This is a genomic window from Enterococcus sp. ZQ21 (genome assembly GCF_030053755.1).
GTDB lineage: Bacteria > Bacillota > Bacilli > Lactobacillales > Enterococcaceae > Enterococcus_B > Enterococcus_B lactis.
In genome coordinates, this window is record NZ_CP125658.1 from 472501 (window position 1) to 530171 (window position 57671).

A 57671-nucleotide genomic window follows, 5' to 3' on the forward strand; every position below is an offset into this window, starting at 1 on the left:
AGTTCATGATCGGGTAATCCTGGATAGTAGACCTTTTCTACTGCTGGATGAGAGAAAAGAAAATCAGCTACTGCAAAAGCATTTTTTTGATGTTCCTCCATACGAACACTTAGAGTCTTGATTCCACGCTGAAGTAACCAGCTATCTTGAGGACCAAGAACGGCACCGATAGCATTTTGATAAAATCCGATCTGCTCAGCCAGCTCTTTATGTCTAGTAGTCACTAGACCAGCTACTACATCGCTGTGTCCGCCTAGATATTTGGTGCCGCTGTGGACAACGATATCAGAACCAAGATCTAATGGTCTTTGAAAATAAGGAGTAGCAAATGTGTTGTCAGCAATAACTATCAATCCATGTCGATGAGCCAGAGTGGCACTTTTTTCTAAATCAGTAATCTTTAGAAGCGGATTGCTAGGTGTTTCAAGATAAAGTGCTTTTGTATTGGGTTGGATGGATTGTTCTATTTTATCAAGATTGCTCGTATCTATGATCGTGTACTCGAGACCATTTTTAGTAAGAACCTTGTCAAATAGACGGAATGTTCCTCCATAGACATCATCTCCTAATAAGATATGATCGCCAGCTTCAAAAAGAGAAAAAACGGCATGAATCCCAGAAAGACCAGAAGAAAAAGCGAATCCTCGAACACCCCCTTCCAAATCAGCAATCAGTTCTTCCAATGCAAAACGAGTAGGATTACCAGATCTTGAATATTCATATTGTTTAGGATGACCGACTCCATCTTGCCGATAAGTGGATGTTTGATAAATAGGTACACTGACAGCTCCTGTTGTGGAATCTTCACTGATGCCTCCGTGGATCAATTTTGTTTGAATGTGCATGTTTCTTTCCTCCTATAAGTAAATGTTTTTTGATAAATAGCGGTCTGCTGCGTCTGGAAAAATCGTAACGACACGATGACCAGGTGGTAAACGACGAATTTCTCTTAATGCTGCTGCAAAAGCCGCACCACTCGAACTTCCAACTAATAGTCCTTGTTCTCGTGCTAATTGCCTAGTATAGTTAAACCCTTCTATATCAGAGATTGTCTCGATCTGATCGATTGAAAGGGGAGAAAGAAACGGCGGAATGAATTCTACACCGATACCCTCAATTTCATGAGGGGCTGGATCTCCGCCATTTAACACAGAGCCCTCTGGTTCTACACCGATTATTCGAATGTCGGGATATTTTTCTTTCAAAAAGGTAGAAGTTCCAGCAAAGGTTCCACCGCTACCGATCCCCGCCACAAAACTATGGATATCTTCTTTGATTTCATGAAAGATTTCCGGTCCTAACGTATGATAGTAAGCAGCGGGGTTATCTTTATTTTCAAATTGAAGAGGCAGATAGCTGTTCGATATCTCTTCTGCAAGTTTTTTACTTTTGCTGATGGCACCGACGATTCCTTTCTCACTAGGAGAATGGATGATCTTTGCTCCCAATGCTTTCATCAATTGTTGTTTTTCTAAGCTGAACTTCTCTGGAACAACAAAAATCGTTCTTAACCGATGTGTGAGTGCGGCCAGAGCAATCCCAATCCCTGTGTTTCCGGCAGTCGGTTCGATGATCGTCGTTTTTTCATTGATTTTTCCTTGGGCAAGTCCTTCTTTGATCAAATAACTGCCCAATCGATCTTTGATACTTCCTCCTGGATTTAAATATTCCAGTTTTGCATAAATAGCAGAACCTTTAGGCATAGAATAGTGCTGATTGTCAAAGCGATAAAGCGGTGTAGAACCAATAGCTTCTGTAATTGTCGAGATAATCATATGGACCTCCTAAAAAAGATAATAAAAAAAGGAGCTGACTATTAAATCAGCTCCTTGAAAGACATAGAGAAAAATTGAGTAGACAAAAAGGTAAGTTACCTGGTACTCATTCTATGAAGGGCAATTAATAGACATGACAAATAGTATGCTGCTTTTACGCACCATACAACAGCAACGATTCCATTGTTTTTGGTTGCTGACTGTCATGTGTATCCCTCCAAGTAAAATTTTTATTAACGATAGCATGAAAAAAAATAAAAGTCAAATGCTTGAAAGGAAAAATTTTTTGATAGTATCGTTTACCCGTATTTACTTTTTTTGTCAAATAGTCATGAAACCTTAAAAGATAGAGAATACTCTAGTTTTCTGACCGGTTGTCTGATACAATAAAGTTGATTATGATAAAGAAAAGAAGGAGCAAAAATAATGATCTCAGCAAGTGATTTAAGAGCCGGTATGACATTCGTTCAAGACGGTAAATTGATTAAAGTTCTGGATGCAAGCCACCATAAACCTGGTAAAGGAAATACAGTTATGCGTATGAAACTGAAAGATGTCCGTTCAGGCGCAACATACGATACAACGTTCAGACCAGAAGAAAAATTTGAAAAAGCACATATCGACACAAAACCTGTGCAATATTTGTACACGATGGACGATACAGCTTTCTTCATGGATTTGGAAACATATGAACAATATGAAATTCCTGTAGAAACAGTAGAAGAAGAAATGAAATATATCCTAGAAAACATGGAAGTAAAAATCCAATTCTTCGGTAGCGAAGTTATCGGTGTTCAATTACCAACAACTGTCGTGTTGCGTGTCGTGGAAACACAACCTTCAATCAAAGGTGCAACAGTTACTGGTTCAGGTAAACCAGCGACAATGGAAACTGGCTTAGTGGTCAATGTTCCTGACTTCATCGAAACAGATGAATTATTGGAAATCAATACAGCAGAAGGTTCTTATGTAAAACGTGCGTCAAAATAATGAGCTGACGAATTGATAAGAAGTTGAAAAACATAGCTTGGCCTCTTGAAAAGTGGATCATCCGATCTGCCTTTCAAGAGGTTTTTTGTAGAATCAGCCGATTGAAAAATAAAAAAGTATTTGTTTTATTTACACTTTGAAATACAATTTAATTGAAAGATGTGATCTGTCGAATATTTTGAAAGAGAGGAATCTTTATGGGATTCATCCTATTACTGTTTTTTTATCTTTTGATTTTTTTGTTGTGGGCAATAATTGTAACGCTTGCATTTCCAGAAGTGGCTTTGTACATAATTGTTGTTTTGTTTTCGATGTTCCTTCCGAATGAAATAGGTGGGCGATATATTGAATTATTGGAATTTTTTCAGCCTATCATCCATTATTTTCAACGATTTACAGAAGCGCATCTATCTGTAAAATTATTTATTCTTTTAAGCATTCCACTGAGTTACCTGCTGTTGTCTAGTCTATTACAATTTTATGGTATTTATCCATTGCAGATCATAGGATCATGTATGACGATCATTACTGTTTTTTATTTATTAAATGTTATTTTTCAATTAGCTTTGATTTGGAATATTTTGTTGACAGTTCCGATCTCTCTCGTAGCAATTGGTATCCGTTTAGTTGTTTATCATTCTTTGAATAAGTATTTTCGTAAGTGTACGTATTTATTCACTTTTTTACTCAAAGAAAAAAATGAAAAGAAAGATACTTCTGATCATACGCAACAATCATCTGATCAAAATAGGAACAACGAAAAAACTTCTTTAGTAATCAACGAGCCTTTTGAACTGGAAGCTTATTTTAGGCTGATCTTAGGTGTAGATGAACAGGCAACAAAAGAAGAGATCAAACATGCCTATCGACAAAAAGTCATGAAGTATCATCCAGATAAATCCGTAGAAGAAAATGCGAAAGAAAAGTACGAAGAGATTATCGAAGCCTATAAATATTTGAAATAGTTTCAAATTGCCATGTTTCCTTTTATTTTCCTACTGCTTGTATAACCAAGACAGCGTTTTCTTTCTCTTTATATTAAAATAATATTATAATTAAATTAGTTTAAAAAGAGAAAACGGAGGCTGAATAATGGAGAAGCATACGACGAAAGAGACACAGAAAGAAAATAGCAACGTAAAAAAACAATTGAACTTTGCGGATAATCATGAATTTATGTTAGCTAGCCAGAATTGTGTCGCTCCCTTTAACCATTTAGAGATTATTCAAGACGGAAAAGTTATATGGAGCCAGAAAGCTTATGCATTTTTAGAAGAGGAATGTCCAAACTGTGCGAATCCAAGTCTTTGGGAAAATGCGCGATGTAACCATCAAACGGGTCTCTTTCGTGTCACTGAGCAAATCTTTCAGTTACGGGGATTTGATATGGCCAACCTCACACTGGTTCTTACTCCAAACAATAAATGGATTGTCTTTGATACATTGATGAGTATCGAATGTTCAAGAGCAGCGATTGAGTTTGCGGATCGCTGGTTTAATGAAAACGGGTATCCAGAAGTGGAGGGGAATCTTGCAGGAATCATTATCAGTCATTCCCATGTCGATCATTTTGGTGGCATACGCGGTTTGTTTAAAGACTTCAAAGTAGATCCTTCTGTTCCGATTTATGTACCTGAAGGATTTACGGAAGCTGCTATTTCTGAGAACCTTATGGTAGGGAAGGCCATGGGAAGAAGAGCAGTCTTTCAATATGGCTCTTCCTTAGAAAAAAGTCCATTTGGTTCCTTATCTGTTGGGATTGGACAAGGACAATCTACAGGCACGATCAGTTTTGAGCTTCCTACTTGTGAGATCACTGAAAATAAAATAATCGCTATCGATGGATTAGATCTGGATTTCCAATTGACCCCTGGCACAGAAGCCCCTGCCGAAATGAATACGTATATTCCAGCATATCAAGCGCTTTGGATGGCAGAAAACTGCACTTGTACGATGCATAATCTTTATACTCTGCGAGGGGCACAGATACGAGATGGAAAAAGCTGGTCGAGATACCTTATCGAGGCACAACGGCGCTATGGACCAAAAGCAAAAGTATTGTTCCATGCGCATACTTGGCCGCGGTACGCCACTGAGGAGGAACCAGATGCTATTAACAGGTATTTACTAGACCAAGCACGGTTATATAAAGGAATTCATGATGAATCACTTAAAGCTGTCAATGCCGGGTATACCATAAACGAATTAGCAGAACAAGTCGCTTTGCCAGAAGAGCTGACAAACCAGTGGTATCTAAGACCATATTACGGAACGATTGCTCATAATAGCAAGGCGGTTTATCAAAAGTATATCGGTTGGTATGATTCAAATCCGGTGAATTTAAATCCGCTTCCTCCTGAACGGGAAGCGAAACAAATGGTAAAGTACATGGGTGGAGCAGAGGCCATCTTAGAAAAAGCACATGAAGATTATGAAAAAGGAAATTATCAATGGGCGGCAAAAGTTACGAATTTGGTCATTTACGCAGATCCTGAAAATAAAGAGGCAAGAGCGCTTTGCCGACGATCGTTGACACAATTGGGGTATCAATCGGAATCTGGGGCTTGGCGAAATGAGTACTTGACTGGAGCACTGGAATTAAAGGAAGATGTGGACTTGTTTTCAATTGAATCGGCTGATTCGTCAGAGTTATCGGCACAGATGAATGGAGAAATGTTGCTGGATTATTTAAGCATCCATACTATCTCGACCAAAAAACAACAGACGGGCATGGTAAAGTTCACAGATGATTGGCAACTTTCAAATGGTCAAATCCATTCATTGACAACGACTTATTTCATCGATTACTGGCAAGGAATTTTGACTTATTATCCTATTTCTTCAGACAAAGAGGAGGTCACGCTCATTTATGAAGGAAAAAGATTAGCATTCCTCCAGCAAATGCTTGATTCCTCGGGTGAACCACGAAACTGGTCCATGCTTTTTAAAGCAGATACAAACAACTATTTCAATATCATGGAACCGTGAAAATAGTTGAAATAACTCATAAATTTAAGATATCCGAACGATATGGAAGTAAAAAGGGTTTATCATCGCTAAACAGCGATAAACCTCTGCTGGTATGCAGGAATATTCTTCTGATAGTTCGGATATTTTATTTTTTGTACCCATTTTTATTTTTGTTTTAAAAAAATGTTTCGAAATATACTAGACAATTCAGAAAATTTTGTATAATATTATTCCAATAAAATTCAAATCTTTATCAAATGAAATTCCAATAAAAACGGAAAAAATGTGAAAAGAGGAATGAAAAAATGACAGAATTGATAATTGGCGGAGTCACAGCAAGCACATTAGCAGAAAAGTATCAGACACCTCTGTATGTGTATGACGAAGAAAAGATGAGACAAACGATGCTGTCATTCAAGCGAGGCTTTGTATCGAAGCATTTTGATACAAAAGTGCTTTACGCCTCTAAAGCATTCCAAACGATTGAGATGCTACGTTTAGTCCATGAATATGGATTTGGGCTGGATGTTGTCAGCGGTGGGGAAATCTATACCGCTTTGCAAGCTGATTTTCCTAGAGATGCTATTTATTTCCATGGTAATAACAAGACCCCAGAAGAACTGATCTATGCACTTGAAAATGAGTTGTTGCATGTTGTTGCCGATAATTTGATGGAAGTCGAGTTATTAGAAGAATTAAGCCAACGCTATTCTAAAAAAGTCGATGTCATGCTTCGGTTGAATGTCGGTGTAGAAGCCCATACTCATGAATATATCGTCACTGCACATATTGATTCAAAATTCGGCATGAGCTATGAAAGTAAAGAGTGTCAGCAAGCTCTCCAATTGATAAAAGAAAGCAGCTATCTAGAGTTAGAAGGTTTTCATGCCCATATTGGGTCACAAATTTTTGATGTTACTGCTTGGCTAGCTGAAATCGACAAATTGACGAGTTACTTAACCGATTTTGAGCAACCACTTTCCTTGAATCTCGGGGGAGGATTCGGGATTCGTTATACACAAAATGATCAGCCAATCCCAATCGAAGAGGCACTAAAAAAGCTGATTGAATATACGGAAGAAGCTTTGGACAAACGAAAACTGACGATTCGTCAACTACTGATCGAACCAGGAAGAAGTATTGTTGGGGAAGCTGGTACAACACTATACACGATTGGCTTCATCAAAAAGACACCACATAAAAAATATTACTTTGTAGATGGCGGGATGACAGATAATATCCGCCCAGCTCTGTATCAGGCAGCATACGATTGTGATTTAGCAGAAAAATTGTCGGAAGAAAAAACAGAAAAAGTGACGATTGCAGGAAAAATGTGTGAATCAGGAGATGTGGTAATCAAAGAAACTTATTTGCCGAAAGCAAAATCAGGTGATCTTTTAGCTGTTTATTCCACGGGGGCTTACGGATACTCAATGAGCAGCAACTACAATCGAGCGACACGACCAGCAGTTGTTTTTGTCAATAATGGTCAATCAAGACTGGTTGTTCGCAGACAAGCATTTTCTGATCTACTAAGGGGGGAAGTTTCTTATGATCCTTCATAAATATAATGGCTGTGGAAATGATTTTATCTTATTAGATTACACAGAGGATACGAATTATAGTCAATTAGCCGCTTCTTTATGCGCAAAAGAAAAATATGACACAGACGGATTGATCGCCGTAAAAACCGATCCGTTGGAAATGATCTATTACAACAAAGATGGTAGCCGTGCCCCTATGTGCGGAAATGGTATTCGCTGTTTTGCTCGATATGTGAATGATCAAAATAGGATGGATGAACAGGAATTCAACGTAGAGACGTTAGCAGGCACAAGAAAAATTACGGTGTTGGATCCCTCACCTTTTTATTGCAGCGTAGATATGGGAGTGCCAGATGATTCTCCAGAAAAAATCAAAGCTGCACAATCTTATCCAATAAAAAACCAGGAAATAGAAATTGGTGGCGAAAAAGTAACGATCACTAGTTTATTTTTAGGGACGATCCATACCGTTGTTTTTGTTGAAAATGCGCGTGAGGAAGTTTGGAAAAAAAGAGGCGAACTGATCTGTCATCATCCTTTATTCAAAGAAAAAACCAATGTCAACTTTGTAGAAGTAGTCAATGAACAAGAATTGACCGTCCGTACCTATGAAAGAGGAGTAGGTTGGACACTTGCTTGCGGTACAGGTTGCTGTGCCTCTTATGCGGTTGCGAAGGAAACTGGGAAGATTTCAGCAGATCAGGTAGTCGTTCACTTGGAACAAGGAGACTTGATGATCTCTGGTGAGGATACGATACAAATGGCTGGTCCAGCAGTTCATGAATGGACAAGAATATTGGAGGAATGAAGATGATAAAAGGTTCGATCGTGGCGCTGATCACGCCGATGAATGAAGAGGGATCAGTAGATTATGCTGGTTTGGAAAAATTGATCCAATTCCATTTAGATGAACAAACAGACGGATTATTAGTTTTGGGTACAACAGGAGAATCTTCTACACTCACACAATCTGAGGAGGAGAAGATCCTTCAACTGACAGTAAAGAAAGTGGCTGGCCGTGTGCCGGTGATTGCAGGAGCTGGAACGAATAATACGAAAGAAACGATTGAAAAAGCGAAGCATTTTGCTTCTTTGGGCGCAGATGCACTTTTGGTCATCACTCCTTACTACAACAAAACAAGTGATGCAGGATTAGCTGCTCATTTCACAGCAATTGCAGAAGCTTCACCAATTCCGCTTATTTTATATAATGTCCCTTCTAGAACAGGCATGTCGATTCCAATCCATGTACTAGTAGATTTAGCAGAACATCCTAATATCATTGGTTTGAAAGAAGCCTCAGGAGATATGGCTTATGTGATGGATGCCGCTCGATTGATTAGCGAAAAATTCAGCCTTTACAGCGGAAATGATGATTTGATCCTGCCAGTAATGAGTGTAGGAGGGAGCGGTGTAATCAGTGTATGGGCAAATATCCAGCCTAAAATAGTCCATGAGTTAGTAAAAGATATGATGGACGGAAGATGGCAGCAAGCAAAAGAAAAACAATTAAATGCACTTGAGCTGATCCATGCCTTGTTCAGTGAGACCAATCCTATTCCTGTCAAAGCAGCTATGTCATTATTAAATTTACCTTCAGGACCTCTACGCCTGCCTTTAGTGTCCCTTTCGGAAGAGAAAAAGAAACAATTAGCTCAGCTTTTGCTAAGGGAAAGGACGGTTGAAAAATGAAAATCGGACTGATTGGCAGTGGACAGATGGGGAATAGAGTCGAAGAAGTTGCACAAGAAAGAGAAGACACGGTCCTTCTTTTACGGACGGCACCTAAAGAAGCAACTACACTTGCTTTTACGGAACTGCCAGAACTGCTTATTGATTTTTCTCATCCAGATAATTTAGAGATGATCCTTTCGTATAGCTTGTCTTATCAACTTCCGTTAGTCATTGGCACGACAGGTTATACACAATCACAGTTCCAAGAAATGGAAGAACATGCCAAGCAGGTACCTGTGATGTATAGTGCTAATTTTTCGTTAGGCATCATGGTGATGAACCAACTGATCAAGCAAGCAGCTGCAATGTTGCAAGGCTGGCAGATCGAACTGATTGAAAAACATCATAGTCGTAAAAAAGATGCACCATCTGGTACCGCGAATATGCTTCTTCAAACAATCCAAGAAGTACAAAAGCTTCAGCCTGTATACAACTGGCAAGGACAAAAAAGAGAAGAAAATCAAATTGGTGTACACAGTATTCGTGCAGGTTCTTTACCTGGTGAACATGAGGTAATGTTTGCAGCTCCCGATGAAGTATTTACGGTCAAACATGAATCTTTTTCTAATCGAATCTTTGCTGCAGGTGCAGTAGAAGCAGCGGACTGGTTGAAAAATCAGCCACCAGGTTATTACAAATTAGAAGATTTATTAATGGATAAAGGGGTGTAAGAAACGTGGAAGCTCAAGAAATCATCCGCTACGTTCAAACGGCATCTAAAAAGACGCCTGTGAAAGTCTATCTGAATGTAACCGAGCCAATCAAATTTAAAGACAGCAAAGTTTTTGGTGAAGGAAACAGCTTCGTTGTTTTTGGTGACTACGAGTCGATTGCTCCGGTTTTAGAAGCTGAAGCGGAAAAAATCATTGAAATCGAAATCGAAACTGCTGCAAGATACAGTGCAGTTCCTTTGCTGGATATCAAAAAAATTAATGCCCGTATCGAACCAGGTGCTATTATCAGAGATCAAGTGTCCATCGGCAACAATGCCGTGATCATGATGGGAGCGATTATCAATATCGGTGCAGTAATCGGTGAAAACACGATGATTGATATGGGTGCTGTCTTAGGTGGACGAGCGACAGTGGGCAAAAACTGCCATATTGGTGCAGGAGCTGTCTTAGCGGGTGTAATCGAACCCGCATCGGCTAAACCGGTTATCGTAGAAGATGGCGTGCTGGTAGGTGCGAATGCAGTGATTGTTGAAGGTGTCCATATCGGAAAAGATGCAGTCGTGGCAGCAGGAGCAGTGGTTTTAGAAGATGTGGCAGCAGGCACTGTTGTCGGTGGAATACCTGCACGTGTCTTGAAAATAAGTGATGATCAGACAAAAGAAAATACAGCATTGATTGCTGCGTTACGCGAATTATAGAGGAGATGGAGAAAAATGCGCGAAATAGATACCTGTATTGTGGGGGCAACCGGATTAGTCGGACAAACGATGCTCAAAGTGTTAGAAGAATATGATTTTCCAGTAGGACAATTGAAATTATTAGCGTCAAAACGTTCAGCTGGCAAAGTTTGTGTATTCAAGGGGAAGAAACACACTGTACAGGAATTGACAGAAACTTCATTTGAAGGATATGATTTAGCGCTATTTTCTGCAGGTGCTTCTGTATCCAAAGAGTTTGCGCCAATCGCAAGAAGTCAAGGATTATTTGTTATAGATAATTCCTCGGCATGGCGAGAAGATTCGGATATTCCATTGATCGTTCCAGAGGTCAATCTTGAAGACTATACATTGAATCGGCTGATTGCGAATCCAAATTGTTCAACCATTCAAGCGGTACTACCGCTTAAAGCTTTACAAGAAGCCTTTGGAATCCAACGAGTCAATTATTCGACCTATCAAGCAGTTTCTGGTTCTGGACAGAAAGGTATCCAAGATCTTTACCGCACGCAAAATGACGAGGAACCAGCTTTGTATCCTTATAATATTAGTCAAACGGTGATTCCAGAAATCGATCAGCCTTTGGAAAACGGCTATACCAAAGAAGAACAGAAAATGATAAATGAGACCCGTAAGATTCTGCATCAGCCTGATTTGCCAGTATCAGCAACCTGTGTACGTGTGCCAATCGAGAATGGACACGGAGTCTCGGTGGCCGTTCAGTTGCAAAAAGAGTTTACGATTGAAGAAGTTAAAGAGTGTCTCAGTCAGTTTCCAGGAATCCAATTAGAAGATGATCTAGCAGCACATAAATATCCAACGAGCATTCTTGCTAGAGGAACAGATACGGTTTATGCTGGGAGGATCAGAAAAGACACCTCTTTAGAGAACGGACTGTTGTTCTATACAACTGCCGATAACATACGCAAAGGAGCCGCTGCGAATGCCGTACAGATTGCTGCAGCTTTAATGCAGAAAATAGCGGAGGTGGCAAGATGAGTAATACGCTGAAAATAGCAAAATTCGGCGGAACATCGATGTCTCATGAAGAACAATTCAAAAAAGTCCGTACAATTGTTCTTTCAGATCCCAATCGTCAAGTGATCGTTGTTTCTGCTTTAGGCAAACGTACATCAGATGATGACAAAGTAACAGACTTACTTTATTTGATTTATGCCTACCTTCAGCATCATGTTGATTGGACACCCCTTTGGGAAAGGATCTGTGAACGTTTCATTCAAGTAAGAGACCTTCTTGACCTGCAGTTACCTATGGAAGAGGAACTGGCACGCATACAAAAACAACTGGAAGATGAAAAGATAACTGAAGATTATTTAGTAAGCAGAGGTGAATATCTGACTGCTCGACTGATGGCTGAGTATCTTGGTTACCAGTTCATTGATGCAAAGGACCTGCTGTTCTTTGACTATGATGGAAAAATCGATGAGGAAAAAACAGCACAGGAAATCACAAAAGCATTTAAAAGATATCCGAAAATGGTTGTTCCAGGATTTTACGGGGCAAACCCTGCAGGCAAAGAAAAATTATTGGGACGTGGGGGAAGCGACATTACTGGCGCGTTACTGGCGAAAATGCTACAAGCGGCGAGTTATGAGAATTGGACAGATGTTTCAGGAATCATGATGGCTGATCCGAGAATCATCGATCATCCTAAAATCATCGAGGAAATCTCTTTTAGAGAACTGAGAGAGATGGCTTATATGGGGGCTAATGTTCTTCATGAAGCAGCTGTTTTCCCAGTTCAAGAGGCGGATATCCCCATCCAAATAAAAAATACCAATGATCCTTTCGCTCAAGGAACAAAAATATCGAATCACGAAGTGGAAAAGGAAAATGGACTGACAGGAATAGCTGGACGCAAGGATTTTCTTTCGATCACTTTATTCAAACGTCATATGTCCGATGAAATCGGGTTTATCTGGAAAGCAATGAGCATTTTTGCTAAACATGAGATATCAATCGAACATATTCCTTCAGGGATCGACAATATCGGAGTGATCGTCTCAGCAGAAGCGATTGCCGATAAATTATTTCTCATCACGAAAGAATTAAAAGAAACACTTGGCGTGGAAGAAATCGTCGTGATCGAAGACTTAGCTTTGATCTCTGTCGTTGGCGGACCGCATAAAGAATTGATCGGTTTATCTGGAAAAGTGTTATCGATATTGAATAAATTAGAAATTCGCACATCGATCTTATCACAAGGAGCACAGGAGTTGAATCTAATCATCGGTGTACCGAATGATCAGTATGAAACCGTAGTGAAGGGTATCTATGAAGGGATGGTGAATACGGATGCTGAAAGAATATCGAATGGCACTCCATCAAATTCCTGAAATCGGATTTCATGAATTCAAAACAAAAAAATATTTATATGAACAAGTAAAAAATAGTGGAGCCGTTATCCATGAAATCGGCGAAACAGGACTGCTTCTTTATTTTGATAATCAACAAGAAGAAACGATTGCTTTTCGAACAGATATCGATGCACTGCCAGTCAAAGAAGAAACAAATCTCTCTTTTGCTTCTAAGCATGAAGGGTATATGCATGCATGTGGTCATGACGGACATATGGCGATGCTTTTAGGGTTGACCGACTTTATAACTGAACACATCGAGGAGCTTATTTATAATGTAGTACTGATCTATCAGCCATCAGAAGAAATTTCCGGCGGCGCACAAAGTGTTATTCAGTCAGGATTGTTAGATAAATATGAAGTACAAGCAATATTTGGCTTTCATCTATGGCCTGGACTAGCGAAAGGAGAAGTTTTTTCTCGACCAGGACCTTTGATGGCACAAAGCAGTGAAACAGACATTATCATCAAGGGCCAGTCCGCGCATATTGCTTCTAGTGAAAAAGGAATCGATAGTCTGGAGGCAGCTGTACGATTTTTGAAAAATGTTTATGATTTTGATCGGCAATTACCGGCAGAGTGGAATCATCTAATGAAATTTGGTCAAATCCAAGGTGGAACGATCCGAAATGTTTTAGCTGGAGAAGTTATTGTATCCGGAAGTATCCGTTCTTACAGTTCAGATATGCAAAATTATTTGAAGAGGGGATTAGCCCATTTAGCAGAACAGTTTCACTCTGCAGCTACTATTTCTTTCCGCTATAATGACGGCTATCCAGCTGTAATCAATCATAGAGGCTTATACGCAGCATTGTCGGATTCAAACAAACTACATGAATTAGAGGATCCAGTTCTTCAAGCCGAAGATTTTGGCATATATACGCAACAATATCCATGTGTATTTTTCTTTTTAGGTGTCGGTGATACCCCTGCTTTACATGATCCGACGTTCGATTTTGATATGGATGTTTTAGAAAATGGTGTAGAATGGTACAAAACGATTCTTTTTACAGAAAATCTTCTTGAAGAAATCGATAGCAGTTCAAAAGAGGAGCGAGTAAATAATGATGAATTTATCCAATCGATTTAATCCTAGGCTTTCTAGAATAGAAGTATCTAAAATACGGCAATTCGATCAGCAAATATCGTCGATACCAGATGTGATCAAGCTCACCTTGGGAGAACCGGATTTTCCGACTCCCGAACATGTCAAACAAGCCGGAATAACAGCGATTGAAGAAGACTTTTCTCACTATACCGGAATGAGAGGACTGGAGGAACTGCGGGAAGCTGCTTGTATGTTTCAGCAGCAGCGTTATGGATTAACTTATGATCCGCAAACGGAAGTTTTGACGACGGTTGGTGCAACGGAAGCGATTGCTTCTGCATTGTTATCTGTTTTAGAAGAAGGAGACAAGGTTCTTATTCCAGCGCCTGCTTATTCAGGATATCAGCCATTAGTGGAACTAGCTGGTGCTGAATTGATCCCGATAGATACTTCTGACACAGGGTTTGTCTGTCAGCCGGAACAATTTGAACGAGCATTTGAACAATATGGATCAGCTATCAAAGCAGTCATTTTAAATTATCCTAACAATCCCACTGGGACGACATTGTCTGCAAGCCAGTTGGAAGCAATCGCTGAAGTTTTAAAAAAATATCCGGTATTTGTTATAAGTGATGAAGTATATGCTGAATTGACTTACAGTGGAACGCATATGTCCATAGCTGCTTATCTTCCGGAACAAACAATCGTGATAAGCGGGCTATCCAAGTCACATGCGATGACTGGTTGGCGAGTGGGGTTTATTTTTGCTCAAAAAGCCCTTATTGACGAACTAATTAAAGTCCATCAATATCTGGTGACTGCGGCTACAACGATGTCGCAAAAAGCTGCGGCTGAAGCGCTAATAAATGGAGTAAAAGATAGCGAGAACATGAAAGAGCAATATCAAACACGAAGAGACTATCTGGTCCAGCAATTGGCGCCTTTAGGATTTGAAGTGACTCAGCCAAACGGTGCATTTTATTTATTTTGCAAACTCCCAGTTGTCATTCAAACCGACTCTTGGCAGTTTTGTGTAGACTTAGCGGAACAGGCAAAAGTTGCGTGTATCCCTGGCATTGCATTTGGCCCAGAAGGAGAAGGCTATATACGAATTTCTTATGCTAGCAGTATGGAAAACTTACATGAAGCGTGCAAACGGATCAAAGACTTTTTAACAGAACGGTGATTCATGAATTTTCTCAAAAAACAATCGGCATCTTCGCGGTATATTCTGCAAGCTGCCGATTGTTTTTTAAATTTGGTTCAAATGAACGCGTTTCTTTTGATTCATAACTGATGTAATGTTAAGTTTAAATTGTTTAGAATGATTTTAAAAGAATATTCAAGGAGGTTTCATCAATGGAAAAAATCAAAGTTGTCATTGTAGGTGCATCTCATGGAGGGCATCAATCGATCTTGGAACTATTGACACGATACGGTGAAAATGTAGATATCACGCTATTTGAAGCAGGAGACTATGTTTCCTTCATGTCATGCGGTATGGAGCTGTATCTAGAAGACAAGGTAACAGATGTAAATGATGTACGTAATTTCAGACCAGAAAACTTTCCGCAATCCAATGTTCATATTTTAAATAATCACGAAGTAAAAACGATCGATGCAGATAAAAAAACAGTAACGGTTACTAGCGCATCAGATAACGAAACAAAAGAATATCCTTATGATAAATTGATCTTGAGTTCTGGTGTCAAACCAAACAATTTGCCAGTACCAGGGGCAGATTTAGAAAATGTCTACTTGATGCGTGGATACAATTGGGCAACCAAAATCAAAGAAAAATTAAATGATCCGGCTATTAAAAAAATCGCTGTCGTAGGTGCTGGTTACATTGGGATCGAAGCAGCAGAAGCAAGCCGAAAAGCTGGGAAAGAAGTCGTCTTGCTTGATGTGATCGACAGACCCTTAGGCACTTATTTAGATGCTGAGATGACAGACATTTTAGAACAACACCTAAATGAAAACGGTATTGAAGTTTTGACAAACGCCAAAATCGAAGCCTTTACCGGAAACGGAAAAGTGGAAGCAATCAAAACAAGTGAAAAAGAAATCCCAGCAGATTTAGTCATCCAAGCTGCTGGTGTGAAGGCAAATACTGAATGGTTAAAAGGGATCGTCGACTTAGATGAACGTGGCTGGATCCAAACGAATGAATACTTGCAAACAAATCTTCCAGATGTGTATGCAGTAGGAGATGCTACACTTGCTTATTCTATCCCAGCACGCAAAAAAATGCCGATCGCTTTAGCGACTGTTGCACGTAGAGAAGCACGTTATGTAGTAAAACATCTTTTTGAAGAAGTACCAAACAAACCGTTCGGCGGAGTCGTAGGTTCCTCCGCATTAAGTGTCTTCGACTACCATTTTGCAGCAAGCGGATTGAATAGCTTCACTGCAGCAAAAGCAGGAGTAGATGTACGAGTGTCTTATTATGAAGATACGTTACGACCAAAATATGTACCAGAAGAACAAGGAAATCCAAAAGTGTCCATCCAATTATTCTCAGATCCAATGACCCATCAATTGCTAGGAGGAGCAGTATTATCTACCTATGATGTTACAGGTCAAGGAAATGTGTTGGCACTAGCGATACAAAATAAACTGACTTTAGAAGAACTGGCAGAAGCCGACTTCTTCTTCCAACCAGGTTTTGACCGACAATGGAGCATGTTGAATCTAGCCGCTCAACAAGCACTAGGAGAAGAACCATTTGTAGAATAAGGAAACGAAATATTTGAAAAGAGGTTGTGACAGAAGTGGTCAGCTTCAAGAAATAAGAAGGAATTGACGGAAATTGCTTCTCAAATTTTTGTGAAATTTCGGCTTATTTCCGTAGAAGCTACTTCTGGAACACCGTGTATCAGAGGTTGTGAAAAAGCTGCCCTGCATCAAGTAATAAGAACAGTCAAGTAAAAACAGCTTCTTATGTTTTTAACTTGGTTGGACTTATTACCGCAGATGCAAGCTTTTGAACACCGTTTACCAAGAGGTTGTAAAATCAGTGTTTTGAACTGAGTATTAGAGAAACAAACGGCAAAATAGTTCCTCATATTTTGCCGTTTTTTGAGCGAATATCGAGGGGCAGTTGATTGAACACCCTTTGTTCGGAATAAGGAACTGTGACACGACTCGTGTCACAGTCCTTTTTTTAGTGAAAGGATACATTTCTTCCTTGTATATTCCATGCGTGTTTGAGAGAAAGCATATATAATTTAATTAACAGATAGTTAGGGGGAGAAAGAATGGTTTTTTCAATCACAATGAAACTGGTATTCGGATTGATCGGCTTGTTATTAGTGGTGCGTTTGCTTGGGAAGAAATCCATGTCGGAAGTCACACCATTTGATTTAGTCTATACGCTTGTTTTAGGGGGGATCTTAGAAGAATCAACCTATGATGACAATGTCCATGTAGGTCATGTCCTATTTGCCATTGCGCTTTGGGCAGTAATGATTTATGGCATCGAACGTATCGTCCAAAAAAATGAAAAAGTCAATCGCTGGGTTAAAGGCGAGCCCTCTGTTTTAATCAAAGACGGCGTCATCAACATGACAGAGTTGGCAAATAACCATATCGAGATGGAGCAGTTGCGAGCAATCTTAAGACAGCAGGAATGCTTTTCTCTTGAAAATGCCAAACATGTTATCCTAGAGAATGCCGGTCAAATGAGTGTATTGAAAAAATCAGATGATGACAAAGCTTTGTCGATCTTGCTAGTGGATGAAGGACAAATCCAGCATAAAGTACTTCAATCCAATCAACTAGATGAATCGTGGCTTCTGGAGAATTTGAAGAAAGAAGGCTATGCAGACGTAAAACAGCTGATTTATGTCGAATGGTCAGAAGAAAAAGGGTTCTACGTACTAAACAAAGAAGATGTGATGCATGAGTCTTACCGGATAGATGGATAGACAGAGGTTGTGAAATCAGCGCTTTGACTTGATACTCAAAACTAAGCGACTTTTTCGCAACCTCCACTAAACGGTGTTCAATCAGCTAATAATAAGATCAAAACGCTGATTGAACAGCCTCTCATGTCACAAACCATTTTTTTGTTTCTTTTAACTCAATATGCCGTACATCTTCCCAAACTATCGGCTGATGGTCGATCATAAAATAATCTTCATAGGCTTCACCAATGAAATGACCTTCAACCTCATCTAAGAGTCTTCCAAATTCATCTGTTAAATTGAGCTGGATGATTACTGCTTTACGAGATAAAAAAGCTTCTGTCAGTATACTATCGATTTCTTGTAATGTCATTTGTTGTTTAGGGAGAGGTTGTTTGCGTGCTTCTTCTTCATTTTTTTTGATACCGTTGACTAGTTCTTCCATCGCAAAAGCGGTCCCCCATTTTAATCCAAATGGACGATCTCGATACTCGTTATAGTCAATGAATTTTTTTGCTGTCCGTCTCATCTTTTCCACCTTCTAATCCACTCATACCACCTGCATGCCCACCAACGAGAGAGCTACGTGCGATGGCGCGTCCTCCTTGCAAGAGACTATGCGCATGGATGATTGATTTAAAGCCGTATTTTTTTCTGATCGTATCGACTACAAAATCAACTTTCGCTTCATTTATCTGCTTCTCAGGATCTTCAAAAAGGTTAAGCTGTAAACCTGTCGCGTATACGAGGTTGGAACAGTTCACACCTATACGCCGAATATCCTGACAGCGGTAATGCTGGTGGAAAATGGTCAATAAAGCCTCTGCTAGATCTCTGCTAGCATTTGTCGCTTCGATTTTTATTTGCTGGTGAAAACCGGTCTTACCATTTGGATCAAGATAACCTAAGGAGTATCCTACCCATAAGCTGACTACTTGTGCTTTTGCTGCAGATCGTCTCAAGCGGGTGCCGACTTGATCGGCCATTTCTTTGATAACAATCTCGATTTCTTCTTGCCTCGTATAATCTCTATCTAGAATTTGACTATTTCCGATACTTTTTGATTTCGGTATATATTCTTGCCCTAAAAAACTTCGATCGATTCCCCAAGCATGGGCATAAAGCTGAGTACCGATGATCCCTAACGTGCTTTTCAAGTGATAATAATCCGCGTGAGCTAAATCATAAACCGAATGTATACCCATTTGTTTCAGTCGTTTTGCTGTTCGTTTGCCGATTCCCCAAAAGTCAGTGATATCTGAGATTGTCCATAACTTTTCTGGGACATCTTCATAACGCCATTCAGCAATCATTTGTTTTCCGTCTTTTGAGCCATTATCTAAGGCTAGTTTAGCAAGTAGTGGGTTATCGCCTATTCCTATAGTCGTGTAGATTCCGGTCTGTTCAAATACATCTTTATGGATCAGTTTAGCCATGTCGTACGCATTCGTTTTACCAAAGAGTGCCATGCTATTTGTTACATCAAGGAAGCTTTCATCAACGGAATAGACATGATGGTTCGCTTCATCTGCATATTTTTTATAGATAGTATTGATTTCTCTGTTTTTTTCCATATAATAGGCCATCCTTGGAGCAACAATATATAAATCACTTGGATAGGGGAAGGGTAAATCTCTGGCACGACTGATATTGGTGATGCCGTACGCTTTTTTTGCTGCAGGACTGGAAGCCAAGATTAATCCGCTACCCCGTGTTTCTGTCGAATCAGACGGATAGGACATTACTACTAATTTAGTTGTAAGGGGATCAAGATCCTTTTCCACGCACTCTACGGAGGCGTAAAAAGATTTGCAGTCAATACATAAAATATCTCGTGAAGGTTCTTTTTCATAAACAAATACTGGATTTTGATTCGCCCACATAACAATCACCTCTTCTACATAATTAGAACATATGTTCCCTTTTTGTGTCAATAAAAAACAGCAATTTTCAAATGTGAGCCTTTTGCTCATGTTTGAAAATTGCTGAGAGGTTTTTTGTATCTGTTTATTTAGCTGTGTTCATTGATTTTTCTATCAAACATGAACGGCTTCTGGATCAATCTTTGTTGTCCCATTTCCAATGTGTGCAACATAAAATTCTGGAGCATAGCCGACAACTTTCATATATTCATCATAGACATTGTTTTTGAAGGCAGGTATATTTTCTTCTTTGACAAGAGCAATCGCACAGCCACCAAATCCAGCTCCTGTCATTCGTGCACCTAAGACACCTGCTTGTTTTTGAGCAGCGTCCACTAGTGTATCTAACTCGATCCCAGTCACTTCATAATCATAGCGAAGAGAGTGGTGAGAATCATTTAGCAGTTGTCCAAATGCTTCCAAGTTTCCAGCTTCTAATTCAGCTTTTGCTTTCAAAGTACGTTGATTTTCATAAACAGCATGACGAGCTCTGCGTATCAATGTATCATCACCGATTTGGTCAATAGTTGATTCAAATTCTTCTTCATCTAAGTCTCCTAAAGAAGAGATAGGTAAAGTTTTTTGCAAACGTGCCAAGGCTTCTTCGCATTCGCTGCGACGTTCATTGTATTTTGAATCTGCCAATTCCCGACGTTTATTCGTATTCATGATGACGATTGCATAACCATCTAGTTTCACTGGGACCATTTCATATTTCAGCGTATTTGTATCTAACAAAATCGCATGATCTAGCTCACCGAAGCCGATGGCAAACTGATCCATGATACCTGAATTGACACCGATGAATTCATTTTCTACTTTTTTACCCGTTTGGACTAGTTCCAAACGATCCGTTTTTAAATCAAACAGATCTTCTAATACAACACCTACCAATAATTCTAATGAAGCACTACTGGAAAGTCCTGCACCGTTAGGAATTGTTCCTTCCACCAACAACTCAAATCCATGATCAATTGGGTGTCCAGCTTCTTTTAATTTAAGGACCATTCCTTTTACGTAGTTTGCCCAATTTGCTTTTTTATCATATTCTAGCTCATCTAAAGTAAAACTGATGACGCCGATATCATCAAAGTTTGTGGAATAAACTAATATTTTATTATCGTCTCTAGGTGCGGCGACACCTTGCGTTCCATAAGTGATGGAAGCAGGGAAGACATGACCGCCATTGTAATCAGTGTGCTCACCAATCAAATTGATGCGACCTGGCGAGAAGTATTGTGTCGTTTTTTTAGGGCCGAATGTTTCGGCAAATTTTGTGTTTAAGCTTCTTTTGATTTCCATGATGAGTTATTCCTCTCTTGTTTTGATTTTGAATTCTGTCACTGTTTCAAATGTTGTTCCGGCTTTTAAATGAATCGAACCAAATGCTGAGAAGCGCTCTGCCCCTGGAGCTGTTTGAGTCTCAAATGTGATGCCGCCGTGATGTGCCAGTTTTCGACCACGCATTTCTGGTGTTTCTGGACCGAAATTTGCAGTGAAAATAACCATACTAGAAGCATCTGTAGCGATATCTACTTGGATTTTTTTATCCGGACTAGTCAAGCGAGCAGCTTCTTTATCCAAGCCAGATTCTTTTAAGAAAAATGGATGATCGATTCCGTCAACGAGTTCTTTTTGATCCAAATCACTAGCAAAAACGGACGCTAGTTTTTTAGGCGTTTGAAAATCGAAAGCATTTCCTGCAGTATTTTCTTTTACTCCTATAGGAATACTGTCTGCTCGTAAAGGAGCGTAAGCTTCACTATTGAGCCAAAGCTCATGTTGATCGATCGTTTGAGAAGCATCTCCCGTCAAGTTGAAGTAGACATGATTTGTCGGATTGAATAAAGTATCTTGATCACTGATGCCGCGAGTGGTCACCCGCCAGATATTATCTTGTGTCAAAGTATAACGGACTTCCACATCCAATGTACCTGGAAAACCATGTTCTCCGTCGGGACTTGTAGTAGTAAAAATGACAGAAGCTTCATTTTCGCCATTCAAAATGACATAAGACCATTTTTTTAATTCAAATCCAGGAGAACCACCATGCAGATTATGCCCAGTTTTTGGATCTATAGCTAATTGGTAAGTTTTTTCATTGAGAGAAAAGCGGCCATTTTCGATCCTCCCTGCGGTGCGACCGATAGATGCGCCGATATACGGGTCTTTTTCGATATATTCTTCAGCGGTGTCAAATCCCAAAACTAATTCTTGATCATTTGTTTTTAAACGAACGATCCTAGCACCTAAATCAGAGACAGAAAGTACTAGCTTGTTTTTATTCTCAAAGGTTATCAAATGATAACCTTGGCCGAAATCTTTTTCTGTAATCTTCATTTTCAAGATCCTTTCTTAATGTGAAGGAACTACTGCATCGTGAAGTTCATCTTCCATTGTATCAGCTGGAGCCAATTTGTTTTCTAATTCCTCAACGATTTGTGCATGTTTTTTCTCTGTCAATGTAATCTTCCAAGCAAAAATAATAGCGGAGAAAATCATCAAAGCAGCAGGAGCATAGAATGCATAAGCTTTGAAAGTCGTTACGCCATGAGCAGTGATATCAGCAGCAGTAGCATTACCAGTCATCCCAGAAGCGATAGCGACAAACCCTACGATCCCGTTAGACAAAGCACCAGCAATTTTATCTAGTAAAGGACGAATAGAGAGAGTAACAGCTTCATTACGGATACCATTTTTCCATTGACCATATTCAACAGAGTCTGTGATTGTCATCAAAGCGGATAAGAAAATCAATTGTTGAGGGAAGTAGAACAATACTAACCCGATGATAACGATTGGCAAACTTGAACCTGCGATCGTAAAGAAAAAGTAGGAAGAAATCATCATTGCAATCCCGCCAAGGTAAACATAGCGACGAGAGATGACGCGTGTAAGCATTGGGAATAATGGGACAGCTATTAAACCAAGTAAGGCAGCAACTAGACCAACGATCCAAAATTCAGTTGGTTGGCCAAGTACATATTTGAAGAAGTAGAACAATACGGCAGTCGTTGTTACATTAGCAATCGCATAAGCGATATAAGCAAGGGCAAGCCACATCAATTGATCGTTTTGAGCAACTGCTTTGAACACATCTTTGATTCCGGCTTTTTCATTTTGTTGACGGATCGCAGTATCGACTTCTTTTGTTCCCAAGGCAGTGATAATCGCAGTGCCGCCTGAAATAACAGCGGCAATCACACCGAACCAGAACCAACCTGAAGCGCCTTCAATATGTTTATGAGTAACAAGATAGGTAAAGAAAGTAACGATAGGGACAACGACTAGTGTAGTACCATTTGCACCTAGAGAAGAGCCGAAACGAGCAAACGTAGCAAATTTTTCACGTTCCTTTGTTTCCGTGCTCAAAGCAGGAATCATTGACCAAAAAGCGATATCCTTGAATGAATAAAAACTATCCAACAAGATGAAAACGATTGCAAATAATATGATAAATAAAGTCGTATTATGAGTAGCTAAGCCAAAGAAATTGGTAAAGATTGCTACCAAGAGTACAGAACTAACAATACCACCGATAACTAACCATGGTTTGAATTTGCCATATTTTGTACGGGTATTATCAATAACGCCACCAATTAAAGGATCAAAAATAATTTCAACTAAGCGAATACCTACAACTAAGCTTGTAACTGTAGCAATCATTTTTGCATTCGTTGCCTTATCTGTTCCTGCAAACATCTGGCTTGTCACGAATACCATAAAATAAGTGCTTAATGTAACATAGAATGTGTCGTGTCCAAAAGCGCCTAAAGCGTAGGACATACGTTGGATCATTTTGCTTTTCATAATCTGTATTCCTCTCCTGTTCAATATATAATACTAAGTAAACCGGTTACAACGAATAACAAAGATCTTTTAATGACTTAAACTTAACAAGAAATCGCTTCCTTTTTAATATATTTCTGTGACTTTTATTTAACTTTTTGTTGCATTATACTAAAGAAGTAAGGAGGGGAAGAAATGGAGCAATCGATTTTTTTAAAAAAGGAACATCAACAAGTAGAAAAAGAATTGTATTTTGATTTTTGCGGCTTCTCTAAAACGATGCCGTTTCATTCTTTTGGTCCTGCTATTCGCAATGATTACATCTTACACATCGTGATGGAAGGTAAAGGATCTTATCATGTGAAAAACCAACAGTTTCAATTGAAAAAAGGAGATCTATTCTTGATTCGTCCAGGAGACTCGACATTTTACTTATCAGATGGGGAAGATCCATGGATGTATTGCTGGCTTTCTTTCGGTGGACATGCGGCAGAAGAAATCATCCGGCAGTCGCTTTTCAGAGAAGACCAGTACACGATGGTCTCTTCCGATATACAAAAATATATCGACATTATTTTAGAATGCATGAAAGATACGGAAGAAACCTTGGAAAATGAATTACAGTTAACAGCACTAACCTACCGTTTTTTATCAGTCCTTTTAAAAGACGGCGGAAAGATCAGCGGTGGCATACAAAAAGTTCATTCCTCTTTAGCTGTTGAGACAGTCAAATACATCGAGGCACATTACGCGGAAAATTTATCTGTTGAGGAAATCGCCCAGCATTTAGCTGTCAACCGGAGTCACTTGTCACGAGTATTCAAAAATCATATGGGTACCAGTATCAAGGAATATTTGATTGGGGTACGGATTAATCGAGGGGCGTTTCTTCTTTCCCTGACGGATGAATCCGTGGAAAGCATTGCCTATCAAGTAGGGTTCAATAGTCTAGTCGTATTTAGCCGAATGTTCAAAAAAAGTACCGGAGAAACGGCTACGAACTATCGTAAACGGATGAAAAACGAAAATTTCAAGAATATTGCTTTGGATACTTTGAAAAAACAGTTGGAAAAACAAACTGCAGTCTCTTGGACGACCTAATTTGCTTGGACAAAAGGACAAGCATCGGCAAAAGAAACTTGTGGCGGTTATGCTACACTGTAAAACGAAGACTAAAAAAGGAGGAGAAGGGATGCGTACACTTATCATCATCAGCCATCCAACGATGGAGGAATCTCTGAATCAGCAATTTTTCAAAGAAGCTTCTTCCGGTTTATCCGTTACTTGGCATCATTTAGAATCAAGTTATCCAGATGGAAAGATAGATGTAAAGGCTGAGCTACAGCTTCTGGCACAGCATGATCGAATCATTTTCCAGTTTCCATTTTACTGGTATAGTTCCCCTGCTCATTTAAAAATTTGGCAAGATAATGTTTTGGAACAAGCAGCACATGTATTAGAAGGAAAAGAATTAGGAATCGTATTGACAACAGGTGTGGCGGAAAAGGAATACCAAGCTGGAGGGAAAGAAGAATATACGATCTCCGAATTTTTGAGACCATATCAGCGAATCGCAAACAAATTCCATATGACCTATCTTCCGCCATTCGTTTTAGCACAATTTATGTATTTATCCCAAGAAAAACGTTGGGAGAAGCTAATTGCTTATCAGCAGTATCTCTCATTGGAAGGGAAGCCATCGCTTACTCAACGGATTGACTGGTTTATTCAAAGAGTACAGGGAAATCAGAAAATGCAGGAAGAAGATTCGGAAAAACAAACATATATCATAGAAGCACTGACTGACGCAAAAGAGCAAATCGAAGACTTGACCTTTACACTGCAAGAAATGAAAGGAACTTCATTATGACAAATGAATGGTTGATCCAACAATTAGATGAATTAAGTGAAAAATCAGAATATCAAGACCGTGCACTCTTATATGAGATAAAGAAACTGATGGCTGAGATAGATGAACGAACAACACAGTTGCAAGGAGAAATCGACGGACGATCTTGGAATCATCTCAACTGGTGAAATTTTCTTATAAATAACAAGGATAAAAATGTGCACAATGACAATTATTTGCTACAATAAGAATATGAAGCGTTTGATAACGCTGTTATACATAAAAATTGGTGGTGAAAAAAATGTATGATGAAAATGAGTGGGGAGAAAATGTTCGGATGACCCGAAGAAGACAGCAAAAACAGGCAGCACGTAAGCGGATGATCATGATTGGGGCAGCAATTGCCGTTTTTTTGATCATAGTAGGAGGAATAGCGGGGCTGTATTTTCACGGGAAAAATTCGTCAGATGCAAAAAGCACGACCGTAACGGAAACAACGACAAAGAAAACAGATGCGAAACAAACAAGTGAGGCATCGACTGAAACAAAAGAAACACAAACTTCTGAAGAAAAAACAGCAGATGATTTGTCAGAGCAACTCCAAGCAATCGTCAATGATTATTCGAAAAAGATGGAAGAAAAGACGCCTGTGTTGATTGAAGAATACCAAACAGAAATCCAGGGAAATCAGGAGGGCATAGCTGGTTTATCCGCAGTTGCTAACCAAAAAGCACGTGAGCTCCAAGCTATCTCCGACGAAGGGATCGGAAAGTTACGTGCAGCGTATCAGTCAGCAGATAATAAAGACGGTGTAGCCTTAGATACCTTGATCAATCAGCTATCGGCTAACTATACGAATCATGTCGCTAAGATTTCCGACATATATTTGCAGACGAGCGCTTCTCTTCAAGCAGAGTCAACAAGCACACAAGAAACAGCATCTTCTGAGTCTGAGACGATAGAATCAACAGAAGCTTCTGGAATGCAAGCTCGAACAACGCAAGACACAACAGAAAACACTGAAACGACTACTAGCAGTACGACGTCACAGGCTGCGACAACTGTTGTTTTGGAAGGAGAAGGCCCAAATCAAATAGCCGAACGAACTGGCGTACCAGTAGAAACGATTTTGTCACTGAATGGGATGAGTATGGATGACTATTTCCTGACTCCCGGTGAGACACTAAAATTGAATTGATAAAAGCAATAAAAAGAACGAAGACTCCCTTGATGGAAGCTTCGTTCTTTTTATTTGGCGGTTCTTTTTTCACGTATAAAGTAATGGATCGTCATGTAAAGCAAGAAAACGAGACCAATGATCAAAGAAATTCTAGTTTCAGGATTGATAAACATGAAAATCAACACGATAGCTAAAAAAGCAAGTGTCGCATAATTCGTGTAAGGAGACAGCGGCATTTTAAAAGGATGATCATGCATTTTATCTGCGTGAGTCTTTTTGAAGCGAATCTCACTGATCAAAATCACCACCCAAGGAACCATACCAGGTAAAATACTTGAACTGTATACGAAGACAAAGATATTTTCGGACTGGTTGATGAACATTGGCAGAAGATAGTTTAAGATCAAACCAATCAAGATTCCGCCTGAGATGGCTACGACAGGGTAAAAAGGCGCACCATGACGAGATAATTTCAGAAACTTTTTAGACATCTTTCCATTCATCGCAAGTGTATAGACCATACGGCTTGCACTAAAAATGCCTGAATTGCAACCTGATAATGCCGCTGTAATCACGACAAAATTGATCAACCCTGCAGCAAATGTAATGCCGATTTTAGAAAAAGTTTGGACAAAAGGCGAGCCAATCTCACTCAATTGATTCCACGGATAAATACTCACGATGATAAAAATGGCACCAATATAAAAAATCAAGATTCGACCGATAGTGGATTGAACAGCTTCAATGATCGTCTTTTTAGGATTCTCTGCTTCGCCAGCAGTCATTCCGATCAGTTCGATCCCTTGATAGGAAGCAACGACGATCGATAATGCAAAGAAAAAGCCTTTGACACCGCCAGTGAAGAATCCACCGTTTTTCCAAAGATTTGAGATCCCTACCGCCTGGCCATGATTACCAAATCCAAATAAAATCACCCCAAGACCTGCAATGATCATCAAAATGATTGTTATGACTTTGATGATCGAAAACCAAAATTCTAATTCGCCAAACGCTTTGACAGAAATAAGATTTGCCAGCATAAGAAATAAGACGACAATGATGCCGGGAATAATTGCTGGCAGATTGGGCCACCAATAATTCATATAAGATCCTACAGCGATTACTTCACTTATCCCTACGACAATATATTGAAAAATATTACTCCAAGCGGTCAAGTAGCCAGCCACAGGATGGATGTACTCGCTCGCGTAGTTTGCAAAAGAACCAGTCGAAGGATCGACGTAAAGCATTTCGCCTAAAGCACGCATAATCAAATACAAAAAGAATCCTGCAATCGCATAAGCTCCCATCACTGAGGGCCCTGTCCAGCGTATGGTTGAGGAGGCACCCATAAACAGACCGACGCCGATCGTTCCACCTAGTGCGATCATTTGGATATGACGGGCACTAAGACTTCGAGTTAACTTTTCTTCTTCCATACAAAAACTCCTTTCGTTGTTGAGTCAACAGGAAAAATAATTAAACGTTTCAATAGATAGTTGTATTATTTTTAGGTTAGCCTTATTGAACTCTTGATGTGATTCTACAGAAAATTTTCATAAAATGCGAGGAAAATTCGAAAAAAACTTTTTCATCTTTCTACTTGTAAATGCTTTCCTTTTTAGTTAAACTATATTTAAATAAAAAGTTAGGGGAACCTAAAAAGGAGTGTAGGATTTGGAACGAACGGCCATTGCAATTCAAGACCTTTCAGCCGCTTATCAAGGGAAAACTGTTTTGAAAACCATCAATTTAACAATAAAGTCACAAAAAATCACTGGTATCATCGGACCAAATGGCGCAGGAAAATCAACATTCATGAAAGCATTGCTAGAGTTGATACCAGCTTCTACTGGTAAAGTCACTTTTTCAGGACAGCCAGTAAAATCAGTCCGTAAAAAAATAGCCTATGTGGAGCAGCGAAGCGAATTGGATCTTTCCTTTCCAATCGATGTGTTAGGCGTTGTACTTTTAGGGACATATCCATCTTTACGAATCGGACAGCGGCCCGGGAAAAAAGAAAAAGAACGAGCAAGACAAGCATTAAAAAAAGTAGGGATGGAAGACTATGCCAAAAGACAGATCAGCGAACTATCGGGTGGTCAGCTTCAGAGAGTTTTTATTGCACGAGCTCTAGCTCAAGATGCAGAGTGGATCTTTTTAGATGAACCATTCGTAGGAATCGATGCATTGAGTGAACGAAAAATCTTTGACATCTTGCAAGAGTTGAAGAATTCAGGAAAAACGATTCTGATCGTCCATCATGATCTTCATAAAGTAGAAGAATATTTCGATGAAGTTGTTCTTTTAAATAAACAGCTGATCGCTTCTGGTCCAGTACAAGAAGTCTTTACATCAAAGAATCTTCAACTGGCCTATGGTGAGATCATCGGACATTTAGTAAAAGGAGGAGAGAAAAAATGATCCAATCTTTTATTGATGGATTGATGAATTATCAATTTCTACAATATGCTTTGGTCACTTCCATGCTTGTAGGACTGGCTTCTGGAGTCATCGGTTCCTTTATTATTTTACGTGGGATGTCTTTGATGGGAGATGCTATCTCTCACGCAGTTCTTCCAGGTGTAGCCATTTCTTATATGTTTGGTTTTAGTTACATTTTTGGAGCCACTGCTTTTGGGATGTTGACAGCAGCGGTGATTGGTTTCGTGACACAGCGGAGCCGATTGAAAAATGATACAGCGATCGGGATTGTCTTTAGTTCGTTTTTTGCATTAGGAATCATCTTGATTTCATATGCTCAAAGTGCGACAGACTTGTATCATATTTTATTTGGGAATGTCTTAGCTGTTAGGGAGAGCGATCTGCTGCTGACAGCACTAGTCAGCGGAATCGTCTTGATATTTGTTTTTTTCTTTTATAAAGAATTGAAGATCACATCATTCGATCCAACAATGGCAAAAGCTTATGGGCTGAATACGTCACTGATCCATTATCTTTTAATGTTCTTTTTGACATTAGTCGCTGTAGTTAGTTTGCAGACGGTAGGAACGATCTTGGTGATTGCCATGTTGATCACACCAGCTGCCACAGCTTACTTGTTGACGAACCATTTATTGAAAATGATTATCACGGCTGCAGGGATCGGTATGTTCAGTGCCGTTGTCGGCGTATTTTTCAGTTATAGTTACAATTGGCCATCAGGAGCCACGATTGTTTTAGCATGTACCGCATTTTTTATCCTTGCTTTTTTATTCTCACCAACAAAAGGAATTTTATTTCAGAAAGGAAGCAGATAGATGAAAACAAAGAAATCACTCTTTTTGATCCTGGCAATTAGTTTATTAGCGTTAGTTGGCTGCGGAAAGCAAACTTCAGATCAAGCAGACGAAGTAAGTAAAGAAAAGCTGTCAGTCGTGGCAACCAATTCGATCTTGGCAGATATGGCAAAAGAGGTCGGAACAGATAAAATAGATATCCACAGTATCGTACCAGTCGGAACAGATCCGCATGAATATGAAGTACTACCAGAAGACATCAAAAAGGCAAGCGACGCAGATGTCATTTTATACAACGGATTGAATCTTGAAACAGGTAACAGCTGGTTCGATAACTTGATGGAAACAGCTAAGAAAGAAGAAGGAAAAGATTATTTTGCAGTTAGCAAAAATGTAGAACCTCTTTATTTAACTAGCGGGGAAGAACATACAAAAGCGGATCCTCATGCTTGGCTAGACCTATCTAACGGAATAAAATATGTGCAGGAAATCGCACGTATATTCTCTGAAAAAGATGCAGAAAATGCGACACATTATAAGCGAAATGCAGAAACATATGTGGAAAAACTAAAAGAATTAGATACACAAGCGAAGGAAAGTTTTGCTTCTATCGAAGAGAACAAAAAATTATTAGTAACAAGTGAAGGAGCATTCAAATATTTTTCAAGGGCTTATGATTTGCCAGCAGCATATATATGGGAAATCAATACAGAAAGCCAAGGCACGCCTGACCAAATGAAAGCAATTATTGATCAGGTAAGAGCAAAAGAAGTGCCAGTTTTATTCGTGGAAACCAGTGTAGATCCAAGAAGTATGGAGCGAGTAGCAAAAGAAACGGGTTTGGAAATTTATGATAAATTGTTCACTGATTCTATAGCCAAAGAAGGAGAACAAGGAGATTCTTACTATCAGATGATGAAATGGAACATCGAAACAATCCATGAAGGTTTATCCCAAACAAAAGAGAGCTGAAAAACGCAAGGTCTGGCTTAAGGAGCGGACCTTGCGTTTTTTTACAAGAAACCGGAAAAAAATTATGATGTTTTTCGGCGTACAGATACCCTTTTTGAGAAAATTCCGTTATAGTTAGAGTAAGGAAGGAAGGTGTGGCTATGAATTTTACACGTAAAGATAAATATACGATTAAAGAAGAAGTATTTCGATTGATTAGCCAGCAAGAAAATACCGACAAGGATCAAGACCTTCAATTTCTTGAAGCAGAATTAGCTAAATTATTCATAGCAAATCAAAACGAGACAACAGAACCAGATGAAGAGCTGTACATAGGCAAATGGTTGTTTGATGAATTTCAGCCTTTAGATGAAAATACCGGTATCGGTTATTTTGTGTTCCTTTCTCCAGTCGGCTTCACACCTGGCGTATTAGTTAAACAAAACGACGAAATAACCGTCAAAGCATGGCCTGCTTTGTTTTCAGTAATCAAAGCAGAAGGAGTAATCAAAAAGATCCAGTCGGCCTATTATAAAAGTCAATTTATTGCCAACAGCAAATTAATGAATATGTTTTATAACCGTCTAGTAGAAATTGCCAGACCCGGGAAGATCCCGCAAACATTCACGTATACGCAGCAAAAAAATCTCTATGAAGAAGTACTGTATTCCCGTGATCTGTCTGAGTTTTCACCTTGGGAAGAGGTAAGACTCCATGAATTGTTAAGTACAAAACCAGTTTCTTTGAATTTTTTCAACGCATTGGATAACAAAAGAAAATTGATTTCGACAAATTATTGGGAAGTATTTGCTGCAAGAAAAAAATGGATGGAAGAAAAGAAGATTGCTGATCAGCAGATCCAGTTTGTCCAACTGAAAAAAGAAAAACTATATTATGGATTATACAGCCGTTAACAGCAAGCGAGGAAGACCATGACATTAAAAGAAGAAATCATACAAGAAAGCAAACGATTAGGAATTGACAAGATCGGGTTTACGACGGCGGAGCCTTTTGATTCATTAAAAGAATCGTTGGAAGAGCAAAAAGCAGCCGGCCACACTTCTGGTTTCGAACACCCAAATATCGATGAGCGTCTTTATCCAGAAATGACATTTGATCAGCCAAAATCAATCATTTCCATTGCTCTTGCGTATCCTACTAGGATCCATGAAGAAGTACCTAGGGATGAAAAACGAGGGCAATTTGCTCGTGCCTCATGGGGGATCGACTATCATGATATACTGAGAGACCGATTAAATCGATTGATCGAATTCATCCAAACAAGAGCAGAAAAATGGCAAAAAGAAGAGGAATGGCGTCTAGCTCCGCAAGTAGACACTGGGGAACTGATCGATGTCGCTGTAGCACAGCGAGCTGGATTAGGATTTATCGGCCGAAACGGATTGTTGATCACCGAAGAGTTCGGTTCATTTGTCTATCTTGGTGAGATCGTCACTAATATCGTATTTGAGCCGGATAAACCAGGAGAGTTTGGTTGCGGTGACTGTATGCGTTGTGTGACTGCTTGTCCGACGAAAGCATTGCTTGGTGATGGCAGAATGAATGCACAGCGATGTTTATCTTATCAAACGCAGACAAAAGGGATGATGCCCGAAGAATATCGGAAAAAAATGCGAAATGTCATTTATGGATGCGATATCTGCCAGTTAGTCTGCCCTTACAATCAAGGAAAAGATTTTCATTTTCATGAAGAGATGGAACCAAAAATAGATGAAGTATATCCAAAATTAAAGCCGATGCTGTCGATGTCGAATAAAGACTTCAAGCAGCAATTTGGGCATTTAGCCGGTTCGTGGCGTGGAAAAAAACCTTTGCAGAGAAACGCATTGATCGCTTTAGCTAATCTAGGAGATCGAACGGCATTGCCTGAGATTTCAGAATGTTTAACGGATGTCCGCCCTGTCATCAGAGGAACAGCAGCTTGGGCTATTGGACGTCTAGGAACAAAAGAGCCAGAAAAATGGCTTGATGTATTAGATGAAACATTAGCTGAAGAATCGGAAGAAGTCGTCATAAATGAACTAGAACATGCACAAAAATTATTGCGGAGAAAGTTAAAATAAAAAAATAGTAAGCATTATTCATTGTTTTTGTCCAGTAATTGTTGTAACAATTACTGGTTTTTTTGTATTTTTTACGTTTTTTTAAGAGGATTTGATAAAAATCAAACATTTTTTTGCTTTTTTTTATGGATTATTGCAGTAAATATTACAGAAAAGATGTTTTTCATTCAAAAATAAAAAAACATAGAAAAACGATTACTTTGCTTATATAACAACGATTTGATGGTTTTACATCAAAAAAGTTTTTGTTCAAATGTTACAAATATTAAATAATTCGTCATTTTGTCATTAAATGTCATGATTCTTTTACCTATGAAATATTTCTAAATGATAAAGTTAATAGCGTCGAAAGAATAAAAAACGGAGAAAAAAGGAGTTTAATATGAATTCATTTAAGAAAATTGTTTTAGGTACAACTTTTGCTGCTGGTGCTACTGCAATGTTTGTAGGAACTACAAATGCTCACGCTGATGAAGTTTACACAGTAAAATCAGGTGATTCATTATCTAAGATTTCACAAAAATTTGCAGGAGACAACTCAATGATCGATGCAATTGCTGAAAAGAATTCAATTGCAGACATCAACCGCATTTATGTTGGTGAACAATTAACAATCCCAACTTCAAATGATTCTTCAGCAACAACAGAAAGCAACACAACAGAAAATACAGCATCTACAACTGAAACAGCAACGCAAGAACATACATACGTTGCACCTGTTGAAACAGTTGAAGTAGCTCCTGCTGCCCCAGCTGCTGCAACGGCGCCAACTTCAAGCTCTGCAAAAGAATGGATCGCACAAAAAGAATCAGGCGGTTCATACACAGCTACTAACGGACGTTACATTGGCCGTTACCAATTAGATGCTTCATACTTAAACGGCGACTATTCAGCTGCCAATCAAGAACGTGTAGCAGAACAATACGTAACATCTCGTTATGGTTCATGGGATGCTGCTAAAACATTCTGGTTAGCAAACGGTTGGTACTAAGCCGATAAAAGAAAAATGATGAAACCGAGAGTCTTGTTTATTCAAGTTCTCGGTTTTTTTTATGAAAAATAAATGATTTGTTTCCCTCTGCACAGCAGTACAAATAAAAACTCGGATAATGTATAATAAAGAAAACGCTTTTTTTGTTTAGGGGAGGAGGAGCGATGAGTACAAAAGAGAGTCTCGAATTAGAGGAAATCACAAGTGAAAATCCACTGTTATCCAGTATTCGATCCATTATTGAAACGGCATTCTACGGTAATAATGTTCAAGAAGTTTTTGACAGGAAGACAGCTTATCAACTAGCAAAAGGGAGTCCAGGAACGATTATCACAGATTTAACGGTCTCACATGCTGAAGAACTAGATTTACCAGCTGACGCTAGGACACTAGTATTCAATGATGGGAGTATTGTAGGAAGAACAGCAAGTGCTCGGCGTATCTTTGAGGACTTGGACAAGGAGCAAAGTAAATACGAGAAGATCTTGAGAGAAGCCGTGTATCAAAGTCGAAAGCGACAATTTTATCATACAAAAGTAATCGTTGGTCTATCTGAAGAATTTTCTGTACAAAGTCATTTGTTGATTCCAGAAGGATTTGAGAACAATCTGTATTCTTATATACTGAATTTTCAGCCAGCGAATGCGAAGACCCTGGCTACTTATCAAAAATCTGCGTCCTTTGATGAGGGAGATCTTTATATCTTTTGTGATCCCGAATGGACGCATGAAGCCTTTCCCAATGGACTCGTTTTATTTGATTCTCTCCATAATACAGCTGCTGTGCTAGGATTACGTTACTTTGGGGAATTAAAAAAAGCGACTTTGACGCTTGCTTGGGCATTGGGGAATCGCAATGGTTTTATTGCCTGCCATGGCGGGATGAAACAATATACCAGTAATGATCAAACTTATACGATGGCTGTATTTGGGTTGTCCGGTTCTGGAAAATCAACGATCACCTTAGCAAAACATTCGGAAGGGCATTCTGTTACGATCCTACATGACGATGCTTTTGTTATTTCTAGAAAAAATGGTTTTGCTACTGCCTTGGAACCTTCTTACTTTGATAAAACACAAGACTATCCGTCTGATGATCCGGCCATTTCTTCTTTCCTTACTTGTCAGAATGTAGGCGTGACATGTACGAGTAAGGGAGAAAAAGTCCTAGTGACAGGAGATAGACGAAACGGAAATGGGCGGACAGTCAAATCACGTTATGCGACACCAGACCGAGTCGATCATCTTAGCGAAAAGATCGATGCTGTTTTTTGGATCATGAAAGATGATTCACTTCCGCCAATTATCAAGATCAATGACCCGGTTTTAGCAGCGTCTTTTGGTGCAACATTAGCAACAAAACGATCAGACGCGGAAAATATCACTACAAAAAGACAGCTAGATGAGCTAGTCATTGAACCATTTGCTAATCCTTTCCGTGTCTATCCTCTTAGGGAAGACTATCAAGCTTTTCGAGAGTTGTTTGTGAAACAGCAAACAGCCTGCTATGTCTTGAATACTGGATATTTCGATGATAAAAAAATCAAACCTGAAACGACATTGTCAATCGTTGAAAGAATCGTGCAACAAACGGCAGAATTCAAGTCGTTTGGTCCGTTTGAAGACATCCACTATTTACCTATACCAGATTTTCCTGTTTCTTTTGAGGATACGTCCTATAAAAATCTGGTGAAACAACGACTTGATAGTCGTTTACGATTCATTGAAGCTCAGATAGGAAAAGATCTCTTGCCAGATGAAGCAAAAGAAAGTTTGGAGAATTTGATTCAGAAATTGAACTAAAATAACAGCTTTTTCAAGAAGTAATCCATGCGCAATATCGCTCGGGATCCTTACTTGAAAAAGCTGTTTTTCTATGATGGATTTTTCGTAATATAGGTGGAGATGTCCTTTTGATAATCTTCCGTAGGCCAATGACCAGTATTTAAGAAGTTAGCTAATAGATAGCCGATATAAGGGCCTGTCGTCAAACCAGAAGAGCCTAGACCGCTAGCAGCCAGTAGACTTGGGTCATCTGGCAATATGCCGAAGAATGGGGAAAAATCTGACGTATAAGCACGGGTGCCTACACGGAACTCGTAGGACCAATTTTTTATCTGATCTGGATCAGCCAAGAACTGTTCTGCACTCTTAGTCAATCCCTCATAAGCTTCGCTAGTAGGGGCCAAATCCCATCCTTGATCGTTCTCATGGGTAGCACCTAAAAGGATCTTTCCATCCATGAAAGGAATGAAATCAGCTTCTCCGTCAAGCATAGCAACAGGCCAGTCTTGACTCATCTTATAAGATGTCTGAAATGCTAAGAGCTGCCCTTTTTGCGGACGTATATCTGCAGAATAGCCTAATTTTTTCAATAGAGGCTTAAGTGCAGGACCAGGTGTCAAGATTACGCGGTCAGCTGTGTATTCTCCAAACGGTCCCTTGACGAGCCAAGAATCGTTCTTCTTATGCAAGGTGACTTTTGCCTGGATCTGCTCGATTTGTTTTTGTACTAAACGCTGACCAAGATGTTCTAAATATGCTTTTCCATCCAGACGACCACCACCACTGATGCGTAGTGAAACTGCTGGCTTCAATAACGGAAGAGCTTGGGACGTCTGTTCAGGTGAAAGCCATTCGATATTTCCAATTTCTGGCGCTTCTTCTTTTCGTTTCTCCGCAAGAATAGCTAATTCAGCTAAATCTTGTTCAGGTCGAAGCAAAAGTGTCCCTGATTGTGCATAAATCGTTTGATCAAGTTGGAAATCTTTTATGAGTTTAGGGAAAAAAGCAGCGCCGTCTTTAGCCAGACGATACCATTGTTTGTTTCTGCGTTTTGACAACCAAGGGGAGATGATCCCAGCGCTTGCTTTCGTTGCCTGTCCTGTCCCTTCATCAAACAAAGCAACATCGAATGTTGATGTATCCAAGTAATTGGCTAGAGTCATACCAATGATCCCGCCACCGATAATGGCAATTTTTTCCATAAAAAAGCCTCCTTTTTACAAACAACCATTTTCACACAAAAAAACGGCAGATGCAACACCTGCCGTATATGGAAACTATGCTTTTTTAGCAAAAAACAGAGAATAGACGAATCGAGCAAAGCTGATAAGAAGTAACAGCAATAAGACGCCCAACGCCGCTTTTGATCCTAATGTAGTAGACACTTCGTAATTATGGGAAGTATGATGCTGAACATAATTGATGATAACCGCTACTAATGAAGTAGCCACAGCACCAGAAAACTGTTGCAAGGTATTGAACATTGCATTCCCGTCTCCTTGCAGTTCTTCATTCAGCGCATTCATTCCAGTCGTCATCATATTGCTGTAAGACAAACCGATACCGACCATATAAAAAACATGACAGGCAATCAATACACCCAATGAAGCGTGTCCGATAAGCAGGAATAATGCTAACCAACCAATCAAAGAAAGGATCAGTCCAGCAAAAATTGGCTTCTTCGGTCCATATTGATCCAGCATTTTACCAGAAAAAGGAGAAAGCAAAGCACCAACCGCTGCACCGGGAAGCATGGCTAATCCAGCGACAAAAGGACTGCTTCCTTGAACGATCTGAAGGAAATTCGGTAAGACAAAAGACACACCAAGTAATAAAAACTGATAAACCAAGAAGCCAATCAAAAACAAACGGAATGTTTTATTTGAAAGAATGGACAGCCGAATCAGCGGATGTTCCACTTTTTTACTTCGATAGTAAAATAGGAACCAGCCGATCCCGCCGATGATCAAAGCAATCCAACTAGAAAGTGTTCCCAACGTACTCAAAAATGTCAGACTTCCACTAAACAAAAGAAAGATTCCTAAAACGCTCCACCAATCCAAATAACCACTTTTTTGTACTGCCATCTCGGGAATAGCAAACCAGCCGATAATCAAAGAAAGGAGCAAAATGGGCACAAGAAACAGGAAAATATGATTCCATGTAAAATGTGAAGTCATAATGCCTCCGTAAGTGGGTCCAATCGCTGGAGCAATGGCCGTTGTCAAAGTACCGACGCCCATCATCGTGCCTCGTCGATTGAGGGGGGCAAATGTCAAGATAATATGGAACATCAACGGAAGAGCGATACCTGTTGCTGCCCCTTGGAGCAATCGACCAAACAATAGAACCATGAAGGTAGGAGAGAAGAAATCGATCATTATACCTGCCAAGAAAAGCAGATTTGAAGCTAAAAAGAGTTTTTTGAGACTAAAATTGCGATTCAAATAAGTAGACAGCGGAACAATGATCGAAATCATCAAAAGATAAATCGTTGTTACCCATTGGACTTGTGCGGTCGTTAAATCAAACTGTCTGATAAGAGTTGGGAAAGTTACATTCATGGCCGTCTCGATCAATACGCCCGCAAAAGACATCATCCCTGTTGCAATTACTGCAGGTACTAAAAGCAGCTGTTTTTGTTTTGTCATTTACATCACCTCTAAAAAATTTCGTAAAAAAAGAGAGTGATTTCTATTATAAAAATAGAAACCGCCTCTCTCTCGACACGCCGAAACGTGTTATCTGTACGATTTATTTACTTAACTTATTCTAGCACAAACTGAAAAATAGTGTCAACACGATTAGCCAAGTCACTCAAAAAGAGGTATGATAATAAATAACTAAATGGAATTTCGCGGAGGAAGAAAAATGGAAAAAATCGAATGGCGTAAAGACAAGAGCTATAGTATGAAAAAAAGCCCGCAAATACTAGAGGTTCCTAAAAAACCATTCTTTAGCATCAGAGGGATCGGCGACCCGAATCAGGAAGACTTTAAACGAAGAGTAGCCTGTCTATATGCAGTCAGCTATGCAATACGCATGTCGCCTAAAAAAAATTGGCTGATTCCTGATTATCAGATGTATACTGTCTATCCATTGGAAGGACAATGGGGACTGCAAGAAAAGTATTTGCATGAACCAGTGATGAAAAAGGAACATTTTTCTTATCAATTGATGATCCGACAGCCTGACTTTGTTACAGAAGCGATAGCACAAGAAGCCATTCAGCGTTCTCTGAGCAAACTTCCGGAAGACTTGAGAGAACAAGTAGCATTCGGAAAGATGGAAGAAGGTCTTTGTGCCCAAATCTTACACATTGGTTCCTATGATGAAGAACCAGAATCCTTTGAGAAATTAGAAGCATTCATTGCAGAAGAAGGCTATCAAAGAACTTCTAAAGAACACAAAGAAATCTATATCAGCGATCCACGAAAATCTGCACCTGAAAAAATGAAGACGATTTTGCGTGTCAAAATAGAAAAAAGATAGCAACCTGAATAAAACCGAAAAATAAAAGTAAAAAATACCAAAATAAGAAGAAATATTACTTGTCTTTTGCTATAATCAATATTGAGAGGTGTCTAATATGAAAAAGAAACAGCGACAAGCATTGATCCGCCAAATGATTACAGAACAACCGATTGGGACACAGGAAGAGCTGCTTACACGGTTGCATGAAGCAGGTGCCGATGTGACTCAAGCTACGATTTCTCGAGACATCAGAGAAATGAAGTTAGTAAAAAGCCAAGATGAAAATAAAATAGTACGCTATACATTATTTAACCAACCATCTGTTTCTTTAAATGAAGAACGTTTGCGTACGGCAATTAGGCGTGAGGTTTTACGTATACAGTCTGTTCAATTCATGGTTATCGTATTGACTGAACGAAATGGCGCTGATGTGGTAACGAATTGGTTAGACGAAGTTGCTTATCCCGAAGTTGTTGGAACGATGGCAGGTGTAGATACATTCATTATTATTTGCCGCTCAGAAGAAGAAGCACAGCGATTTGCGGAAAAATTAGAAAAAATGAGGGAATAGATGAGGAGGACTTTTATATGGAAGATATGAAAGCGCTACAAAATGGATCGGATATTCGAGGGATTGCATTACCAGTTGAAGGTCATGAAGTCAATTTGACGACAGACAGGGTAGAAAAGATCGGCTGGGGACTAGCAAACTGGCTAAAGAAAAAGAAGAAATCAACTAATCCAACTAGAAAATGGACGATTGGGATTGGTCATGACAGCAGGATCAGCGGACCAGCACTAAAAGAGGCGTTGATCCAAAGTCTGAAAGAACAAGGGATACATGTCATTGATTTCGAATTAGCTACTACGCCAGCTATGTTTATGTCCACTCAATTTGAACAATTCTCATGCGACGCTGCGGTCATGCTGACTGCTAGCCATCTTCCCTATTATTACAACGGAATAAAATTTTTCACCTCAGAAGGAGGGGCAGAAAAAGAAGATATTGCTTATATCCTGTCACAGCAGCAAAAAATAAACAGTGAACAAGCAGGAAGTGTGGAAAAAGCAGACCTTTTGACACCTTATGCGCAAGATTTAGTCACAAAAATCAAAAAAGGGATGGGAACACAAGATGACAAACCACTAAAAGGTTGGAAAATCATCGTGGATGCTGGAAATGGTGCTGGAGGATTTTTTGCTGAAAAAGTATTGAATAGCTTAGGCGCTGATACAACAGGATCTCAATTTTTGGAACCAGATGGTCGATTTCCTAATCACATCCCCAACCCTGATAACAAAGAAGCGATGGAAAGTATCAAGCAGGCTGTTTTAGCAAATGAAGCAGATCTTGGAATCATTTTTGACACAGATGTGGATCGTTCAGCTGTGGTCAGTGCTTCTGGAACAGTCATCAATCGAAATAATTTGATCGCAGTATTAAGTACGATCGTATTAAAAGAGCATCCAGGGGCAAGGATCGTAACGAATTCGCCTACTTCTTCTCATCTACAAAAATTCATTGAAGAAAAAGGAGGTACCCAAATTCGTTATATTTCCGGCTATCGAAATGTAATCAATAAAGCATTAGAACTTAATCGTCTTGGGAAAGATACACAGCTAGCTATCGAAACAAGCGGTCACGCTGCATTCAAGGAAAATTATTTTCTGGATGATGGTGCATACGTCATCGCGAAGATCCTGATGCTTTTGCCAGAATTAAAAAGAAAAGGTATCACATTGGATGAACAAATCAAAGAGTTGAAACAGCCTGTAGAAGTACAAGAAATCCGACTAAAATTGTTCAGTGATGAACCACGCGAACAAGGAAACAAGATATTAGAAGAAATGAAGCGACTGTTGGAAGAAGAAAAAGGGATGAACTTCGACCCGGCAAATGAAGAAGGTATTCGGTATAATCTGCAAGAACCTTATGGAAGCGGTTGGTTTTTGATTCGCTTAAGCTTACATGAGCCGTTGTTAGTATTGCAGATAGAAAATGACGAGAGCGGAAAGAACCAGCTAGTGTTAGAAAAACTAGCAAACTTATTCGGACATTTTTCTAATCTTGAATCATTATCAGCAGAATAAACCAATCTTCTTGAAAGGTAGTTGCTTGGACAACAAAAAAAGTGGTAAGGTTAAACCGAGTGCTGGTAGGGTGGCCAGCAAAAGGAGGAAAAAAATGGTAACGAATATGGTTATTTTTTTAACAGTATTGGTCTATGGGGTCAACTTTCTGGTATATATGTATCTCAAAATCAATCATATAAAAGATTATTTAGAAAAGATTGCTATTTATTTTGGAACGAATATGACCCTGTTGTTCACGAGTGGCATCTTTTTGTTTTTTGGAAAAATAGTAGAAGACGGTATTCTGGTATTTGAATAAGCAGAATTTTTGTAGAAAGCGCCTTACTTGTCATACACTATAATTATAGCAAATAGCAAATGGTCAATCGAAAGGAGCAGTACAATGAAAAAAGCATACGAAACAGCAATGATCAACCATGGCGGGCGCAATGGAGAGGTCGAGGCACCCAATGGCTCGATGCATATGAAAATCACTCCTCCGGGAATCCATGCAGAAGGAACAAATCCAGAACAATTATTTGCAGCAGGTTATGCTTCTTGTTTCAATGGGGCGGTACAACATATGATCAAAGAAGCAGGAATGACAGCAGAGTCCACAGTAAAAGCACGTGTCTCTCTTTATAATTTAGATGATGGCGGCTATCAGATCGGTGTAGTATTAGAAGTGCATATCGATGGCATCAGCGAAGAAGAAGCCCAAAAAATTGCAGAAGATGCGCATGAATTCTGCCCTTACTCCAAAGCAACTAGAGGAAATATCGATGTAGAAGTAACGATTGTTTAGAAGAATAAAGGAAATCGAACCAGACTAAAAACGTGAAAGGACCGCTTTTTGTCTGGTTTTTTTGACAAACAAAGCAGATGATTTGGAAAATAGACGATTATCGGTTATCATATTTTTGTACCAATCGGTAGGTAAAAAAGAAGTGAAGGAAAAAGGATGGAAAAATATCAAAATATTGTGATCGGTTTTGGAAAGGGCGGTAAGACTTTAGCGAAGGCGTTAGCTTCAAAAGGCGAATCGGTTTTAGTCGTTGAAAAGTCAACACGTATGTATGGCGGAACATGTATCAACATCGGCTGTATTCCTTCTAAATCATTGATTTTCAATGGAGAAAGAGGAATCGATTTTACAGAGGCTGTTGCTCGGAAAGAAAAATTGACGGGCATGCTTCGCGCCAAAAATTATCATATGATCAGCGATGAGGCGACTGGGACAGTGATGGACGGTACAGCACGTTTTCTTTCTAACCATCAAATCGAAGTGACGAATAATGGTGAAAAAGTAATTGTTGAAGGCGAACGGATTTTCATCAATACTGGTTCTGAACCAATCATTTTACCAATCAAAGGATTGAATACAAGTCGCTACTTGATTGATTCTACGCAAGCAATGGATCAGGAACAATTACCGGAAAAATTAGTGATCATTGGGGCTGGATATATTGGTCTGGAATTTGCATCAATGTTCAATGAATACGGATCTAAAGTTATCGTTCTTGATGCCCATCCTGAATTTCTTCCTCGTGAAGATGAAGACATCGCACAAATGATTTTAGAAGATTTGACGAATGCAGGGATCGAGTTCCACTTAGGTGTGACTGTCGATGAAGTAGCAGACCAAGAATCAACAGCTGCCGTTACCTTTACAGAAGATGGACAAGAAATAACAATCCAAGCGTCAAAAGTTTTGGCTGCAACTGGACGAAAAGCTAATACAGCTTCTCTTGGATTAGAAAATACAGATGTTAAACTGACCGATCGCGGAGCAATCGCTGTAGATGAATACCTTCGTACAGATGCGGAAAACATTTGGGCGATTGGAGACGTCAAAGGCGGACTGCAGTTCACTTATATCTCTTTAGATGATTATCGGATCATTATGGATCAGTTGAAAGGCGAAAATACACGAACAACGAATAATCGGAAAGCTGTGCCTTACAGTGTATTTATCACTCCAACTTTATCTAATGTAGGATTAACAGAAAAACAAGCCAAAGCACAAGGCGTCAATTACAAATTATTCAAGTATATGACAAGCGGCGTCCCTAAAGCACAAGTATTAGAAGATCCTAAAGGGATATTCAAAGTTTTAGTTGATCCTGAAACTGACTTGATTCTAGGCGCAAGTATTTATGCGGAAGATTCTCATGAAGTCATCAACTTGATTTCGCTAGCTATGAATGGAAAACTTCCTTATACGTTATTGAGAGATCAAATCTATTCTCATCCAACAATGAGTGAAGCTCTAAATGATGTATTAAAATAAATAACGAATGGAGAATTTATCATGTTCAACAACAAAAATACAGCAGTAGTTCTAACTGACCCGCAAGTCGAGTTCTTGAAACCAGCAGGCGGTGGCTTTGGTTTGACAAAAGATATCTTAGAAAAATACAATACGATCGAAAATATGATTGAAATGGTGAAACAATCAAAAGAAAAAGGATACAAACTCTTTATTTCTCCTCATTATTTTTATCCACATGACCATAAATGGCAATTTGGCGGTGCAGGAGAACATATGATGCTTGAGCAGCAGATGTTTGCTAGAAAAAGTCAATATGAACCAGTGGAAGAAGGTTCAGGAGCCGATTTTATCGAAGAATTGAAACCATATTTGGATGAAAATACGATTATCAGCTCTCCTCATAAAATCTTTGGACCAGAAAGCAACGACTTAGCGCTTCAATTGAGAAAAAATGGAATCGACACAGTAATTCTTGGTGGAATGAATGGAAACTTGTGTAGCGATTCCCATATGCGTGAATTGGTAGAGAGTGGATTCAATGTTGTGGTAGCGACAGATGCAATTGGTGCTCCTGGCCAAGAAGCAATGGATGCAGCGTTGACGAACTTTGGTTTTATTGCAGATCAAGTGATGACAACAGAGAAAGTATTAGAGCAACTATCATAAGATAGGAACTGCTTTTGTCCTCGCAGTTCTTGAATCAATGAACATCTAGCTACAAGAGAACAGTTTTATAGTGAGGGCTGTGTCAGATAATTTGGCACAGTCTTTTTTTAAACGATTAGGAAGATAAAATGATGAATTTATTGTATAATATAGGACTATGAGAGATGAAAAAGGAGAATATCATTGAAAACAAAGGAAAAGATCTTGGAAGCGACCAAAGATCTTATTTATAAAAAAGGCTATCATGAAACGTCAATCCGGGATATTCTAGCAGCTTCTGAGACGGGAAAAGGTCAATTTTACTATTACTTTTCTTCAAAAAAAGAAGTTTGTCTAGCGGTGATCCATGCGCATATGGACGTGTGGCAGACAGAATTGTTTGAAGACATCTTAAATGCTGGAAAACAGCCAGAAGAAGCACTAGAAGAAATGTTGGATTGGATTTTCGCTGATCATAAGGCACAAATCACTTATCATGGCTGTCCTGTGGGGAATTTGATTATTGAGTTGAGTACAGTGGATGAAGAATTCCGTCTATTGCTACTAGAATTAGTCAATCAATGGGTCAAGTATACGAAACAAAATATCTTGGCACTTTCTGAAGAAAAACTGTCCGATGCAGAGGCAGACCGTCAAGCCAAAGCGTTGATTGCTGAAATCCAGGGCAGTATCTTATTGTTGAAAGTCACACAAGATCTATCACTACTTAGACAGAATTTCCAATTGATCAAAGAAAGATTGTTAACTTCGCAAAAGGTTCTTTAATAATTAGAGGTTGTGACAGAAGTGGTCAGCTTCAAGAAATAAGAAGGAATTTACGAAAATTGCTTCTCAAATTTTTGTGAAATTTCGGCTTATTTTTCGAAGAAGCTACTTCTGGAACACCGTGAATCAGAGGTTGTGAAATCAGCGTTTTGACCTGAGTATTAGAGAAACAAACGGCAAAATAGTTCCTCATATTTTGCCATTTGTTGAGCTAATACCGAGGGTCAGCTGATTGAACACCGTTTAAGGAAGAGGTTGTGAAAAAGCTGCCCTGCATCAAGTAATAAGAACAGCCAAGTAAAAACAGCTTCTTATGTTTTTAAATTGGTTGGACTTATTACCGCAGATGCAAGCTTTTGAACACCGTTTAAGGAAGAGGTCGTGAAAAAGTCGCTTAGTTTCAAGTATTAAGAAAAATTTTGTGAAAATGGCTTTCTACATTTTTGCATAAATTTGGCTTAATACCGAGAAACTGGCTTTTGAACACCGTTTACCCAGAGGTCGTGAACTTGCCGTTTCACTCTGAGTCACAAGGAGCAATTTCAAAAAACAGCTTCTCATGTTTGTTGAATATTGTGACTTGTGACCGAGGAGTTGGCATGAGAAAAACGTTTACTGGAGAGTTTGTCGCAACTTTTTTAATTCTCTATTCATTGAAAGCGTTTTGTTGGTATGAACTTCTTGTTGCAGTGTATGATAGATAAAAAGAGGGGGAGGTATTAGGATGTGTGGTCGTTATTTTTTTGATCTAGAGTCGGAGCTCCTTCAGAATTATTATCGAGAAGCCCAGAAGAAACAACCGGAACAGGCAGCAAAATTAGCAGCTGGAGAAATTTTTCCGTCAAATCTTGTTGTGACATTAAGAAAAAAGGAAGAAAACAATCTCACTCCGGAAATCATGAAGTGGGGATTTACCGGATTTAAAAAAGGACAATTGATGATCAATGCCCGGGCAGAGACAGTAGAAGAAAAAAAGACCTTTCATCAACCATTTTTGCAAAATCGTTGTGTTTTCCCAATGGGCGGCTTTTATGAGTGGAATGAAGAAAAAGACAAATTTATGTTTTCAAATAAGGAAAAAATAGTGTATATTGGCGGCTTTTATCGTAGCCATCACGATGAAAAAACGGCAGAATCAATCATAATGACTACTGAACCTAATCGCACAGTCGCACCAATCCATGACCGAATGCCTCTTGTTTTGACTGAAGAACAAATCGAACCTTGGGTAACAGATATTTCTTTTGCGCGAAAAATCATTACTCAGCAGATGCCTGAATTAGTAATGGAGAAGGTATAACAGATTCGATTTTTTAAAGAAAGATCGGCAAAAAACAAAAAAGACTTCAGCACAGATCCCAAAAACAAAGAGAACAGAAGAAATGCTCATAAGCTGCATATACTGCATCTATAGAGTCACAGTCGACCTTTCTAAGGTATAGCTTCTATTTGTTTTTTACTCGTGCTGCGAGTCTTTTTTTGTTTATACCTAACGATGTTTATCATTACGACTCTTTGAATTCTTGGAATCTAAAATTCCAACTTAACGACTGGTTGGCAGTTGTATATTCTCTGAATTTATAGATAAGAGGTTGCCATTTATCCACATTGATATGAGTTGGATCATGTAAAATCCCTTCTTCTACAAAAATAGCTACGATCTCACATTCTACAATAGCAAAGTCTTCTCTAGTTGAAATTCGTTGAACCAACGTTTCTATTTGAATCGGGCATTCTTTGATCCGAACAGTTGCAACTTCTTCACCTGCTAGTTTCGTGAATTTTCCCAATTGAAATTTGTCAGAGCAAAAGGAATAGCCAGCTTTTTGTTTATAATCGGGCATGATAGGATGGCCTGTCGTCTTTGCGATTTTCTCGATTTTTTCCCAAAGTGTTTGATCTGCAAGATTGAAGGTAACGGCATGTCCCACTTTTAAATTTGTATACCCTTTACTGTGCATACTGATTCCAATGACAATCGTTTTGCCAAGTGTCCAAGTGGAGCTGATTGGCGTGAGGTTGTCATTACCAGTCATTTCATCCTTAGTCGTCATCAGCACGACGGGAAATCCGTAATAGAAACTTTCTTTTTCCATTTTTTTAAACATAATCCTCACCTCTGAATATAGTATACTAAGCTTATTCCTCGATGCTCATCGATGTGTGAAAGGAGAGAAAAAAATGGCTGGATTTCCTCATCTTCAGCAAACGACTAAACTCTTAGCAGATCATTCGCGACTTGAGATCCTTACTTTATTGATGGATGGAAGATTCCATACCGTGCATGAACTAGCAAAGAAAGCAAAAATAAAAGATCACACAGCATCTTATCATATAAAAAAACTTCATTCTCTTGATTGGGTGATGTCTTATAAACAGGGAAGAAATGTCTATTATCGATTATCATCTCTGGAAATCGCTGATTTGTTAGAAAATCTTATGGTAGTTAGTCCGGTTAAACCGATCAAATCATTTAATGAAAACAAAGAATATAGTGAATTAAAAGCAGGAAGATCTTGTTATCGGCATTTAGCCGGTGTGATAGGTGTAGTTTTTTTCAACTTTCTCCTTCACAACAACTATCTTGTGATGGAAAACCATCATGTGGAACTTACAGAAGAAGGCGTTTGTTATTTCAAAGACTTAGGAATAGATATTGACGCACTGAAAAAACAATCTGGAGTACTTGTGAAGCCTTGCTTAGATTGGACAGAACGAACATTTCATTTAGGAGGAAATCTCGGGAACGCGTTTTTCCGATGGTGTAAAGAGAAAGAATATATCACATTGAATCCAGAAAACAGAGGTGTTCGCTTAATTGCTGAAGGGAATTTATTTTTCCAAAAATTTGAATCGAGCCAATAGGAAAGTCGTTTCTAATACAATAAAAAGGTTGTGACAAAAATCTTGTCGCAACCTTTTTCCTACGTATGTTTTTTATTTCTTGAATGGAGGTGTCCCATACATTTTTGGTGTTACTGGTTCTAATTTTGGTGCAGCGCCTTCGATCTTAGGTTCTTTCAACCATTGATATTCGCCTTCGCCGTCCAATGCTTTGCCGCTAGCCCAAGAACCTTCACTACTTTGGTCTCCCTCTGAGAAGTTATAGAAGTCATAAGCAATGTCTTTTCGTTCTTTGTCACGCGGGAAAGTACTTGGGACTAAGATTGAACCTTCTTTTTCTTCTAATTCTTTCACTGCACATTCCCATAGGTTTTGATGATAGCTATCTCTTGCAAGGAGAACAGACAGCATATCTTTTACGCCACGATCATCGATCATTTCGTAAATACGTGCTACTTGAAGTCTTCCTTGTGATTCGGCATTTAAATTAGCTCTAAAATCTGCTAACAAGTTGCCACTCGCAATGATATAGGCACCGCTCCATGGATTGCCCACGCTGTCAGCAGGACGAGGTCCTAAGCCAGCTACGATCGCGTGCTGTGGATTCATTCCAGAGATAATGGCACCGATTGTTGGATCTTTTTGCATCGCTGCTTCTTGATCTTCAACAGGCGCACCCTCTAATAAACGAGCAACCATTGTCGCCAACATTTCTACGTGGCCGATTTCTTCTGTTGCAATGTCCATCAGCATATCTTTATATTTTTCTTCTCCTCGGCAGCTCCAACCTTGGAACAGGTACTGCATAGCTACACTCATCTCGCCATATTGGCCGCCGATCAGCTCCTGCAGATATTTCGCGATTAATGGATTCGGACGATCTGGTTTTGCCTCAAACTGCAATTCTTTCTGGTGTCTAAACATCAAAATTCCTCCTAATCTTTTTTTAATACATTCTCATTCTGCTACGAAAGATTAAAAAATCCAAAGAAAACGCTCGCTAATTATATAAAGTGTTGGTATCATTAATAATTTTTCGATAATCACACCTTATAAATTGTTATTTTCAGAACAAAATGATATCGTTATATTAAAACCGACATCGGTTACATTAAAATTTGGAGGTAAAATATGAAAAAATTATTGTTTACAGGATTGTTGGCAAGTTCAGCATTGTTTTTATTAGGAGGATGCGGATCAAGTAATACAAGCGATGCCAGCTCAAGTGTAGCAAATTCTTCTGAAAAAACAAGTGATGGAAGAAAAAATATTGATTTCTGGTCCTTTTGGGGGTCGGGCGCACGAAAAGAAGCCATCGAAGAAATCATTGAGGATTTCAACCAATCACAAGACGAGATCCATGTAAATTATAAGTATCAGCCATGGGGGGATATTTGGACCAAATCTTTATCTGCAATAACGGCTGGAAATGCACCTGATGTTATTGTACAGGACATAAATTCCGTTGCGCAAAGAGCAGAAGCACAGCAAGCAACCAATCTCTCCGAGTATGTAGATAAAGATACTTCTAAGGATTTTTATCCCCAGCTTTGGGACACAGTAGAATATAAGGGTGATCCTTATGCCATCCCATTCAATACAGATACACAAGTCATTTTTTATAATAAAAAGTTATTTAAAGAAGCTGGGATCAGCGAACAAGATCTACCGACAACTTGGGATGAATTAGAAGAAACAGCACGTAAACTAGATAAAAAAGAAGGAAAAGAGTTTACGCGTATCGGTTTTTATCCATTATGGAATTTAGGTGCTGATGTATGGGCATTAAACGCAGACAACGGGACTAGTTGGTTTGATAAGGACGAAAAGGTCAAGATTGATACTAAAAACAAAGTGGAAGCCTTAGAATGGATTCAAGACTGGCAAGATTATTATGGAAAAAATACAATCAACAAATTAGAAGCAGAATTTGGTTCTGGTGTGTCTGATCCATTTATTTCTGGATTAGTAGCCATGCGCGCCCAAAACATTAATTATTACTCTAGCTTGATGGAAAACGCACCGGATGATTTTGATTTTGGCGTGATGCAGCTTCCAGAAAAAGAGGAAGGTTCAGGTCATTGGTCATGGGGTGGCGGATTCGTCTTGGAAGTACCATACGGAGCAAAAGATCCTGAAGCCTCTTATGAATTCATCAAATATCTTTCTTCTCCAGAAGTACAAGAAAAATTCGGCGAAAAAAGTTTTGATATCATGGCAAGTAAAACAGCCAACGAGAATTTAGTGAATAATGACAACCTAACGGACAAAGGGAAAATGATCTATCAAATGGCGGACGAAAACTTTAAAAATACGGTGATCACACCAGTTCCTTTAGATGCACCGGATTATACGACATTAGTGAATGAACAGATCGACCAGATTCTTTTAGGAACAAAATCAGCAAAAGAAGGATTGGCAGATGCACAAAAAGCAGTAGAGAACTTAGTCAAGCAAAATCAATAATCCGTTTTTGACTGTCTAGGTACAGAGGAGGCAAGAAAATTTGAAGCGTTTATCTATCCGAAAGAAAAAAGAAGCAAGATGGGCCTATTTATTTATCTCGCCTTTTATTATCGGTTTTTTAATCTTTATGCTAGGGCCTATGCTTTTTTCAGTTATTGGTAGTTTCACCGATTATAATTTGACATCCAAGATGAATTTCATTGGTCTAGCAAATTTCAAAAGAATGTTCGTTCATGATGATTTATTTTGGAAATCGTTATACAACACCGTTTATTTCGTCATCTTCAATGTACCGCTGACGACGATTTTCAGTGTGTTTTTAGCCACAGTACTCAATCAAAAAATCAAAGGAATCAGTGTATTCCGTACAGTTTTCTATTTACCGGCAGTCTTATCAGGAGTAGCAGTCTACATCTTATGGATGCAGCTGCTTTCTCCATCTGCAGGATTGATCAACACATTTCTGGGCTGGTTCCATATCCCTGGACCAGCTTGGTTGTTTGATCCACAATGGACGAAACCTGCGTTGATTTTGATGAAAATATGGAGCTCTGGAGGAGCAATGCTACTTTACTTAGCTACATTACAAAATGTTCCTAGATCTTTATATGAATCAGCAGAAATCGATGGAGCAGGCGTTTGGGGAAAGTTCAAAAGTATTACTTTGCCATTAATCACTCCTATTATTTTTTACGATGTGATCACCTCTACGATCGGTTCTTTCCAAATTTTTCAAGAAGCTTATGTCATGACGAAAAATGGAACAGGTGGACCTGCAAATTCCTTGCTTTTTTATAATCTGCATATGTGGAACAAGGCGTTCGTCGCTTTTGATATGGGATATGCGATGGCTATGTCGATGATCCTATTTCTGATCGTTTTGGTTCTGACCTTCGTCAATTTGAAGCTTGCACCTAAATGGGTCTATTATTCTGGAGGTGACGGCAAATGATGGATTATTTTAAAAAAACCAGTGTGAATCGGCAATCAAAAAAGATGCTAAGCTATGTGCTTATGACGATAATAGGAATTATTTTGCTCATTCCATTGCTTTGGATGGTATTTACTTCATTGAAACCGATGGAAGAAATCGTTCGTTATCCTCCGACCTTTTTCCCAGAAAAAATCGTATGGGAAAACTATCTGGATACGATTGCCGCATTTCCTTTTTGGCGCTATGCAAGAAATACGTTATTCATCACTGTGCTAGTAGTGATCGGTAATGTCCTTTCGAATTCTTTTATTGCTTATGGATTTGCGAAGCTTGATTTTCCTGGGAAAAAGCTGATGTTTGCTTTGGTTCTTTCTACGATGATGATCCCGGGGTTTGTAACGATGATTCCTCAATATGTATTATTCTCCAAGATCGGCTGGGTAGGTACTTATTTGCCCCTGATCGTTCCATCGTTCTTCGGCAATGCGTTCAATATATTTCTGATGCGTCAATTTTACTTATCGATCAATAATGAATTGATCGAAGCTGCTGAAATCGACGGAGCGAATCATTTGTATATTTGGAGTCATTTGATGCTTCCATTGACGAAACCTGCTTTAATCACGATTGCAATCAATTCCTTCAACGCGGCTTGGAATGATTTCTTAGGTCCTCTGTTATATATCCAAGATCAAGAAAAATACACGTTGCAGATTGGCTTGCAAGTTTTTCAGAACCAAGCGACGACACAATGGAATTATCTGATGGCAGGAGCAACACTTGTCTTGATTCCGACGATCTTGCTGTTCTTTTTTGCACAACGTTATTTCATTGAAGGAATGGATTTGACAGGAGGATCAAAAGGATGATGAATCGGTCGATTGGTAAAAGAGCCAATGATTATTTTTTAGAAATCATTGAATGGATTCCGCGTCTTATCCAGTTACAGCTACTGTGGTTCCTGTGCGTCTTGCCTGTTTTCACATTAGGAACGGCAAGTCGAACAGTTCTCTATATGATTTATTATTACAAAAAAAATGAAGAGAAAAAGCTCAGTTCATTATACTGGAAGAAGTTTCGTGAGAATCTTTCTCTTTATGGAAAGCAAGATAGTTTAGCAAGTAGTTATTTTCTTCTTTTATTCATCGATTATCGGATTTTCCATTATTTGGGTGGGAGAATTGGCTATACATTGATGTATACTACGTTGTTTTTGCTTCTATTAAGTGCTGTTCTTTTTAGTTACAAAATCTTGCTTCAACTGGAAAATCAAAAAGAAGTCTCTTGGATTGCAGCATTTTTCTTGTTTTTTAATGATTTTAAAAGTGCACTTTTCTATTTAGCAGGCACGTCGATACTTCTGATTGCATTATGGTTTGCAGGACCAGTCTACCTTGCTTTATTAGGTTTCAGCTTCTTGTTTTATTTTCAAGTCCTGCTTTTTATCCATCGTACGCAAGAAAAGGGTCTTAAAAAGGAGGAATAACATGCTGCGTTTGATTGCTAAAATCGATGATAGTATTATCAATAAGTTTGCTAAACAACGAGAAACGGACAATCGGAAAATCAATTTTTTGAAATTTATCAGTAATATCTCTAATGGCGGTTTTATTTGGCTGCTCCTTGCTACGGTTTTAGTTTTGATACCTGATACAAGAGAATATGGTCTAGCTATTCTTATAGGCAGTCTAATCTATTTTTTTGTTGGTCTACTTCTCATTAAAAAAACGACAAAACGGAAAAGACCTTATGAAAAAAATCGTCGGCTTGTCCTTTATACAAGTAAACCGAAGACTTCTTCTTTTCCTTCAGGGCATACGGCACTTGCTTTTTTATCTGTAGCAGCGTTGTTCGAGTTAAGTCGTATTGCAGGAATACTAGCTTTTCTATTTGCTTGTTTGATCGCTTATTCAAGAATTTTTTTACTTTTACATTATCCTACTGATGTTTTAGGAGGAGCTATTTTAGGAAGTGTTATCGGTATCTTGTGTGCTGCCGTTATCTGAATCAATTGCATGAATAAAGCATGAGTGCGTAAATACGCATTCGTGCTTTATTTTTTTGTTTTTCAAGGAAATAGTCGGAGATTATTTACCTGTCTTAATAACTTGAGTTCTGTTAAATGAGATTGTTATAAAATTTTATAATCTAATTTTAATAATAAGTGTTGTATAATTGGTGTTTTTTAACTAAAATGGATATTGTTTGATTTAAAGTTAAAATTAAATTAGATTATAATTAGATAGATGTTGTTTTTGGTGTTTGTTGTGAAAGAAGACACATGTTTTAGAAAAGAGTATAAGAATGTGAAAGGGGTAAAATTGAAGCTTTTGCAGTTAGCAGCTGTCAGTCTGCTATTTGGACCGTATTTCCAGTCTGTCTATCATATGACAGCATTGGATGTAGCTGCTGAGTCAACAGAAGTGAAGGAGGATGAGGTATTTCTAGATGAGGATTATGCAAAAATCGAAGGGAGGTATATCGAAAAAGAAGAAACGTTTGAATGGCATCTGGCTTTTGAAAAGAAAGAGAGTGCGAACGAAGGTAGGATACGTTTAGCAATCGATACAGCTGCTGCCGGCATTGGTACTGTAAAAAACGTTCGGGGAACAGGTCTTTCCTCTTACGATGAAGATGGAGAAGACTTAAAAGTCGAGACAATCGATGGTCAAGAATGGTATGTCGGAAAATTTTATTCGAAAGAAGCTGAGACCGGCACATTGGTTTTTGAAACAGAAAAGATTCCAGATGTGAATGAAGGGGAACTACCTCTTCAAGTGGTGGTCGATGAAAGAATAGCTAGTCAAGAATTACAAGAAAATGAAACAGATACAGAGGATTCCGCTGAAAATCAACGTAGCGAAGAAAATGAAACGGAAGAGCTGGACGCACCAATCGTGCCCAGAGGTCAAGCACTCCAACGCATTCAACGCCGGTTATTCAACGGTATTTTAGAGCGTCTTGGACCAACAGCTACGCAAGATCCATATGAATATATCTATCCTAGCGGAATAGCTGAAAACGATCAGCACCGCTATCCACGATTTACAACGAATGACTATACGAAAGTATTAGGAAATTGGTCACAAAGCAATGAACACTATCAGGGAGAAAAAGGCTCACCATATGATGGAGAGAACTTAATCGATGATAGTGATTACACAATCGGGGGAGCGAACTGGCGAAATTACGACTATGCGGCTGATAATGGATCAGCTGCAAGCGAAGAAGATGTAAATGTGCCAGCGCAAACTGTTCAGCTTTGGGGAGATGAACGGAATTTTGAAAACAGTTACTTGGATTATAACGGGGCATATATCAAAAAATGGGTAGAACCAGTTCCCTCTAACAATCCAACGGCTGACTTACATCCTGAAGATGCAACGACACTTTATAACGTTTATCTAGATGTGATCGGAAGTGAGAAACAAGAAATCAGTCCAATCGATATCGTTTTTGTTCTAGATAAATCAGCCAGTATGAATGAAGGGACACTGGAAGGCGGAGGACAAAGTAAAAATGCGGCACTGATAGAAGCGGTAAATGAAATTAGTGAAAATCTGCTATCCGACCCAAATATGGATATTCGGATCGGTATGGTGAATTTTTATCATAATAGTACAGTCATCAATAACCAGGAACAAATCAGTTCGGACATCTTTCCGTTGACAAATGACATCAATCGTCTAACAGGTAGTGAGAATACAGCACTGAATCGTACACCCATCGGAGGAACGCCGCTTACACTAGGACTTAAAAATGGTTATGAAACATTGTATGCGGATAACGGCGGAGAAAATAGAAATCCAGAAAAGATCCTGATCGTCGTAGGAGACGGAACACCCACCTTCAGTTATGCACCGATCCAAACAAGATCTCGCACAAGTATTTGGGGAGCTTGGAGCAGTTGGAGTGTCATGGGGGATAAGATTGCCATAGATCGTGGTGATTTGTTCAAAAACTTTGAAACCTTTTCTGGGAATACTTCTAATGCAGGATTTACTTATCCAGTTACCTATGCATCTGACTTTGACCGTCCTGTTAATGGAACAAATGTGCAATATCGTTACGGAGAAGTAAAAGAAGGTGATGATAAAGCAACTCACTGGGTTGGTACAGGAAGCGCAAGCAATGATACTAACGGTAGTCCAACTTCACAAGAAAAGTCGTCAGCCATCAATACTGTTGCATATCATCATTGGCTGAAAAACAAGTACCAAGAGAACCCGCCAAGTATTTTCTCCATTGGGTTAGGAATTGACGGAAGTATTGCCGGTAGACAGCGGCTCGATGCAATCGGACGAAATGTATTAAAAAACATTGCTGATTTAAACGATGATGGCACAACACCGCGTTATTACGATGCGAATAACAAGAATGACATCATTACAGCCTTGGAGGATATCTCCTCTACCTTCAAGAAAACGATCCAGCAAGCCACACTTTATGATGAAACTGGATTTAATGTTTCACCGTTTGGAGCTGGCAGATCGGCGGATATTCAGTTTTACCATCTAGATCCAGGAGAAAACGGCATGAAGTACCAAGAGCCAGAAATATGGGATGAAGCGCGTCATGGACAAGCGCCACCAGAAGTAGTAGCGACACCAACAACGTATGTTGGGCGAGAAAACCAAGCCTATAAATTTTCTCCAATCTCGTTAGGTGAAGGAGAAATGGTCAGAATCAAGTATCAAGTAAAATTGGATGCAGGAGCTCAAGACGGGAACTTCTATGCAGTGAACAATATGGCCTATATCCAAAACTTGGAGGATTATGAAAACGATGTTATGAACGGGCGAATGTATTTTCCAACGTCATCTATACGTTATGAGCATAAGGACCGGAATTTCCAAATAAGCAAGACGGGGCAAGATGGGGAACCTTTAGCAGGAATCGAATTTGCATTATACGATCAAAATCCGGATGCTGGAGAGGTCGAACCAATCGAAACAAGTAGAACTACAGCGGATGGAATGGCAATCTTCGAAACGAAGATCCCTGTGCTGGGGGATGAAACAGGTGCTGTCAGTGATATTTTCTGGATCAGAGAGATCGCTGGACCGGCACGTTATCAGTTAGTGGATGAGACGTATCAATTCCAAATCAAAAAATATAGTTCCAGCGGAGATACAGCGCTTGGTCACTATGAGTTGGTAGCAGCAAATACTTCAGGAGTAAGAGTTGGTGGAGAAGAAGGTAGCGATCCTGATTCTTATTATGAAGGCGAATACCACAAACTTTCAATTGTTCAAAATGTCAATGAGGACGAAACGGATTATGAAGACTTGTATGTCAAATTGGAAATGCGGAATGAATTCAAGCCAGTCCACATGAACATCAATAAATTAATTGAAGGAAGCACTACGCCAATCAATGGGGCAGAGTTTGAACTTTATCAAACCGATGGAAGCGGACTTGAAATTGGAACGCCGGTAGCTAAAGGAATCTCTGGTGCGAATGAAGCAGACGAAGAGAAAGGAATGCTCACATTCTATTCAGTAAATGAAAATGGAGAATATTTGCTCGTGGAGGGTGAGAAAGTCATTCATCCTATTGGAGAACCAGATTCATTTATTCATATAGACAATGAAGAAAATGCCAACTATGCAGAATACAAAATCGTTGAAAGTCAAAGCCCAGAAGGTTTCAAAGAACCTGACGAAAACGACACATGGATCTTGCGACTGTACGATAATGAGGCAGGTACCATCCAGCTTAGACAAACAGGTGAAGCAAATTGGCAATATCTCACCCATTCAACAGACGAAGAGGGCCGATTATGGGTAGAATTTACTGCTTACAATATGTTTGATTATCGGGAGATCCGAGTTAGAAAATTAGATCATGAAGGCAATCCTTTAGATGGTGCAGGTTTTGATATCAGGAAAATAGGGGATTCTTCCTTCCCGCTGTATCGAGCATACACAGGCAACCCGTTAGAACCCGAAGAATCGAAACGTTTGTCTGAAATCGGTTACTTCTATCTTTATACAGTCGGTGTAGAGAAATATGTCGATTTAGAATACAGCCAGCCGCTGCGTTTATCTATCGGCGAATATGAGGTCTCAGAATCTGTTGCACCAAACGGGTATCAATTGTCTGATCAAGTATTCCAGTTTGCACTGAATGAAGAAGGGAAATTTGTCATTGGAGAGACAGTCATCGAAGACGAAACTGATCCGTTACCGGAGGGTTATGACATCATCGATGGTGTATTACAAGTAACCTTAGAAGATGAACTAGCACCAATCGATCTGGAACTTTTGAAAGTTGACAGTATAAGTAGTCGACGTCTTGAAGGCGCAGAATTTTCAATTGAGAAACAAAATAGTGCAGGAGACTATGAACTCATCGTCGGAGGCTTGGCACCAGATCCAAACGATTCTTCCCTATTCAATGCTTTGGATTTGACGGAAGGATTCTATCGGATCAAGGAAGTGAAGTCGCCGGACGGCTACAGGAAACTTCCAGGCTACTTTATTTTAGAAATTAGTTATCGTGAAGAACCAGAAGTGGAAAATGATCGGGTCGTTCCAGGAAAAGAAGCCGGGACACTAAAAGTTGAGGTTTCTTATTATCCAAACGAAGAAGCAGAGACTCCTGATCTGCAGCAAGAATTAGAGTATGAACTTTTGGATACGAACCGAA

General features: G+C 39.2%; 53 protein-coding genes (2 of these 53 only partly in view). 41 read left to right on the plus strand and 12 right to left on the minus strand.

Going from position 1 to position 57671, the window contains the following annotated elements; genetic code table 11:
* Positions 1 to 845 carry the 5' portion of a cystathionine gamma-synthase gene (locus QK255_RS02255; protein WP_002292688.1) on the minus strand. Its footprint begins 301 nt before the window's first position, so 845 of the gene's 1146 nt are visible here — the first part of the coding sequence; it begins with the start codon at positions 843 to 845; its stop codon lies beyond the left edge, outside the window.
* Between the two features lie 12 nt (positions 846 to 857).
* The gene (locus tag QK255_RS02260) at positions 858 to 1775 is read right to left on the minus strand and encodes a PLP-dependent cysteine synthase family protein (protein ID WP_002292689.1); all 918 of its coding nucleotides are present in this window, start codon (positions 1773 to 1775) and stop codon (positions 858 to 860) included.
* Positions 1776 to 2201: 426 nt separating this feature from the next.
* On the opposite strand from QK255_RS02260, the gene efp reads away from it, so the two are divergent.
* From efp to QK255_RS02330, 14 genes are all read left to right on the plus strand, one after another.
* A complete protein-coding gene (gene efp / locus QK255_RS02265; protein ID WP_002289434.1) occupies positions 2202 to 2765 on the plus strand; it encodes an elongation factor P in 564 nt (187 codons plus the stop codon).
* A gap of 197 nt (positions 2766 to 2962) precedes the next feature.
* Positions 2963 to 3730, plus strand: a complete 768-nt coding sequence (locus tag QK255_RS02270; RefSeq protein ID WP_002292693.1) for a J domain-containing protein — start codon at positions 2963 to 2965, stop codon at positions 3728 to 3730.
* A gap of 127 nt (positions 3731 to 3857) precedes the next feature.
* Positions 3858 to 5753, plus strand: a complete 1896-nt coding sequence (locus tag QK255_RS02275) for an alkyl/aryl-sulfatase (protein WP_002292694.1) — start codon at positions 3858 to 3860, stop codon at positions 5751 to 5753.
* A 287-nt stretch (positions 5754 to 6040) separates the two neighbouring features.
* On the plus strand, positions 6041 to 7300 hold the full coding sequence (gene lysA, locus QK255_RS02280) for a diaminopimelate decarboxylase (protein WP_002291394.1): 1260 nt from the start codon (positions 6041 to 6043) through the stop codon (positions 7298 to 7300).
* The gene (dapF, locus tag QK255_RS02285) at positions 7287 to 8087 is read left to right on the plus strand and encodes a diaminopimelate epimerase (protein WP_002291395.1); all 801 of its coding nucleotides are present in this window, start codon (positions 7287 to 7289) and stop codon (positions 8085 to 8087) included. The genes lysA and dapF overlap by 14 nt, the downstream gene beginning before the upstream one ends.
* A 2-nt stretch (positions 8088 to 8089) precedes the next feature.
* Positions 8090 to 8971 (plus strand): 4-hydroxy-tetrahydrodipicolinate synthase, encoded by an 882-nt coding sequence (gene dapA, locus QK255_RS02290; RefSeq protein WP_002291396.1) that lies wholly within the window; start codon positions 8090 to 8092, stop codon positions 8969 to 8971.
* Positions 8968 to 9684, plus strand: coding sequence for a 4-hydroxy-tetrahydrodipicolinate reductase (gene dapB, locus QK255_RS02295; RefSeq protein WP_002291397.1), 717 nt, complete (start codon positions 8968 to 8970; stop codon positions 9682 to 9684). The genes dapA and dapB overlap by 4 nt, the downstream gene beginning before the upstream one ends.
* A 5-nt stretch (positions 9685 to 9689) precedes the next feature.
* The gene (gene dapD / locus QK255_RS02300; protein ID WP_002291400.1) at positions 9690 to 10385 is read left to right on the plus strand and encodes a 2,3,4,5-tetrahydropyridine-2,6-dicarboxylate N-acetyltransferase; all 696 of its coding nucleotides are present in this window, start codon (positions 9690 to 9692) and stop codon (positions 10383 to 10385) included.
* A gap of 15 nt (positions 10386 to 10400) precedes the next feature.
* The gene (locus QK255_RS02305; protein ID WP_002291401.1) at positions 10401 to 11402 is read left to right on the plus strand and encodes an aspartate-semialdehyde dehydrogenase; all 1002 of its coding nucleotides are present in this window, start codon (positions 10401 to 10403) and stop codon (positions 11400 to 11402) included.
* A gap of 8 nt (positions 11403 to 11410) precedes the next feature.
* Complete coding sequence (locus tag QK255_RS02310; RefSeq protein ID WP_002314502.1) at positions 11411 to 12760, plus strand: aspartate kinase; 1350 nt, start codon at positions 11411 to 11413, stop codon at positions 12758 to 12760.
* Positions 12720 to 13871, plus strand: coding sequence for a M20 family metallopeptidase (locus QK255_RS02315; protein ID WP_002291404.1), 1152 nt, complete (start codon positions 12720 to 12722; stop codon positions 13869 to 13871). Before QK255_RS02310 ends, QK255_RS02315 begins: the two co-directional genes overlap by 41 nt.
* Complete coding sequence (locus tag QK255_RS02320; RefSeq protein WP_002291405.1) at positions 13846 to 15015, plus strand: pyridoxal phosphate-dependent aminotransferase; 1170 nt, start codon at positions 13846 to 13848, stop codon at positions 15013 to 15015. The genes QK255_RS02315 and QK255_RS02320 overlap by 26 nt, the downstream gene beginning before the upstream one ends.
* Before the next feature lie 173 nt (positions 15016 to 15188).
* Positions 15189 to 16568, plus strand: coding sequence for an FAD-dependent oxidoreductase (locus tag QK255_RS02325; RefSeq protein ID WP_002291406.1), 1380 nt, complete (start codon positions 15189 to 15191; stop codon positions 16566 to 16568).
* 521 nt (positions 16569 to 17089) lie between these two features.
* The gene (locus QK255_RS02330; RefSeq protein ID WP_002291407.1) at positions 17090 to 17758 is read left to right on the plus strand and encodes a DUF421 domain-containing protein; all 669 of its coding nucleotides are present in this window, start codon (positions 17090 to 17092) and stop codon (positions 17756 to 17758) included.
* A gap of 121 nt (positions 17759 to 17879) precedes the next feature.
* Here QK255_RS02330 and QK255_RS02335 read toward each other — a convergent pair whose 3' ends face one another.
* From QK255_RS02335 to QK255_RS02355, 5 genes are all read right to left on the minus strand, one after another.
* On the minus strand, positions 17880 to 18266 hold the full coding sequence (locus QK255_RS02335) for a hypothetical protein (RefSeq protein WP_002291408.1): 387 nt from the start codon (positions 18264 to 18266) through the stop codon (positions 17880 to 17882).
* On the minus strand, positions 18238 to 19620 hold the full coding sequence (locus QK255_RS02340) for a Y-family DNA polymerase (protein WP_002291409.1): 1383 nt from the start codon (positions 19618 to 19620) through the stop codon (positions 18238 to 18240). The genes QK255_RS02335 and QK255_RS02340 overlap by 29 nt, the downstream gene beginning before the upstream one ends.
* A 153-nt stretch (positions 19621 to 19773) precedes the next feature.
* A complete protein-coding gene (locus tag QK255_RS02345; protein ID WP_002291411.1) occupies positions 19774 to 20961 on the minus strand; it encodes a galactokinase in 1188 nt (395 codons plus the stop codon).
* A 6-nt stretch (positions 20962 to 20967) separates the two neighbouring features.
* Positions 20968 to 21999, minus strand: coding sequence for an aldose epimerase family protein (locus tag QK255_RS02350; protein ID WP_002291413.1), 1032 nt, complete (start codon positions 21997 to 21999; stop codon positions 20968 to 20970).
* Positions 22000 to 22014: 15 nt separating this feature from the next.
* Entirely contained in the window at positions 22015 to 23469 is a 1455-nt protein-coding gene (locus QK255_RS02355; protein WP_002291415.1) for a glycoside-pentoside-hexuronide (GPH):cation symporter, read from the minus strand.
* 174 nt (positions 23470 to 23643) lie between these two features.
* Between QK255_RS02355 and QK255_RS02360 the strand changes: the two genes are divergently transcribed.
* The 4 genes from QK255_RS02360 (at position 23644) to QK255_RS02375 (ending at position 26495) form a co-directional block, all read left to right on the plus strand.
* Complete coding sequence (locus QK255_RS02360) at positions 23644 to 24549, plus strand: AraC family transcriptional regulator (protein ID WP_002291417.1); 906 nt, start codon at positions 23644 to 23646, stop codon at positions 24547 to 24549.
* Positions 24550 to 24640: 91 nt separating this feature from the next.
* A complete protein-coding gene (locus QK255_RS02365; protein ID WP_002291422.1) occupies positions 24641 to 25318 on the plus strand; it encodes an NAD(P)H-dependent oxidoreductase in 678 nt (225 codons plus the stop codon).
* Positions 25315 to 25485 carry a hypothetical protein gene (locus QK255_RS02370; RefSeq protein WP_002291423.1) on the plus strand — a complete coding sequence of 57 codons (171 nt, stop codon included), beginning with the start codon at positions 25315 to 25317 and terminating at the stop codon, positions 25483 to 25485. The genes QK255_RS02365 and QK255_RS02370 overlap by 4 nt, the downstream gene beginning before the upstream one ends.
* Positions 25486 to 25598: 113 nt before the next feature.
* Positions 25599 to 26495: a LysM peptidoglycan-binding domain-containing protein gene (locus QK255_RS02375; RefSeq protein WP_002329589.1), complete on the plus strand. Its 897-nt coding sequence runs from the start codon at positions 25599 to 25601 to the stop codon at positions 26493 to 26495.
* A 50-nt stretch (positions 26496 to 26545) separates the two neighbouring features.
* On the opposite strand, the gene QK255_RS02380 is transcribed toward QK255_RS02375, so the two are convergent.
* Positions 26546 to 27916: an amino acid permease gene (locus QK255_RS02380; RefSeq protein ID WP_002314512.1), complete on the minus strand. Its 1371-nt coding sequence runs from the start codon at positions 27914 to 27916 to the stop codon at positions 26546 to 26548.
* A 238-nt stretch (positions 27917 to 28154) separates the two neighbouring features.
* Between QK255_RS02380 and QK255_RS02385 the strand changes: the two genes are divergently transcribed.
* The 7 genes from QK255_RS02385 to QK255_RS02415 all read left to right on the plus strand — a co-directional run bounded on the left by QK255_RS02385 (position 28155) and on the right by QK255_RS02415 (position 35544).
* On the plus strand, positions 28155 to 28901 hold the full coding sequence (locus QK255_RS02385; protein ID WP_002329588.1) for a metal ABC transporter ATP-binding protein: 747 nt from the start codon (positions 28155 to 28157) through the stop codon (positions 28899 to 28901).
* Complete coding sequence (locus QK255_RS02390; protein ID WP_002308137.1) at positions 28898 to 29737, plus strand: metal ABC transporter permease; 840 nt, start codon at positions 28898 to 28900, stop codon at positions 29735 to 29737. Before QK255_RS02385 ends, QK255_RS02390 begins: the two co-directional genes overlap by 4 nt.
* Positions 29738 to 30688 carry an Mn/Fe ABC transporter substrate-binding lipoprotein EfaA gene (efaA, locus tag QK255_RS02395; RefSeq protein ID WP_002329587.1) on the plus strand — a complete coding sequence of 317 codons (951 nt, stop codon included), beginning with the start codon at positions 29738 to 29740 and terminating at the stop codon, positions 30686 to 30688.
* Between the two features lie 140 nt (positions 30689 to 30828).
* A complete protein-coding gene (locus QK255_RS02400) occupies positions 30829 to 31581 on the plus strand; it encodes a hypothetical protein (protein WP_002286840.1) in 753 nt (250 codons plus the stop codon).
* A gap of 18 nt (positions 31582 to 31599) precedes the next feature.
* Positions 31600 to 32751 carry a tRNA epoxyqueuosine(34) reductase QueG gene (gene queG / locus QK255_RS02405; protein WP_002329586.1) on the plus strand — a complete coding sequence of 384 codons (1152 nt, stop codon included), beginning with the start codon at positions 31600 to 31602 and terminating at the stop codon, positions 32749 to 32751.
* A 382-nt stretch (positions 32752 to 33133) separates the two neighbouring features.
* Positions 33134 to 33742, plus strand: a complete 609-nt coding sequence (apf, locus tag QK255_RS02410) for an aggregation-promoting factor (RefSeq protein WP_002314516.1) — start codon at positions 33134 to 33136, stop codon at positions 33740 to 33742.
* A 164-nt stretch (positions 33743 to 33906) separates the two neighbouring features.
* A complete protein-coding gene (locus QK255_RS02415) occupies positions 33907 to 35544 on the plus strand; it encodes a phosphoenolpyruvate carboxykinase (ATP) (protein ID WP_002329585.1) in 1638 nt (545 codons plus the stop codon).
* A gap of 71 nt (positions 35545 to 35615) precedes the next feature.
* On the opposite strand, the gene QK255_RS02420 is transcribed toward QK255_RS02415, so the two are convergent.
* Positions 35616 to 36728, minus strand: coding sequence for an NAD(P)/FAD-dependent oxidoreductase (locus QK255_RS02420; protein WP_235043079.1), 1113 nt, complete (start codon positions 36726 to 36728; stop codon positions 35616 to 35618).
* Positions 36729 to 36803: 75 nt separating this feature from the next.
* Entirely contained in the window at positions 36804 to 38177 is a 1374-nt protein-coding gene (locus tag QK255_RS02425; RefSeq protein ID WP_002329584.1) for an MFS transporter, read from the minus strand.
* 220 nt (positions 38178 to 38397) lie between these two features.
* On the opposite strand from QK255_RS02425, the gene QK255_RS02430 reads away from it, so the two are divergent.
* The 9 genes from QK255_RS02430 to QK255_RS02470 all read left to right on the plus strand — a co-directional run bounded on the left by QK255_RS02430 (position 38398) and on the right by QK255_RS02470 (position 46076).
* Positions 38398 to 39018 carry a GyrI-like domain-containing protein gene (locus QK255_RS02430; protein ID WP_002329583.1) on the plus strand — a complete coding sequence of 207 codons (621 nt, stop codon included), beginning with the start codon at positions 38398 to 38400 and terminating at the stop codon, positions 39016 to 39018.
* Between the two features lie 97 nt (positions 39019 to 39115).
* The gene (locus QK255_RS02435) at positions 39116 to 39571 is read left to right on the plus strand and encodes an arginine repressor (protein WP_002314521.1); all 456 of its coding nucleotides are present in this window, start codon (positions 39116 to 39118) and stop codon (positions 39569 to 39571) included.
* A gap of 17 nt (positions 39572 to 39588) precedes the next feature.
* Positions 39589 to 41091, plus strand: a complete 1503-nt coding sequence (locus QK255_RS02440) for a phosphohexomutase domain-containing protein (RefSeq protein ID WP_002341995.1) — start codon at positions 39589 to 39591, stop codon at positions 41089 to 41091.
* Between the two features lie 94 nt (positions 41092 to 41185).
* Positions 41186 to 41392: a hypothetical protein gene (locus QK255_RS02445; protein WP_002308156.1), complete on the plus strand. Its 207-nt coding sequence runs from the start codon at positions 41186 to 41188 to the stop codon at positions 41390 to 41392.
* An 84-nt stretch (positions 41393 to 41476) separates the two neighbouring features.
* Positions 41477 to 41878, plus strand: coding sequence for an organic hydroperoxide resistance protein (locus QK255_RS02450; RefSeq protein WP_002286825.1), 402 nt, complete (start codon positions 41477 to 41479; stop codon positions 41876 to 41878).
* A 156-nt stretch (positions 41879 to 42034) separates the two neighbouring features.
* Positions 42035 to 43363 (plus strand): FAD-containing oxidoreductase, encoded by a 1329-nt coding sequence (locus tag QK255_RS02455; RefSeq protein ID WP_002341996.1) that lies wholly within the window; start codon positions 42035 to 42037, stop codon positions 43361 to 43363.
* Positions 43364 to 43384: 21 nt separating this feature from the next.
* Positions 43385 to 44011 carry a cysteine hydrolase family protein gene (locus QK255_RS02460; RefSeq protein ID WP_002329580.1) on the plus strand — a complete coding sequence of 209 codons (627 nt, stop codon included), beginning with the start codon at positions 43385 to 43387 and terminating at the stop codon, positions 44009 to 44011.
* Positions 44012 to 44194: 183 nt separating this feature from the next.
* Positions 44195 to 44776, plus strand: coding sequence for a TetR/AcrR family transcriptional regulator (locus QK255_RS02465; protein WP_002329579.1), 582 nt, complete (start codon positions 44195 to 44197; stop codon positions 44774 to 44776).
* Positions 44777 to 45500: 724 nt separating this feature from the next.
* Complete coding sequence (locus QK255_RS02470; RefSeq protein ID WP_002291256.1) at positions 45501 to 46076, plus strand: SOS response-associated peptidase; 576 nt, start codon at positions 45501 to 45503, stop codon at positions 46074 to 46076.
* Positions 46077 to 46281: 205 nt separating this feature from the next.
* Here QK255_RS02470 and QK255_RS02475 read toward each other — a convergent pair whose 3' ends face one another.
* A complete protein-coding gene (locus QK255_RS02475) occupies positions 46282 to 46884 on the minus strand; it encodes a flavin reductase family protein (RefSeq protein ID WP_002291254.1) in 603 nt (200 codons plus the stop codon).
* A gap of 73 nt (positions 46885 to 46957) precedes the next feature.
* Here QK255_RS02475 and QK255_RS02480 point away from each other — a divergent pair, with 73 nt between their 5' ends.
* The gene (locus QK255_RS02480; RefSeq protein WP_002291252.1) at positions 46958 to 47641 is read left to right on the plus strand and encodes an ArsR/SmtB family transcription factor; all 684 of its coding nucleotides are present in this window, start codon (positions 46958 to 46960) and stop codon (positions 47639 to 47641) included.
* Between the two features lie 72 nt (positions 47642 to 47713).
* Here the strand turns inward: QK255_RS02480 and QK255_RS02485 are convergent, their stop codons facing one another.
* Positions 47714 to 48544, minus strand: a complete 831-nt coding sequence (locus QK255_RS02485) for a manganese catalase (RefSeq protein ID WP_002286789.1) — start codon at positions 48542 to 48544, stop codon at positions 47714 to 47716.
* Between the two features lie 207 nt (positions 48545 to 48751).
* Between QK255_RS02485 and QK255_RS02490 the strand changes: the two genes are divergently transcribed.
* From QK255_RS02490 to QK255_RS02515, 6 genes are all read left to right on the plus strand, one after another.
* The gene (locus QK255_RS02490) at positions 48752 to 50086 is read left to right on the plus strand and encodes an ABC transporter substrate-binding protein (protein ID WP_002291250.1); all 1335 of its coding nucleotides are present in this window, start codon (positions 48752 to 48754) and stop codon (positions 50084 to 50086) included.
* A 40-nt stretch (positions 50087 to 50126) separates the two neighbouring features.
* Complete coding sequence (locus QK255_RS02495; protein ID WP_002291248.1) at positions 50127 to 51038, plus strand: carbohydrate ABC transporter permease; 912 nt, start codon at positions 50127 to 50129, stop codon at positions 51036 to 51038.
* Complete coding sequence (locus QK255_RS02500) at positions 51035 to 51889, plus strand: carbohydrate ABC transporter permease (protein ID WP_002329578.1); 855 nt, start codon at positions 51035 to 51037, stop codon at positions 51887 to 51889. Before QK255_RS02495 ends, QK255_RS02500 begins: the two co-directional genes overlap by 4 nt.
* Complete coding sequence (locus tag QK255_RS02505) at positions 51886 to 52506, plus strand: YesL family protein (RefSeq protein WP_002291244.1); 621 nt, start codon at positions 51886 to 51888, stop codon at positions 52504 to 52506. Before QK255_RS02500 ends, QK255_RS02505 begins: the two co-directional genes overlap by 4 nt.
* 1 nt (position 52507) lies before the next feature.
* Entirely contained in the window at positions 52508 to 53026 is a 519-nt protein-coding gene (locus QK255_RS02510; protein WP_002291243.1) for a phosphatase PAP2 family protein, read from the plus strand.
* Between the two features lie 300 nt (positions 53027 to 53326).
* On the plus strand, positions 53327 to 57671 hold the 5' portion of the coding sequence (locus QK255_RS02515; RefSeq protein ID WP_025479605.1) for a SpaA isopeptide-forming pilin-related protein. It continues 164 nt past the right edge of the window; only the first 4345 of its 4509 coding nucleotides appear in the window; its start codon is at positions 53327 to 53329; its stop codon lies beyond the right edge, outside the window.

What these genes read in the sequence shown, in the direction of transcription:
- QK255_RS02485 (WP_002286789.1), bottom strand. Translation starts at nt 48,544, where the DNA reads ATGTTTAGACACCAGAAAGAATTGCAGTTTGAGGCAAAACCAGATCGT.
- efaA (WP_002329587.1), top strand. Translation starts at nt 29,738, where the DNA reads ATGAAAACAAAGAAATCACTCTTTTTGATCCTGGCAATTAGTTTATTA.
- QK255_RS02305 (WP_002291401.1), top strand. Translation starts at nt 10,401, where the DNA reads ATGCGCGAAATAGATACCTGTATTGTGGGGGCAACCGGATTAGTCGGA.
- QK255_RS02370 (WP_002291423.1), top strand. Translation starts at nt 25,315, where the DNA reads ATGACAAATGAATGGTTGATCCAACAATTAGATGAATTAAGTGAAAAA.
- QK255_RS02430 (WP_002329583.1), top strand. Translation starts at nt 38,398, where the DNA reads ATGGAAAAAATCGAATGGCGTAAAGACAAGAGCTATAGTATGAAAAAA.
- QK255_RS02355 (WP_002291415.1), bottom strand. Translation starts at nt 23,469, where the DNA reads ATGAAAAGCAAAATGATCCAACGTATGTCCTACGCTTTAGGCGCTTTT.
- QK255_RS02480 (WP_002291252.1), top strand. Translation starts at nt 46,958, where the DNA reads ATGGCTGGATTTCCTCATCTTCAGCAAACGACTAAACTCTTAGCAGAT.
- dapA (WP_002291396.1), top strand. Translation starts at nt 8,090, where the DNA reads ATGATAAAAGGTTCGATCGTGGCGCTGATCACGCCGATGAATGAAGAG.
- QK255_RS02325 (WP_002291406.1), top strand. Translation starts at nt 15,189, where the DNA reads ATGGAAAAAATCAAAGTTGTCATTGTAGGTGCATCTCATGGAGGGCAT.
- QK255_RS02400 (WP_002286840.1), top strand. Translation starts at nt 30,829, where the DNA reads ATGAATTTTACACGTAAAGATAAATATACGATTAAAGAAGAAGTATTT.
- QK255_RS02365 (WP_002291422.1), top strand. Translation starts at nt 24,641, where the DNA reads ATGCGTACACTTATCATCATCAGCCATCCAACGATGGAGGAATCTCTG.
- QK255_RS02470 (WP_002291256.1), top strand. Translation starts at nt 45,501, where the DNA reads ATGTGTGGTCGTTATTTTTTTGATCTAGAGTCGGAGCTCCTTCAGAAT.
- QK255_RS02450 (WP_002286825.1), top strand. Translation starts at nt 41,477, where the DNA reads ATGAAAAAAGCATACGAAACAGCAATGATCAACCATGGCGGGCGCAAT.
- QK255_RS02455 (WP_002341996.1), top strand. Translation starts at nt 42,035, where the DNA reads ATGGAAAAATATCAAAATATTGTGATCGGTTTTGGAAAGGGCGGTAAG.
- QK255_RS02415 (WP_002329585.1), top strand. Translation starts at nt 33,907, where the DNA reads ATGAGTACAAAAGAGAGTCTCGAATTAGAGGAAATCACAAGTGAAAAT.
- QK255_RS02345 (WP_002291411.1), bottom strand. Translation starts at nt 20,961, where the DNA reads ATGGAAATCAAAAGAAGCTTAAACACAAAATTTGCCGAAACATTCGGC.
- apf (WP_002314516.1), top strand. Translation starts at nt 33,134, where the DNA reads ATGAATTCATTTAAGAAAATTGTTTTAGGTACAACTTTTGCTGCTGGT.
- QK255_RS02260 (WP_002292689.1), bottom strand. Translation starts at nt 1,775, where the DNA reads ATGATTATCTCGACAATTACAGAAGCTATTGGTTCTACACCGCTTTAT.
- dapF (WP_002291395.1), top strand. Translation starts at nt 7,287, where the DNA reads ATGATCCTTCATAAATATAATGGCTGTGGAAATGATTTTATCTTATTA.
- QK255_RS02420 (WP_235043079.1), bottom strand. Translation starts at nt 36,728, where the DNA reads ATGGAAAAAATTGCCATTATCGGTGGCGGGATCATTGGTATGACTCTA.
- QK255_RS02335 (WP_002291408.1), bottom strand. Translation starts at nt 18,266, where the DNA reads ATGAGACGGACAGCAAAAAAATTCATTGACTATAACGAGTATCGAGAT.
- QK255_RS02435 (WP_002314521.1), top strand. Translation starts at nt 39,116, where the DNA reads ATGAAAAAGAAACAGCGACAAGCATTGATCCGCCAAATGATTACAGAA.
- QK255_RS02340 (WP_002291409.1), bottom strand. Translation starts at nt 19,620, where the DNA reads ATGTGGGCGAATCAAAATCCAGTATTTGTTTATGAAAAAGAACCTTCA.
- lysA (WP_002291394.1), top strand. Translation starts at nt 6,041, where the DNA reads ATGACAGAATTGATAATTGGCGGAGTCACAGCAAGCACATTAGCAGAA.
- QK255_RS02440 (WP_002341995.1), top strand. Translation starts at nt 39,589, where the DNA reads ATGGAAGATATGAAAGCGCTACAAAATGGATCGGATATTCGAGGGATT.
- QK255_RS02500 (WP_002329578.1), top strand. Translation starts at nt 51,035, where the DNA reads ATGATGGATTATTTTAAAAAAACCAGTGTGAATCGGCAATCAAAAAAG.
- QK255_RS02425 (WP_002329584.1), bottom strand. Translation starts at nt 38,177, where the DNA reads ATGACAAAACAAAAACAGCTGCTTTTAGTACCTGCAGTAATTGCAACA.
- dapB (WP_002291397.1), top strand. Translation starts at nt 8,968, where the DNA reads ATGAAAATCGGACTGATTGGCAGTGGACAGATGGGGAATAGAGTCGAA.
- QK255_RS02505 (WP_002291244.1), top strand. Translation starts at nt 51,886, where the DNA reads ATGATGAATCGGTCGATTGGTAAAAGAGCCAATGATTATTTTTTAGAA.
- QK255_RS02350 (WP_002291413.1), bottom strand. Translation starts at nt 21,999, where the DNA reads ATGAAGATTACAGAAAAAGATTTCGGCCAAGGTTATCATTTGATAACC.
- QK255_RS02375 (WP_002329589.1), top strand. Translation starts at nt 25,599, where the DNA reads ATGTATGATGAAAATGAGTGGGGAGAAAATGTTCGGATGACCCGAAGA.
- efp (WP_002289434.1), top strand. Translation starts at nt 2,202, where the DNA reads ATGATCTCAGCAAGTGATTTAAGAGCCGGTATGACATTCGTTCAAGAC.
- QK255_RS02475 (WP_002291254.1), bottom strand. Translation starts at nt 46,884, where the DNA reads ATGTTTAAAAAAATGGAAAAAGAAAGTTTCTATTACGGATTTCCCGTC.
- QK255_RS02275 (WP_002292694.1), top strand. Translation starts at nt 3,858, where the DNA reads ATGGAGAAGCATACGACGAAAGAGACACAGAAAGAAAATAGCAACGTA.
- QK255_RS02270 (WP_002292693.1), top strand. Translation starts at nt 2,963, where the DNA reads ATGGGATTCATCCTATTACTGTTTTTTTATCTTTTGATTTTTTTGTTG.
- QK255_RS02510 (WP_002291243.1), top strand. Translation starts at nt 52,508, where the DNA reads ATGCTGCGTTTGATTGCTAAAATCGATGATAGTATTATCAATAAGTTT.
- QK255_RS02460 (WP_002329580.1), top strand. Translation starts at nt 43,385, where the DNA reads ATGTTCAACAACAAAAATACAGCAGTAGTTCTAACTGACCCGCAAGTC.
- queG (WP_002329586.1), top strand. Translation starts at nt 31,600, where the DNA reads ATGACATTAAAAGAAGAAATCATACAAGAAAGCAAACGATTAGGAATT.
- QK255_RS02490 (WP_002291250.1), top strand. Translation starts at nt 48,752, where the DNA reads ATGAAAAAATTATTGTTTACAGGATTGTTGGCAAGTTCAGCATTGTTT.
- QK255_RS02390 (WP_002308137.1), top strand. Translation starts at nt 28,898, where the DNA reads ATGATCCAATCTTTTATTGATGGATTGATGAATTATCAATTTCTACAA.
- QK255_RS02360 (WP_002291417.1), top strand. Translation starts at nt 23,644, where the DNA reads ATGGAGCAATCGATTTTTTTAAAAAAGGAACATCAACAAGTAGAAAAA.
- QK255_RS02320 (WP_002291405.1), top strand. Translation starts at nt 13,846, where the DNA reads ATGATGAATTTATCCAATCGATTTAATCCTAGGCTTTCTAGAATAGAA.
- QK255_RS02315 (WP_002291404.1), top strand. Translation starts at nt 12,720, where the DNA reads ATGCTGAAAGAATATCGAATGGCACTCCATCAAATTCCTGAAATCGGA.
- QK255_RS02330 (WP_002291407.1), top strand. Translation starts at nt 17,090, where the DNA reads ATGGTTTTTTCAATCACAATGAAACTGGTATTCGGATTGATCGGCTTG.
- QK255_RS02380 (WP_002314512.1), bottom strand. Translation starts at nt 27,916, where the DNA reads ATGGAAGAAGAAAAGTTAACTCGAAGTCTTAGTGCCCGTCATATCCAA.
- QK255_RS02445 (WP_002308156.1), top strand. Translation starts at nt 41,186, where the DNA reads ATGGTAACGAATATGGTTATTTTTTTAACAGTATTGGTCTATGGGGTC.